Annotated in this window: 59 protein-coding genes (1 of these 59 only partly in view); 43 read left to right on the forward strand and 16 right to left on the reverse strand. The window is 70.4% G+C overall.

Translation table 11 applies throughout. From position 1 onward, the window contains the following. Positions 1-80 precede the first annotated feature (80 nt). Positions 81-1,157, forward strand: a complete 1,077-nt coding sequence (gene prfA / locus LLS1_RS18190; RefSeq protein WP_223360318.1) for a peptide chain release factor 1 — start codon at positions 81-83, stop codon at positions 1,155-1,157. 67 nt (positions 1,158-1,224) lie between these two features. Here the strand turns inward: prfA and epsC are convergent, their stop codons facing one another. Then, positions 1,225-1,779: a serine O-acetyltransferase EpsC gene (gene epsC, locus LLS1_RS18195; protein WP_226657770.1), complete on the reverse strand. Its 555-nt coding sequence runs from the start codon at positions 1,777-1,779 to the stop codon at positions 1,225-1,227. A 17-nt stretch (positions 1,780-1,796) separates the two neighbouring features. Then, positions 1,797-2,747: a cysteine synthase A gene (gene cysK, locus LLS1_RS18200; protein WP_226657772.1), complete on the reverse strand. Its 951-nt coding sequence runs from the start codon at positions 2,745-2,747 to the stop codon at positions 1,797-1,799. A 110-nt stretch (positions 2,748-2,857) separates the two neighbouring features. Between cysK and prmC the strand changes: the two genes are divergently transcribed. Then, positions 2,858-3,748 (forward strand): peptide chain release factor N(5)-glutamine methyltransferase, encoded by an 891-nt coding sequence (gene prmC / locus LLS1_RS18205; RefSeq protein ID WP_226657774.1) that lies wholly within the window; start codon positions 2,858-2,860, stop codon positions 3,746-3,748. A 10-nt stretch (positions 3,749-3,758) separates the two neighbouring features. Here the strand turns inward: prmC and LLS1_RS18210 are convergent, their stop codons facing one another. Further along, positions 3,759-4,370, reverse strand: a complete 612-nt coding sequence (locus LLS1_RS18210) for an HAD-IA family hydrolase (protein ID WP_226657776.1) — start codon at positions 4,368-4,370, stop codon at positions 3,759-3,761. A gap of 3 nt (positions 4,371-4,373) precedes the next feature. Further along, positions 4,374-5,006, reverse strand: coding sequence for an HAD family phosphatase (locus tag LLS1_RS18215; RefSeq protein ID WP_223360323.1), 633 nt, complete (start codon positions 5,004-5,006; stop codon positions 4,374-4,376). 64 nt (positions 5,007-5,070) lie between these two features. Between LLS1_RS18215 and LLS1_RS18220 the strand changes: the two genes are divergently transcribed. From LLS1_RS18220 to LLS1_RS18280, 13 genes are all read left to right on the forward strand, one after another. Then, a complete protein-coding gene (locus tag LLS1_RS18220; RefSeq protein ID WP_226657778.1) occupies positions 5,071-5,790 on the forward strand; it encodes an L-threonylcarbamoyladenylate synthase in 720 nt (239 codons plus the stop codon). Between the two features lie 3 nt (positions 5,791-5,793). Next, complete coding sequence (locus tag LLS1_RS18225; RefSeq protein ID WP_223360325.1) at positions 5,794-7,062, forward strand: MraY family glycosyltransferase; 1,269 nt, start codon at positions 5,794-5,796, stop codon at positions 7,060-7,062. Beyond that, positions 7,059-7,550 carry a hypothetical protein gene (locus LLS1_RS18230; RefSeq protein WP_223360326.1) on the forward strand — a complete coding sequence of 164 codons (492 nt, stop codon included), beginning with the start codon at positions 7,059-7,061 and terminating at the stop codon, positions 7,548-7,550. Before LLS1_RS18225 ends, LLS1_RS18230 begins: the two co-directional genes overlap by 4 nt. Before the next feature lie 173 nt (positions 7,551-7,723). Next, complete coding sequence (atpB, locus tag LLS1_RS18235) at positions 7,724-8,521, forward strand: F0F1 ATP synthase subunit A (RefSeq protein ID WP_226657780.1); 798 nt, start codon at positions 7,724-7,726, stop codon at positions 8,519-8,521. Between the two features lie 51 nt (positions 8,522-8,572). Next, positions 8,573-8,794 carry an ATP synthase F0 subunit C gene (gene atpE / locus LLS1_RS18240; RefSeq protein WP_018190348.1) on the forward strand — a complete coding sequence of 74 codons (222 nt, stop codon included), beginning with the start codon at positions 8,573-8,575 and terminating at the stop codon, positions 8,792-8,794. Positions 8,795-8,825: 31 nt separating this feature from the next. Next, the gene (locus tag LLS1_RS18245; protein WP_226657782.1) at positions 8,826-9,380 is read left to right on the forward strand and encodes a F0F1 ATP synthase subunit B; all 555 of its coding nucleotides are present in this window, start codon (positions 8,826-8,828) and stop codon (positions 9,378-9,380) included. Beyond that, positions 9,380-10,171, forward strand: a complete 792-nt coding sequence (locus LLS1_RS18250; protein WP_223360329.1) for a F0F1 ATP synthase subunit delta — start codon at positions 9,380-9,382, stop codon at positions 10,169-10,171. The genes LLS1_RS18245 and LLS1_RS18250 overlap by 1 nt, the downstream gene beginning before the upstream one ends. A gap of 38 nt (positions 10,172-10,209) precedes the next feature. Next, positions 10,210-11,847, forward strand: coding sequence for a F0F1 ATP synthase subunit alpha (atpA, locus tag LLS1_RS18255; RefSeq protein WP_226657784.1), 1,638 nt, complete (start codon positions 10,210-10,212; stop codon positions 11,845-11,847). Between the two features lie 32 nt (positions 11,848-11,879). Further along, a complete protein-coding gene (locus LLS1_RS18260) occupies positions 11,880-12,779 on the forward strand; it encodes a F0F1 ATP synthase subunit gamma (protein WP_226657786.1) in 900 nt (299 codons plus the stop codon). A gap of 40 nt (positions 12,780-12,819) precedes the next feature. Next, on the forward strand, positions 12,820-14,283 hold the full coding sequence (gene atpD, locus LLS1_RS18265; RefSeq protein WP_223360332.1) for a F0F1 ATP synthase subunit beta: 1,464 nt from the start codon (positions 12,820-12,822) through the stop codon (positions 14,281-14,283). A 2-nt stretch (positions 14,284-14,285) separates the two neighbouring features. Further along, positions 14,286-14,546, forward strand: a complete 261-nt coding sequence (locus LLS1_RS18270; protein ID WP_025157040.1) for a F0F1 ATP synthase subunit epsilon — start codon at positions 14,286-14,288, stop codon at positions 14,544-14,546. 1 nt (position 14,547) lies between these two features. Next, positions 14,548-15,105, forward strand: coding sequence for an ATP-binding protein (locus LLS1_RS18275; protein ID WP_223360333.1), 558 nt, complete (start codon positions 14,548-14,550; stop codon positions 15,103-15,105). A 1-nt stretch (position 15,106) separates the two neighbouring features. Continuing rightward, a complete protein-coding gene (locus LLS1_RS18280) occupies positions 15,107-15,925 on the forward strand; it encodes a YaaA family protein (protein ID WP_226657788.1) in 819 nt (272 codons plus the stop codon). A gap of 354 nt (positions 15,926-16,279) precedes the next feature. Here the strand turns inward: LLS1_RS18280 and LLS1_RS18285 are convergent, their stop codons facing one another. Both LLS1_RS18285 and LLS1_RS18290 read right to left on the reverse strand, forming a co-directional pair. Further along, entirely contained in the window at positions 16,280-16,936 is a 657-nt protein-coding gene (locus LLS1_RS18285) for a DNA-3-methyladenine glycosylase I (protein ID WP_226657790.1), read from the reverse strand. Continuing rightward, positions 16,933-17,427 carry a methylated-DNA--[protein]-cysteine S-methyltransferase gene (locus LLS1_RS18290; protein WP_226657792.1) on the reverse strand — a complete coding sequence of 165 codons (495 nt, stop codon included), beginning with the start codon at positions 17,425-17,427 and terminating at the stop codon, positions 16,933-16,935. Before LLS1_RS18290 ends, LLS1_RS18285 begins: the two co-directional genes overlap by 4 nt. Positions 17,428-17,579: 152 nt before the next feature. Here LLS1_RS18290 and LLS1_RS18295 point away from each other — a divergent pair, with 152 nt between their 5' ends. From LLS1_RS18295 to LLS1_RS18310, 4 genes are all read left to right on the forward strand, one after another. Then, on the forward strand, positions 17,580-18,551 hold the full coding sequence (locus tag LLS1_RS18295; protein WP_226657794.1) for an aldo/keto reductase: 972 nt from the start codon (positions 17,580-17,582) through the stop codon (positions 18,549-18,551). Positions 18,552-18,628: 77 nt separating this feature from the next. Next, positions 18,629-19,297, forward strand: coding sequence for a TetR/AcrR family transcriptional regulator (locus LLS1_RS18300; RefSeq protein ID WP_226657796.1), 669 nt, complete (start codon positions 18,629-18,631; stop codon positions 19,295-19,297). 10 nt (positions 19,298-19,307) lie between these two features. Further along, entirely contained in the window at positions 19,308-21,041 is a 1,734-nt protein-coding gene (locus tag LLS1_RS18305; RefSeq protein WP_226657798.1) for an ABC transporter ATP-binding protein, read from the forward strand. Beyond that, positions 21,038-23,014, forward strand: coding sequence for an ABC transporter ATP-binding protein (locus LLS1_RS18310; protein WP_308443829.1), 1,977 nt, complete (start codon positions 21,038-21,040; stop codon positions 23,012-23,014). Before LLS1_RS18305 ends, LLS1_RS18310 begins: the two co-directional genes overlap by 4 nt. 28 nt (positions 23,015-23,042) lie before the next feature. Here LLS1_RS18310 and LLS1_RS18315 read toward each other — a convergent pair whose 3' ends face one another. Further along, the gene (locus LLS1_RS18315; protein ID WP_226657800.1) at positions 23,043-23,825 is read right to left on the reverse strand and encodes a DUF1206 domain-containing protein; all 783 of its coding nucleotides are present in this window, start codon (positions 23,823-23,825) and stop codon (positions 23,043-23,045) included. A 129-nt stretch (positions 23,826-23,954) separates the two neighbouring features. Here LLS1_RS18315 and nusA point away from each other — a divergent pair, with 129 nt between their 5' ends. From nusA to rbfA, 4 genes are all read left to right on the forward strand, one after another. After that, positions 23,955-24,968, forward strand: coding sequence for a transcription termination factor NusA (gene nusA / locus LLS1_RS18320; protein WP_223360340.1), 1,014 nt, complete (start codon positions 23,955-23,957; stop codon positions 24,966-24,968). A gap of 44 nt (positions 24,969-25,012) precedes the next feature. After that, positions 25,013-25,288: a YlxR family protein gene (locus tag LLS1_RS18325; RefSeq protein WP_223360918.1), complete on the forward strand. Its 276-nt coding sequence runs from the start codon at positions 25,013-25,015 to the stop codon at positions 25,286-25,288. Between the two features lie 80 nt (positions 25,289-25,368). After that, entirely contained in the window at positions 25,369-28,167 is a 2,799-nt protein-coding gene (gene infB / locus LLS1_RS18330) for a translation initiation factor IF-2 (protein ID WP_223360341.1), read from the forward strand. Between the two features lie 79 nt (positions 28,168-28,246). Then, positions 28,247-28,678 carry a 30S ribosome-binding factor RbfA gene (gene rbfA / locus LLS1_RS18335; protein ID WP_223360342.1) on the forward strand — a complete coding sequence of 144 codons (432 nt, stop codon included), beginning with the start codon at positions 28,247-28,249 and terminating at the stop codon, positions 28,676-28,678. 72 nt (positions 28,679-28,750) lie between these two features. On the opposite strand, the gene LLS1_RS18340 is transcribed toward rbfA, so the two are convergent. Next, on the reverse strand, positions 28,751-29,620 hold the full coding sequence (locus LLS1_RS18340) for an A/G-specific adenine glycosylase (RefSeq protein WP_226657802.1): 870 nt from the start codon (positions 29,618-29,620) through the stop codon (positions 28,751-28,753). A gap of 42 nt (positions 29,621-29,662) precedes the next feature. Here LLS1_RS18340 and LLS1_RS18345 point away from each other — a divergent pair, with 42 nt between their 5' ends. Further along, positions 29,663-30,241 carry a hypothetical protein gene (locus tag LLS1_RS18345; RefSeq protein ID WP_226657804.1) on the forward strand — a complete coding sequence of 193 codons (579 nt, stop codon included), beginning with the start codon at positions 29,663-29,665 and terminating at the stop codon, positions 30,239-30,241. 16 nt (positions 30,242-30,257) lie between these two features. Here LLS1_RS18345 and LLS1_RS18350 read toward each other — a convergent pair whose 3' ends face one another. After that, positions 30,258-31,262, reverse strand: coding sequence for a ketopantoate reductase family protein (locus LLS1_RS18350; protein ID WP_226657806.1), 1,005 nt, complete (start codon positions 31,260-31,262; stop codon positions 30,258-30,260). Positions 31,263-31,376: 114 nt separating this feature from the next. Further along, on the reverse strand, positions 31,377-32,870 hold the full coding sequence (locus LLS1_RS18355) for a DHA2 family efflux MFS transporter permease subunit (protein WP_226657808.1): 1,494 nt from the start codon (positions 32,868-32,870) through the stop codon (positions 31,377-31,379). Between the two features lie 93 nt (positions 32,871-32,963). Between LLS1_RS18355 and LLS1_RS18360 the strand changes: the two genes are divergently transcribed. From LLS1_RS18360 to LLS1_RS18385, 6 genes are read left to right on the forward strand one after another with little or no spacing between them, the layout of a single operon-like run. After that, the gene (locus LLS1_RS18360) at positions 32,964-33,596 is read left to right on the forward strand and encodes a TetR/AcrR family transcriptional regulator (RefSeq protein WP_226657810.1); all 633 of its coding nucleotides are present in this window, start codon (positions 32,964-32,966) and stop codon (positions 33,594-33,596) included. Then, complete coding sequence (gene truB, locus LLS1_RS18365) at positions 33,593-34,501, forward strand: tRNA pseudouridine(55) synthase TruB (protein ID WP_226657811.1); 909 nt, start codon at positions 33,593-33,595, stop codon at positions 34,499-34,501. The genes LLS1_RS18360 and truB overlap by 4 nt, the downstream gene beginning before the upstream one ends. Beyond that, positions 34,498-34,866 (forward strand): hypothetical protein, encoded by a 369-nt coding sequence (locus tag LLS1_RS18370; RefSeq protein ID WP_226657813.1) that lies wholly within the window; start codon positions 34,498-34,500, stop codon positions 34,864-34,866. Before truB ends, LLS1_RS18370 begins: the two co-directional genes overlap by 4 nt. 49 nt (positions 34,867-34,915) lie before the next feature. After that, a complete protein-coding gene (locus LLS1_RS18375; RefSeq protein ID WP_226657815.1) occupies positions 34,916-35,389 on the forward strand; it encodes a hypothetical protein in 474 nt (157 codons plus the stop codon). Further along, a complete protein-coding gene (locus LLS1_RS18380; protein ID WP_226657817.1) occupies positions 35,386-36,327 on the forward strand; it encodes a bifunctional riboflavin kinase/FAD synthetase in 942 nt (313 codons plus the stop codon). Before LLS1_RS18375 ends, LLS1_RS18380 begins: the two co-directional genes overlap by 4 nt. Continuing rightward, positions 36,324-37,544: an MFS transporter gene (locus tag LLS1_RS18385; RefSeq protein WP_226657819.1), complete on the forward strand. Its 1,221-nt coding sequence runs from the start codon at positions 36,324-36,326 to the stop codon at positions 37,542-37,544. Before LLS1_RS18380 ends, LLS1_RS18385 begins: the two co-directional genes overlap by 4 nt. A 72-nt stretch (positions 37,545-37,616) precedes the next feature. On the opposite strand, the gene LLS1_RS18390 is transcribed toward LLS1_RS18385, so the two are convergent. Beyond that, positions 37,617-38,567: an ROK family protein gene (locus LLS1_RS18390; protein WP_226657821.1), complete on the reverse strand. Its 951-nt coding sequence runs from the start codon at positions 38,565-38,567 to the stop codon at positions 37,617-37,619. A gap of 74 nt (positions 38,568-38,641) precedes the next feature. On the opposite strand from LLS1_RS18390, the gene LLS1_RS18395 reads away from it, so the two are divergent. The 5 genes from LLS1_RS18395 (at position 38,642) to LLS1_RS18415 (ending at position 43,718) form a co-directional block, all read left to right on the forward strand. Then, positions 38,642-39,601 (forward strand): sugar-binding transcriptional regulator, encoded by a 960-nt coding sequence (locus LLS1_RS18395; RefSeq protein ID WP_223360356.1) that lies wholly within the window; start codon positions 38,642-38,644, stop codon positions 39,599-39,601. A 39-nt stretch (positions 39,602-39,640) separates the two neighbouring features. Then, a complete protein-coding gene (deoC, locus tag LLS1_RS18400) occupies positions 39,641-40,663 on the forward strand; it encodes a deoxyribose-phosphate aldolase (RefSeq protein ID WP_226657822.1) in 1,023 nt (340 codons plus the stop codon). A 16-nt stretch (positions 40,664-40,679) separates the two neighbouring features. Beyond that, positions 40,680-42,188 carry an aldehyde dehydrogenase family protein gene (locus LLS1_RS18405; protein WP_226657824.1) on the forward strand — a complete coding sequence of 503 codons (1,509 nt, stop codon included), beginning with the start codon at positions 40,680-40,682 and terminating at the stop codon, positions 42,186-42,188. Continuing rightward, the gene (locus LLS1_RS18410; RefSeq protein WP_226657826.1) at positions 42,185-43,045 is read left to right on the forward strand and encodes an aldehyde dehydrogenase family protein; all 861 of its coding nucleotides are present in this window, start codon (positions 42,185-42,187) and stop codon (positions 43,043-43,045) included. The genes LLS1_RS18405 and LLS1_RS18410 overlap by 4 nt, the downstream gene beginning before the upstream one ends. Before the next feature lie 79 nt (positions 43,046-43,124). After that, complete coding sequence (locus LLS1_RS18415) at positions 43,125-43,718, forward strand: SGNH/GDSL hydrolase family protein (RefSeq protein WP_226657828.1); 594 nt, start codon at positions 43,125-43,127, stop codon at positions 43,716-43,718. Positions 43,719-43,747: 29 nt separating this feature from the next. Here the strand turns inward: LLS1_RS18415 and LLS1_RS18420 are convergent, their stop codons facing one another. From LLS1_RS18420 to LLS1_RS18430, 3 genes are read right to left on the reverse strand one after another with little or no spacing between them, the layout of a single operon-like run. Further along, a complete protein-coding gene (locus tag LLS1_RS18420; RefSeq protein WP_226657830.1) occupies positions 43,748-45,085 on the reverse strand; it encodes a M20/M25/M40 family metallo-hydrolase in 1,338 nt (445 codons plus the stop codon). Between the two features lie 20 nt (positions 45,086-45,105). Next, a complete protein-coding gene (locus LLS1_RS18425) occupies positions 45,106-45,633 on the reverse strand; it encodes an O-acetyl-ADP-ribose deacetylase (protein ID WP_223360362.1) in 528 nt (175 codons plus the stop codon). Position 45,634: 1 nt separating this feature from the next. Next, entirely contained in the window at positions 45,635-45,913 is a 279-nt protein-coding gene (locus LLS1_RS18430; RefSeq protein ID WP_021764665.1) for a metal-sensitive transcriptional regulator, read from the reverse strand. Between the two features lie 58 nt (positions 45,914-45,971). Between LLS1_RS18430 and LLS1_RS18435 the strand changes: the two genes are divergently transcribed. From LLS1_RS18435 to LLS1_RS18455, 5 genes are all read left to right on the forward strand, one after another. Beyond that, positions 45,972-46,196, forward strand: a complete 225-nt coding sequence (locus tag LLS1_RS18435) for a heavy-metal-associated domain-containing protein (RefSeq protein ID WP_226657832.1) — start codon at positions 45,972-45,974, stop codon at positions 46,194-46,196. After that, positions 46,193-48,376 carry a cation-translocating P-type ATPase gene (locus LLS1_RS18440; protein ID WP_264186957.1) on the forward strand — a complete coding sequence of 728 codons (2,184 nt, stop codon included), beginning with the start codon at positions 46,193-46,195 and terminating at the stop codon, positions 48,374-48,376. Before LLS1_RS18435 ends, LLS1_RS18440 begins: the two co-directional genes overlap by 4 nt. Positions 48,377-48,546: 170 nt before the next feature. After that, entirely contained in the window at positions 48,547-48,975 is a 429-nt protein-coding gene (locus tag LLS1_RS18445) for an RbsD/FucU domain-containing protein (protein ID WP_226657833.1), read from the forward strand. Positions 48,976-49,056: 81 nt separating this feature from the next. Further along, positions 49,057-49,404, forward strand: coding sequence for a DUF6804 family protein (locus LLS1_RS18450; protein WP_226657835.1), 348 nt, complete (start codon positions 49,057-49,059; stop codon positions 49,402-49,404). 170 nt (positions 49,405-49,574) lie between these two features. Continuing rightward, positions 49,575-51,749 carry a DEAD/DEAH box helicase gene (locus LLS1_RS18455; RefSeq protein WP_226657837.1) on the forward strand — a complete coding sequence of 725 codons (2,175 nt, stop codon included), beginning with the start codon at positions 49,575-49,577 and terminating at the stop codon, positions 51,747-51,749. Positions 51,750-51,824: 75 nt separating this feature from the next. On the opposite strand, the gene LLS1_RS18460 is transcribed toward LLS1_RS18455, so the two are convergent. Together LLS1_RS18460 and LLS1_RS18465 are read right to left on the reverse strand one after the other, a co-directional pair. Next, positions 51,825-52,010: a hypothetical protein gene (locus LLS1_RS18460; protein ID WP_226657839.1), complete on the reverse strand. Its 186-nt coding sequence runs from the start codon at positions 52,008-52,010 to the stop codon at positions 51,825-51,827. A 43-nt stretch (positions 52,011-52,053) separates the two neighbouring features. Continuing rightward, positions 52,054-52,452, reverse strand: a complete 399-nt coding sequence (locus tag LLS1_RS18465) for a DUF3224 domain-containing protein (RefSeq protein WP_226657841.1) — start codon at positions 52,450-52,452, stop codon at positions 52,054-52,056. A 77-nt stretch (positions 52,453-52,529) separates the two neighbouring features. Here LLS1_RS18465 and LLS1_RS18470 point away from each other — a divergent pair, with 77 nt between their 5' ends. The 3 genes from LLS1_RS18470 to LLS1_RS18480 form a co-directional block, all read left to right on the forward strand. Further along, positions 52,530-53,147: a CYTH domain-containing protein gene (locus tag LLS1_RS18470; RefSeq protein ID WP_226657843.1), complete on the forward strand. Its 618-nt coding sequence runs from the start codon at positions 52,530-52,532 to the stop codon at positions 53,145-53,147. Positions 53,148-53,314: 167 nt separating this feature from the next. Beyond that, the gene (locus LLS1_RS18475) at positions 53,315-54,343 is read left to right on the forward strand and encodes a 6-phosphofructokinase (RefSeq protein ID WP_223360370.1); all 1,029 of its coding nucleotides are present in this window, start codon (positions 53,315-53,317) and stop codon (positions 54,341-54,343) included. Between the two features lie 119 nt (positions 54,344-54,462). Next, positions 54,463-55,008 carry the 5' portion of an NADP-dependent oxidoreductase gene (locus LLS1_RS18480; protein WP_226657845.1) on the forward strand. 378 nt of this gene lie beyond the right edge of the window, so only the first 546 of its 924 coding nucleotides appear in the window; the start codon lies at positions 54,463-54,465; its stop codon lies off the right edge, out of view.

Genomic DNA, 55,008 nt, shown 5'->3' on the forward strand with positions numbered 1-55,008 from the left:
CGCCGGGGGCCCGGGGGGGGGGGGGGGGGCCACTTTTCCGTTCCCGGCCCCCGCCTCCCTCCCTCGAGAAAGCAGCCCCCATGTTCGAATCGGTGAACGGCCTCATCGCCGAGCACGACGACCTCCAGCAGCAGCTGTCCGATCCTGAGCTGCACAGCGACCCCGTCCGCTCGAAGAAGGTGAACCGCCGCTACGCCGAGCTCTCGCGCATCGTGGCCTCGTACAACGAGTGGAAGCAGTTGACCGACGACCTGGAGGCCGCCCGCGAGCTCGCCGCGGAGGACGCCGCGTTCGCCGAGGAGATCCCCGGCCTCGAGCGATCGCTGGAGGAGTCGAGCGAGAGGCTGCGCCGCCTGCTCATCCCGCGCGACCCCAACGACAGCCGCGACGTCATCATGGAGATCAAGATGGGCGAGGGCGGGGCGGAGTCCGCGCTGTTCGCCGGAGACCTCCTGCGCATGTACCTCCACTACGCCGACTCCAAGCGTTGGAAGGCCGAGATCATCGAGCAGACCTCCAGCGACCTGGGTGGCGTCAAGGATGTGCAGGTGGCGTTCAAGGGCAGCTCCAGCGACCCGGCGGAGGGGGTGTGGGCGCACCTCAAGTACGAAGGCGGCGTGCACCGCGTCCAGCGTGTGCCCGCGACCGAGTCGCAGGGTCGCATCCACACCTCCGCCGCAGGCGTGCTCGTCTTCCCCGAGGTCGACGAGCCGGAGGAGGTCGACATCAACCCGAACGACCTCAAGATCGACGTGTTCCGTTCGTCCGGCCCCGGCGGACAGTCCGTCAACACGACCGACTCCGCGGTGCGCATCACGCATGTCCCGACCGGCATCGTCGTCTCGATGCAGAACGAGAAGAGCCAGCTCCAGAACCGCGAGGCCGCCATGCGCGTGCTGCGCGCGCGCCTGCTCGCCAAACAGCAGGAGGAGGCGGACGCCGAGGCCGCCGAGTTCCGCAAGGGCCAGATCCGCACCATGGACCGCTCCGAGCGTATCCGCACGTACAACTTCCCCGAGAACCGCATCGCGGACCACCGCACCGGCTATAAGGCCTACAACCTCGATGCGGTCATGAACGGCGCCCTCGAACCCGTCATCGAGTCCAACATCCTCGCCGACGAGGAGGCGCGCCTCGCCGATCTCGGCAACGACTGACCCGCGAGGCGGCTGACAATCGGCCGCCTCGGCGCTCCGGACCCCACTTCGGGCCGCCTCGGCGGGCTCAGATGTAGAGCGCCGGGTCGAGCCAGTCGTCTCCGGCGATCTGCTCGTGGCCCGAGCGCGCGCGGATGCGTGCGGGGACTCCGGTGAGCACGGAGTCCGGCGGGGCGTCCTTGGTGACGACCGCGTTGGCGCCGATCACGCTGCGCTCGCCGATCATGATCGCACCGAGCACCTTCGCCCCCGCACCGACGATGACGCCGTCGCGGATGGTGGGGTGGCGTTTGCCGTGACCGCTGCCGCGGCCGCCGAGCGTGACGCCGTGGTAGAGCATGACGTCGTCGCCGATCCACGTGGTCTCGCCGATGACGACGCCCATGCCGTGGTCGATGAAGAAGCGGCGGCCGATGCGGGCGCCGGGGTGGATCTCGATGCCGGTGAGGAACCGGGCGAACTGCGAGAGGAGGCGGGCGGGCGTCAGCAGCCCGGCCCGCCACATCCGGTGGGCGACGCGGTACGTCCAGACCGCGTGGAGCCCCGAGTACGCCAGAGCGACCTCGGTGGTGTTCCGTGCGGCCGGGTCGTGCCGGCGTGCGTTGCGGATGTCCTCCCGCATTCGTCCGAAGGGCAACGTCAGTCCAGGAGGTCGGCCCAGAGCGGCGTGGAGATGTACCGCTCGCCGGTGTCGCACACGATCGCGACGATGGTCTTGCCCGCGTTCTCCGGCCGCTTCGCCTGCTCGAGCGCGGCCCAGACGATCGCACCGGAGGAGATCCCGGCGAGGATGCCCTCCTCGCTGGCGAGCTTCTTCGCGATCGCGACGGCGTCGTCGAACGAGACGTCGGCGACCTCGTCGTAGACGGTGGTGTCGAGGATCTCGGGGACGAAGTTCGCGCCGATGCCCTGGATCTTGTGCGGGCCCGGCTTCCCGCCGTTCAGGATGGGGGAGTCGACCGGCTCCACCGCGACGACCTTCACGTCCGGCTTGCGCTCCTTGAGCACCTGGCCGACGCCGGTGATGGTGCCGCCGGTCCCGACGCCCGCGACGAAGATGTCGATGCCGCCGGCGGTGTCGGCCCAGATCTCCTCGGCCGTGGTGGCGCGGTGGATGGCGGGGTTGGCCGCGTTGGCGAACTGCTGCGCCCAGATGGCGTTGTCGGAGCTCGCGACGATCTCCTGCGCCTTCTCGACCGCGCCGCGCATGCCGTCGGGCCCCGGGGTCAGCACGATCTCGGCGCCGAACGCGCGCAGCAGCACTCGACGCTCCTTGCTCATCGTCTCGGGCATGGTGAGGATGACCTTGTAGCCGCGGGCCGCGCCGACCATGGCCAGCGCGATGCCCGTGTTGCCGCTCGTGCCCTCGACGATGGTGCCGCCGGGCCGCAGGGCGCCGGCCTTCTCGGCCGCGTCGATGATCGCGACGCCGATGCGGTCCTTGACGCTGCCGGCCGGGTTGGCGAACTCGAGCTTCGCGAGCACCGTCGCTCCGGTGCCCTCGGCGAGCCGGTTGAGCCGGACGAGCGGTGTGCGGCCGACCGTCTCGGTGACGTCGTTGTAGATGTGACCCTGAATCTGATCTGACATGGCCTCTTCCTCGTGGCGGGATGGTGCGGCGGACCGTGGATGGGGAGCGTCCTCCACTCTAATCCGCGCGCGTGCCCGTGAGCCGAACGTGACGATAGGCTCGGTGGGCCATGCCTCCCGAGACCTCTGCCGCGACCCCCGGCCCTGCCTCCGTCCGCTCCGTCCTCGACCGTGTCGTCGCCGTGCTCTCGGCGGCGGGTGTGCCCGACCCCGATGTCGACGCCGAACTGCTCGTCGGCCACGTGCTCGGCGTGAGTCGTGGGCGCGTGCAGGCGCTCGCGGTGATGGGGGAGCGACTCGAGGACGCCGAGGCGGAGCGCGTGCGCGAGCTGCAGGAACGCCGCGCGGCCCGTGAGCCGCTGCAGCACATCACCGGCCGCGCCGCGTTCCGGTCGCTCGAGCTGAACGTCGGACCGGGCGTCTTCGTGCCGCGCCCCGAGACGGAGGTGGTCGCCCAGTTCGCCATCGACGCCCTGCGCTCGGTCGCGGCTCCCGAGCCGGTCGCGGTCGATCTCGGCACGGGGAGCGGCGCGATCGCCCTGGCGATGGCGACGGAGGTGCCGCATGCCCGCGTCTTCGCCGTCGAGAACTCCCCGGAGGCGTTCGTCTGGACCCGGCGCAACGTCGACGAGTCCGGCGTCGCGAACCTGCGTCCCGTCTTCATCGATCTCGCCGATGCGCTCCCCGACCTCGACGGATCGGTCGACGTCGTGATCTCGAATCCGCCGTACGTGCCCGACGCCGCCATCCCACGCGACCCGGAGGTCCGCCTGTTCGACCCCGCGGCCGCGCTCTACGGCGGTCCGGACGGATTGGATGTCGTGCGGACCATCTCGCGCGTCGCGCAGCGTCTGCTGCGCCCGGGCGGCACGCTGGTGCTCGAGCACGGCGAACTGCAGGGCGCCGACATCCGTGCCTTGCTCACGGCCGACGGCTGGCGTGCGGCCGCCACGCACCGCGATCTGACGACGCGCGACCGGGCGACGACCGCGCTGCGCTGAGCGGGCGGCGCTAGGCGACCAGTTCGCCGGCCCGCTCGACCGCGTCGAGCAGCCTGTCCGGCGTGCGGAAGAGGTGCGCCCGGATCCCGAGCGCGGCGGCGGATTCGACGTTCTCCACCATGTCGTCGGCGAAGAAGGTCTCCTCCGGACGCGCCCCGTAACGCTCCAGCACCCGCTGGTAGACCACCGGATCCGGCTTGCGCGCTCCGTAGTCGGAGGAGGCGCGCAGGTGCTCGACGCCGAGGATGGGCACCAGTTCCGGAGCGAGCCGGCTCAGGCGTCGCGCGACCAGGGGGCCGTTGTTCGTCAGCAGGGTCGCGGTGCCGAGCTCTTGGGCGCGCTCGACGGCGCGCAGCGAGGTCGGCCACGGTGTCATCGCAGCGCCCCGGATGCGGAGGAAGTCCTCCTCGGAGACCGGGACGCGGAGGGCCGCCTGCAGGGCGTCCAGATACGCCGCCTCGTCGGCGAACGCGCCGGCCTCCGCCGCCCACTCGCCCTCGCGGTGCCACCAGCGCTCCCGCAGCTCGGCGAGGCTGAGACCCGTGAGCTGCGACATCCCGGCCATGCGGGTGCGCCAGTCGTACTCGTAGAGCACGTTGTCCATGTCGAAGACGAACAGCACTCCTCAGCGCTCCCGCTCGGCGAAGGCGTGGATGGCGTCGAGCAGGCCGTCGGTGTCGAATGTTCCGTCGTCCCGCTTGACGAAGTGGTGCGCGTGCATGCCGAGCTCGCGTGCGCCTTCGACGTTCGGCAGCGAGTCGTCGAACAGGATCGCGTCTTGCGGCTGCACGCCGAACCGGCCGAGCGCGCGGGTGTAGATGCGGCGCTCCGGCTTGCGGGCGCCGAGCACGGCGGACACGAGGTCGTTGTCGCGCAGCACGTCGACGATCTCCGGAGTGAGCACCGGAAGGGAGTCCTTGAACGGGATCGGGTTGTTCGACAACAGCGACACCGTGCCGAGCGTCGCCGCCTCGCGCAGCGCGGCGATCGACCCCGCGATCGGCGTCATCGCGGCCTTCCTGGCCTCCTGCCACTGGGCGAGCGTCAGCCGCGCGCCGGTCACGTCGGCGAACGCCTCGAGGTACTCCTCGCTGGTCGCGTATTCGCCGATCTCGGCGGCTCGCTCATGCCCTCCCGCCCACCAGGTGGAGGCCAGACGGTACTGACTCACGCCGCTCAGCTCCGCCAGCTTCGGCAGCCGCCGGTGGAAGTCGTAGTCGTAGAGCGTCTTGTCGCAGTCGAAGAAGTAGACGTCCATCGATACCAGTATCGACCGTGGACGCAGAGAACCTTGCAGCGGCTCAACTATCATGGGTGCCGTCATGGCACCCATCTACGACTGCTCGGTCGACTCCGAGCTCCTCTCCGGCATGCGTCTGGCCCGTTCGGCCATCGGTCGCGGCGAACTCGTCGTCATCCCCACGGACACGGTCTACGGCGTCGCCGCCGACGCGTTCTCGCCCGCCGCGGTGCAGCGGCTGCTGGACGCGAAGGGCCGCGGACGCCAGTCGCCGCCCCCCGTGCTCGTCCCCGGCATCCCCACCCTCGCCGCCCTCGCCGAGACGGTGCCACCGGAGGTCGACGCGCTCGTGAAAGCGTTCTGGCCCGGCGGCCTCACGATCGTGCTCCCCGCCGCCCCGTCCCTGGTCTGGGACCTGGGGGAGACCCGCGGCACGGTCGCCCTGCGCATGCCGCAGGACACCATCGCCCTGGAGCTGCTCTCCGAGACCGGCCCGCTCGCGGTCTCGTCCGCCAACCTCACCGGCCGTCCCGCCGCCCGCACCGCCGCGGAGGCCGAGGGGATGCTCGGCGACTCCGTGTCCGTGTACCTCGACGGGGGAGAGGCGGGCTCGTCGTACGAGCGTGTGGAGGGCAAGGACTCCTCCTCTACGATCGTCGACGCCACCGCGCTCGCCGCCGGCGCGGGCAAGCTCCGCATCCTCCGCCACGGCGTGATCTCCGTCGAGCAGCTGCGCGGGGTCGTCGGCGACGCCCTCGAGGCGGGCGCCGACGCCGCGGCGGACGCCACCACGGACAGCTGAGCCGTGACCCTCCTCCTCGTCCTCGCCCTGATCTCGGCCGTCATCACGTTCGGGATGTCGCTCGTCGTCTACAAGCTGAGCCTGAAGTACCGGCTGTACCCGAAGATCCGGGAGCGCGACGTGCACACGCGGCCGACTCCCCGGCTCGGCGGCATCGCGATGTTCCTCGGCATCCTGGTCGCGGTCGGGGTCTCGTGGCTGCTGTCGAGCCAGTTCGGGGTGCTGTCGCTGATCTTCTCAGACAGCGGGCCCATCCTGGCGATCCTCGGCGGGAGCCTGCTGATCGTGGTGATCGGTGTGGCGGACGACATCTGGGACCTCGACTGGATGACCAAGCTCGCCGGCCAGTTCGTCGCCGCAGGGCTGATCGGCTGGCTGGGCGGGGTGCAGATCCTCTCGCTCCCGATCGGCGGCCTCACGGTCGGATCGCCGATCATGAGCATCGTCATCACCCTGTTCGCCATCGTGCTGGTGATGAACGCCATCAACTTCATCGACGGGCTCGACGGCCTCGTCGCCGGCGTCGCGCTCATCGCCAACGGCACGTTCCTCATCTACACCTATCTGCTCCAGCGTGAGATCAGCCCGCAGAACTACTTCAGCCTCGCCGGGGTGATCGCCGCCATCCTGGTCGGCGCCTGCGCGGGCTTCCTCCCCCTCAACTGGCACCCCGCGAAGATGTTCATGGGCGACGCCGGGGCCTTGCTGATCGGCCTCCTGATGGCGACGTCGGCCATCTCGGTCACGGGCACGATCAACCCGGAGACGCTGCAGACCCTCGGCCGGTCGAGCCTCGTCCCCGCGTTCATCCCGATCATCCTGCCGTTCGCGGTGCTCATCGTGCCGCTGCTCGACTTCGGCCTCGCCGTCGTCCGCCGCCTGCGCGCGGGCAAGTCGCCGTTCAGCGCCGACCGCAAGCATCTCCACCACCGGCTGCTCGACATGGGGCACTCGCACCTGCACGCGGTGCTCATCTTCTACGCGTGGACCGCTGTCGTCTCGATCGGCTCCCTGCTGTTCTTCTTCGACCCGTACTGGATGGCGATCGTCTTCCTCGCCGTCGGGCTCGTCGTGTGCACGGTCTTCACGCTCGCGCCCCTCAGCCGCCGCAAGCTGACGGAGGCCGCCGCCGAGCTCGCACCCGCGGGCACGGAGGAGGCGGCCGAGACCGCCCGCTTCGACCAGCTCGACGCCGCCAGCGAGCGGCACCCCTATTCCGATCCGACGCCCGCCGTCGGGCCGTCCGCCCCCACCTCCGAGGAGTCCCGATGACCGACCACCAGGACGGCGCCCCCGCGCCCCGGCCGGCCACGCCCGCCCAGCCCACCTCCACGCCCGTGCTGAAGGACGTGCTCAAGTACGGCCTCATCCTCGCGCTGGTGATCGCCGTCGTCGGCGCACTGCTCGGCGGGATCTTCGCCGGATGGATCGGCGTGACCAGTGCGCTCATCGGCACGGTGATGGCGGCCGTCTTCCTCGGGATCACGGCCGTCAGCATCCTGATCGCCAACCGCTTCATCGGGTCCGACCTCTTCGTCGGGCTCTTCTTCGGCATCGTCCTCGGCGGCTGGATCCTCAAGTTCGTGCTGTTCCTGGTGCTGGCGATCCTGCTGCGCGACCAGTCGTGGATCAACTCGACGGTGCTCTTCCTGAGCCTGATCGCCGGGGTGATCGGCTCCCTCGTCGTCGACATGATCGTCGTCTTCCGGTCCCGCGTCCCCTACGTGAGCGACGTCACCCTGCCGGGGGAGAAGCAGTGAGCCGTATCCGATTCGTTACACTGCGAAAACTCTTGTAGAGTTGTCAGTGATCCCCCACCCGAACGCGCTTTCACGCTTCACCGGCGCTCGGTCTCGGGTGTACCCATGTTCGTCGTCGCGAGGGCCTGAGGCTCGACGCCCCGAAACAGGAGATAGCGCTGCTAGCTAACGCTGTGAACCTGCTGGTCCAGGCCGCAAGCTCCGATGATGGAAGCTTCACCGGCCCCTCGATCAACGAGTTCTTCCCCCCGACCCTGTTCACCATCGGCGGACTCGAGTTCAACCGCATCATCGTGGTCCGGCTCATCGCCCTTCTCGCGCTGATCCTGGTCTTCTGGCTCGGCACCCGCAAGATGAAGCTGATCCCCGGCCGGTTCCAGTCGGTCGTCGAGATGGGTCTCGACTTCGTGCGCGTGAACATCGCGGAGGACCTCCTGGGCAAGAAGGACGGCCGCCGGTTCCTCCCGCTGCTGACCACCATCTTCTTCATGGTGCTGTTCTTCAACCTGACGGGCATCATCCCGTTCCTGAACATCGCGGGCACCTCGGTCATCGCGCTCCCGCTGCTGCTGGCGGTCGTCGCGTACATCGCCTTCATCTACGCCGGTATCAAGAAGAGCCCGAAGAACTTCTTCAAGAACGCGCTCTTCCCGCCCGGCGTGCCGTGGTTCCTCTACATCATCGTGACGCCGATCGAGTTCGTCTCGACGTTCATCCTGCGGCCGGTGACGCTCACGCTCCGACTCCTGATGAACATGGTCGTGGGCCACCTGCTCCTGGTGCTCTTCTTCAGCGCCACTGCATTCTTCTTCTTCACCGCGGGTAGCTGGTGGTCGCTCTTCGGAGTCGGCACCTTCGCCTTCGGCTTCGTCTTCACCCTGTTCGAGATCCTGGTCGCAGTCCTGCAGGCCTACGTCTTCGCACTGCTCACCGCTGTCTACATTCAGCTCGCAGTCGCCGAGGAACACTAAGAACGATCCGCGCACCCGCACGGATCGCCATCACGGAAGGAAACACACAACGTGGACATCGCTGCAATCAACGGCAACATCGCCACCGTCGGTTACGGCCTCGCGGCCATCGGCCCGGCCATCGGCGTGGGCATCGTCGTCGGCAAGACCATCGAGGGCGTCGCCCGTCAGCCCGAGCTGGCCGGCCGTCTCCAGGTCCTGATGTACATCGGTATCGCGTTCACCGAGGCGCTCGCCTTCATCGGTATCGCGACCTACTTCATCTTCCAGTAATCCTCTTTAGCCCATCCCGTAAGGAGGAACGATGCTAAGTGGTGTCGTGATCGCCGCCAGCGAGGAGCAGCCGAACCCGCTGATCCCGCACTGGCCGGACATCATCGGGTCGCTGATCTGCTTCATCATCATCCTGTTCTTCTTCTGGAAGCTCGTCCTTCCGCGCATGAAGAAGATGCTCGATGAGCGCGCAGCAGCGATCGAGGGCAACATCGCGAAGGCCGACGAGGCCCAGCACAAGGCCGAGGCGCTGCTCGAGGAGTACACCGCGCAGCTCGCCGACGCCCGTGCCGAGGCCGCGAAGATCCGCGAGACGGCCCGCACCGACGGTCAGAAGATCGTCGCAGAGGCCAAGGACACCGCGACGGCCGAGGCCGCCCGTGTGACCGCGACCGCTCAGGCGCAGATCGAAGCCGAGCGGCAGACCGCCCTGGTGTCGCTGCGCACCGAGGTCGGCTCGCTCGCGATCGACCTCGCCTCGGGCGTGGTCGGGGAGGCGCTCACCGACGACAAGAAGTCGCAGGCGATCGTCGACCGCTTCCTCGCGGACCTCGAGACCAGCGAGAAGGCAGGGTCGAGCAAGTAATGGGAAGCGCCACCAGAGAAGCATTGGCCCGCTCCGTCTCGGCTCTGTCCGGGCTCGGGGCCAAGGCCGATCTGGCGACGGCTGAAGACCTGTTCGCCGCAGGACGAGTCGTCGCCGACTCCGCCCAGCTCCGCGCGGTCCTCAGCGACCCCTCGGCCGACCCGGCCGGGAAGACCGCGCTCGTGCAGCGCATCTTCGGTTCGCTCTCCGCCCCGGCGGTCGAGCTGCTGGTCTCCGTCGCCTCCGGCCGCTGGTCAGGGCAGGACGACCTGCTCGACGCCGTGGAGGAGCTGGGGATCCGGTCGATCGCCGCGTCTGCGCCCCGCAACCTCGACATCGCGGCCGAGCTGTTCGCGTTCGGAGGGGCCGTGACCTCCGACGCGGAGCTCGAGCTCGCGCTGCGCAGCAAGCTCGCGGCGCCCGAGGCCAAGGCCGCGCTCGTCGACCGGCTGCTCGAGGGCAAGGCGTCCGCCCAGACGGTCGCCATCGTGCGCCAGCTGGTGCTCCAGCCGCGCGGCCGCAGCATTCGCGAGTCGCTCCGGTCGGCTGCCCGGATCGTGGCGGCGCAGGACGGCCGCACCATCGCGACGGTCATCACCGCGCAGCCGCTGGCCGCCGCTCAGGCGGAGCGCCTGCGCAGCACCCTGGCCGCGAAGTACGGCGACCTCAAGCTCAACCTGGTCGTCGACCCGACGATCATCGGAGGACTGCGCGTCCAGATCGGCGACGACGTCATCGACGGCAGCATCGCCTCGCGCCTCTCCGAACTTCGACTTCAGCTGGCGGGCTGACCGCCCTCTATACGAGAAACCCAGGTAGGGAACTAACGATGGCAGACATTCAGATCAGCCCCGACGAGATCCGGGACGCGCTCAAGGACTTCGTGTCCCAGTACGAGCCGACCAAGGCGGAGACCACCGAGGTCGGACACGTCCTCGACGCCTCCGACGGCATCGCGCACGTCGAGGGCCTCCCGGGCGTGATGGCCAACGAGCTCATCCGCTTCGCGAACGGCACCCTGGGCCTGGCCCAGAACCTCGACGAGAACGAGGTCGGCGTCGTCGTCCTCGGCGAGTTCGACGAGATCGTCGAGGGCATGGAGGTGACCCGCACCGGCGAGGTCCTCTCCGTGCCGGTCGGCGACGGCTACCTCGGCCGCGTGGTCGACCCGCTGGGCAACCCGATCGACGGTCTCGGCGAGATCGCCTCGGAGGGCCGCCGCGAGCTCGAGCTCCAGGCCCCCGGCGTCATGCAGCGCAAGTCGGTGCACGAGCCGCTCCAGACCGGCATCAAGGCCATCGACGCCATGATCCCCGTCGGCCGCGGCCAGCGTCAGCTGATCATCGGCGACCGCCAGACCGGCAAGACGGCCATCGCGATCGACACGATCATCAACCAGAAGGCCAACTGGGAGTCGGGCGACGTCAACAAGCAGGTCCGCTGCATCTACGTCGCCATCGGCCAGAAGGGCTCGACCATCGCCTCGGTGAAGGGCGCGCTCGAGGACGCCGGCGCGATGGAGTACACCACCATCGTCGCGGCCCCCGCCTCCGACCCGGCCGGCTTCAAGTACCTCGCCCCGTACACCGGCTCCGCCATCGGCCAGCACTGGATGTACGGCGGCAAGCACGTCCTCATCATCTTCGACGACCTGTCGAAGCAGGCAGAGGCCTACCGCGCCGTGTCCCTCCTCCTCCGCCGTCCGCCGGGACGCGAGGCCTACCCGGGTGACGTCTTCTACCTGCACTCCCGCCTGCTGGAGCGTTGCGCCAAGCTCTCCGACGAGCTGGGCGCCGGCTCGATGACCGGTCTGCCGATCATCGAGACCAAGGCGAACGACGTCTCCGCGTACATCCCGACCAACGTGATCTCGATCACCGACGGCCAGATCTTCCTCCAGTCGGACCTCTTCAACGCCAACCAGCGTCCCGCCGTGGACGTCGGAATCTCGGTCTCCCGAGTCGGCGGCGACGCGCAGGTCAAGTCGATCAAGAAGGTCTCCGGCACGCTCAAGCTCGAGCTCGCCCAGTACCGCTCGCTCGAGGCGTTCGCGATGTTCGCGTCGGACCTCGATGCGGCCAGCCGCCGCCAGCTCGCCCGTGGCGCGCGCCTCACCGAGCTGCTCAAGCAGCCGCAGTACTCGCCGTACCCGGTGGAGGAGCAGGTCGTCTCGATCTGGGCCGGCACCAACGGCAAGCTGGACGAGGTCGCCGTCGAGGACGTGCTCCGCTTCGAATCCGAGCTGCTCGACCACCTGCGCCGCAACACCGACATCCTGACCACGCTCCGCGAGACCAACGTCCTCGACGACAGCACGGTCGAGGCGCTCGGCGCCGAGGTCGACAAGTTCAAGCTCGAGTTCCAGACCGGCGAGGGCAAGCCGCTCGCCTCGGTCGGGCGCGAGGAGTTCGAGGCCATCGCGGAAGAGGACGTCGACCAGGAGCGCATCGTCAAGGCGAAGCGCTGAGCCGGCACGCTCAGTAGGAACTTAGGAGACACATGGGAGCACAGCTTCGGGTCTACCGGCAGAAGATCAGATCTGCCCAGACGACCAAGAAGATCACCCGTGCGATGGAGCTGATCTCCGCCTCACGCATCCAGAAGGCGCAGGCGCGGGTGGCCGCCTCGTCGCCGTACGCTCGCGCGATCACGCGCGCGGTGTCGGCGGTGGCGACCTACTCGAACGTCGAGCACGTCCTGACCACGGAGCCGGAGAAGATCGAGCGCGCCGCGATCGTCATCTTCTCGTCGGACCGCGGCCTCGCGGGCGCGTTCAACTCGAACGTGCTCAAGGAGTCGGAGAAGCTCGCCGAGCTGCTCCGCAGCCAGGGCAAGGACGTCGTCTACTTCCTCATCGGACGCAAGGCGCAGGGCTACTTCAGCTTCCGTCGTCGCGCGTTCGAGCGGGTGTGGACGGGCAACACCGACGCGCCGGAGTTCGAGCAGGCCAAGGAGGTCAGCGACGCGATCCTGGAGTCCTTCCTGCGCGACGCATCGGACGGCGGCGTGGACGAGATCCACGTCATCTACAACCGCTTCGTCAGCATGCTGACCCAGGAGCCGCAGGTCGTCCGCCTCCTCCCGCTGGAGGTCGTCGAGGGTGTGGAGGAGCCGGACCGCAACCAGGTCCTCCCGCTCTACGAGTTCGAGCCGGACGTCGAGACGGTGCTGGACTCGCTGCTCCCGGTCTACATCGAGAGCCGCATCTTCAACGCCATGCTGCAGTCGGCCGCCTCCAAGCACGCTGCGACGCAGAAGGCGATGAAGGCGGCGAGCGACAACGCCGACAAGCTCATCACCGACTACACGCGCCTCGCGAACAACGCCCGTCAGGCCGAGATCACCCAGCAGATCTCCGAGATCGTCGGCGGCGCGGACGCGCTGAGCGGCGCCAAGTGACATCCGGCCGAGAAGTTTCACAACGAGAAGAGAACGAATCATGACTACCGCTACCGCCGAGGCCCAGGCTTCGACCGCGCAGCCGGCCGGCGTGGGACGCATCGCCCGCGTCACCGGTCCGGTCGTCGACATCGAGTTCCCGCACGACTCGATCCCGGGCATCTACAACGCTCTGAAGACCACCATCACCATCGGTGAGCAGTCGACCGAGATCACCCTCGAGGTCGCCCAGCACCTCGGTGACGACCTGGTCCGCGCCATCGCGCTGAAGCCGACGGACGGCCTCGTCCGCGGCGGCGAGGTCCGCGACACCGGCGCCCCCATCTCGGTGCCCGTCGGCGACGTGACCAAGGGCAAGGTGTTCGACGTCACCGGCCAGGTGCTCAACGCCGAGCCGGGCGAGAAGATCGAGATCACCGAGCGCTGGCCGATCCACCGCCAGCCGCCGTCGTTCGACCAGCTCGAGTCGAAGACCCAGCTCTTCGAGACCGGCATCAAGGTCATCGACCTCCTGACGCCGTACGTGCAGGGTGGCAAGATCGGCCTCTTCGGTGGTGCGGGCGTCGGCAAGACCGTCCTCATCCAGGAGATGATCCAGCGCGTCGCGCAGGACCACGGCGGTGTGTCGGTGTTCGCCGGTGTCGGCGAGCGCACCCGTGAGGGCAACGACCTCATCCACGAGATGGAGGAGGCGGGCGTCTTCGACAAGACCGCGCTCGTCTTCGGCCAGATGGACGAGCCGCCGGGAACGCGTCTGCGCGTCGCCCTGTCGGCCCTGACGATGGCGGAGTACTTCCGCGACGTGCAGAAGCAGGACGTGCTGCTCTTCATCGACAACATCTTCCGCTTCACCCAGGCCGGCTCCGAGGTCTCGACCCTGCTGGGCCGCATGCCGTCCGCCGTGGGCTACCAGCCGAACCTCGCCGACGAGATGGGCCTCCTCCAGGAGCGCATCACCTCGACGCGTGGACACTCGATCACCTCGCTGCAGGCGATCTACGTCCCCGCGGACGACTACACCGACCCGGCGCCGGCGACCACCTTCGCCCACCTCGACGCCACGACCGAGCTCTCCCGTGAGATCGCGTCGAAGGGCCTGTACCCGGCCGTCGACCCGCTGACGTCGACCTCGCGCATCCTCGACCCCCGTTACCTGGGTGAGGACCACTACCGCGTGGCCACCACGGTCAAGCAGATCCTCCAGAAGAACAAGGAGCTGCAGGAGATCATCGCCATCCTCGGTGTCGACGAGCTCTCCGAAGAGGACAAGATCACGGTGTCGCGTGCGCGCCGCATCCAGCAGTTCCTCTCGCAGAACACCTACATGGCGAAGAAGTTCACCGGTGTCGAGGGCTCGACCGTTCCGCTCAAGGACACCATCGAGTCGTTCGACGCCATCGCCAAGGGCGAGTTCGACCACGTCGCCGAGCAGGCCTTCTTCAACGTCGGTGCGATCTCCGACGTCGAGGAGAAGTGGGCGCAGATCCAGAAGGAGAACGGCTGATCATGGCTGTTCTCAACGTGAGCGTCGTCGCCGCCGACCACGAAGTGTGGTCGGGCGAGGCGAGCATGGTCGTTGCTCGGACCGTGGAAGGGCAGATCGGTATCCTGCCCGGCCACGAGCCGCTGCTGGCCATCCTCGCCTCCGGCGAGGTGCGCGTGACGCTGAACGGCGGGGAGTCGATCACGGCGCAGGCCGACGACGGCTTCCTCTCCGTGGAGAACAACACGGTCACCGTCGTGGCCCGCCAGGCGGAGCTCGTCTGACATGGCGGAGCCGGCAGCCCCCCTCGACCGCCAGTTCGGTGACGTCCGCGTCCCCGTGCTGGTGGTGATGGCGGGGCTGCCCGGCTCCGGCAAGTCCACGATCGGCGAGATCGTCGCGAGCCGCATCGGCGCGACCGCGATCTCCGTCGATCCCATCGAGGCGTCGATCCTGCGCGCAGGCATCGACTCCGACCAGCCGACAGGCCTCGCCGCCTACCTCGTGGCGGAGACCATGGCCGAGCAGGTGCTCGTCTCGGGCCGCTCGGTCGTCGTCGACGCGGTGAACGCCGTCGAGCCGGCCCGCCTGCAGTGGCGGGATCTCGCGGAGCGCTGCGGCGTCTCCCTGCACGTCGTGGAGACCGTCTGCGATGACGAAGAGCTGCACCGCGACCGGTTGAGCAAGCGCGAGACGCCGATCACGGGCTACGCCGTCGAGCAGAGCATCGAGGACTACGCGGAGTGGAAGGGCGCCAGCGCGGCGCTGCCCCGCATCACCCTGGACACCTCCCAGCCGCTCGGCCAGAACGTCGAGGCGGCGGTCGCCTTCGTCGGACGCTAGCGTGCTGATCCTCCTGCCGCCCTCCGAGACGAAGAGGGACGGGGGAGTGGGTGCGCCCCTCGATCTGGAGCTGCTCAGCCACCCCTCGCTCACCTCCGTGCGTCGCGAGGTCATCGACGCTGTGCTGACGCTCTCGGCGGATCGCGACGCTGCGGTCCGCGCGCTCAAGCTCGGCCCCAAGCAGGCCGGCGAGGTCGATCGCAACCGCGCCATCCTCACCTCACCGACGATGTCCGCACTCGAGCGGTACACCGGAGTGCTCTACGATGCGCTCGCGCCGCAGACGCTGGCACCGGAGGCGCTGGGATTCGCTGCGTCCACCGTCGCAGTGCAGTCGGCGCTGCTCGGCCTCGTGGGTGCGGCGGACCTCATCCCGGCCTACCGGCTGTCGTTCGACTCGCGACTCTCGCTCGAGCGCGGGGTGCCGTCGCTCAAGAGACGCTGGGCGCCGACGTCGGGCGCCGTGCTGGAGGAGCGAGACGGTCTCATCCTGGATCTCCGGTCCGAGGGCTATACCGCGTTGGGGCCGATCCCGCGTCGCCGCGGGGCCCACTACGTCCGCGTGCTCGCCCGCGACGAGAGTGGAGACGTCCGTGCCCTCAATCACTTCAACAAGCAGGCCAAGGGCCTGCTGACCCGCGCCCTCGTCGAGGCCGGCATCGACTTCGCCACGACCGCGGACCTGCTCGACTGGGCAGCGACCGAGCGGTACGAGCTGGCGGAGGCCGCCGACGGCTCGGGAGATCTCGAGCTCGTGGTCCCGGAGGTCGCCGGTTCGCCCGGCAGGCTGATGGCCGTATTGCGGAGCGACGCCGCGTAGACTGCGCCGCACCTGTGTGTGACGCTCGCTCCTCTTCGTGTCGATTCACTCTTGCATTCACGGGAAAGTGAGATAAACTCACACTAAGCGAGAAGGGATCTCCGATCCGAGAAGCGGGACGCCGCGGGGGTGTCAGCGCGACTCGCGGAATAGTCGGGCCGACGAAGCTCTCGACGTGTCATCCCACGTCGGTGTCGGGGTCGTGTGTGATGGTGGTGCGGTACCGCGTGCGGTCGGGCACGAGCGGAGTGTCACCGTCGCCAGCGAGAAACGACCCTCGACAACACGCCTCCGTCGGCCCGACTATTCGTCCGTCCGGCCGTGTCTGCGGCTGCGGGCCGCGGTGCCCCGCCGTCAGGCGGCCCGGAAGCATCCGGCGAAGTGGTCGTCCACCATCCCGGTCGCCTGCATCAGGGCGTACATGGTGGTCGGCCCGACGAAGCGGAAGCCCCGTCGGCGCAGTTCCTTGCTCAGAGCGGTCGATTCGGGCGTGACGGCCGGCACGTCGCCCCACGCGCGCGGTCGTGCGCTCTCCGGAGCCCTCGGGGGAGCGAAGCTCCACAGAAGCTCCTCGAGGGGCACGTCGAGGCCGAGGACGGCGCGCGCGTTGGAGATCGTCGCTTCGATCTTGCCGCGGTGCCGGATGATCCGCTCGTCTCCGAGCAGGCGCAGCACGTCGTCCTCCGTCATCGCCGCGACCCGTTCCGGCTCGAAGCCGAGGAACACCTCCCGGAAGGCCGGGCGACGGCGCAGGATGGTGATCCACGAGAGTCCTGCCTGGAACCCCTCCAGGCAGAGCTTCTCGTACAGCGCACGCGGATCGCGCTGCTCTCGGCCCCACTCCTCGTCGTGATAGCGGCGGTACTCCGCATCGGAGGCGGACCAGGAGCAGCGGTCGAGACCGTCGTCGCCCCGGGCCAGGGCGGCGCGCACCGGAGTGGATCCTGCGTCGGAATCGATGGCGCGGCCGGCGGCGTTCGTGGCGGCGGCGTTCGTGGCGTCGATGCTCATGCGGCCAGCAGGATCCCCTCGTGCTCCAGGAGCCACAGTTTGGTCGGGACGCCCTCGCCGCCGCTGTAGCCCGTCACCTTTCCGCTCGTGGACAGCACGCGGTGGCAGCCCACGATGATCGGCACCGGGTTCGCTCCGACGGCGCCGCCGATGGCGCGCCCGTACCCGCTGTAGCCGAGCGAGAGCCCGAGCTCGCCGTACGAGGTGAGCGTGCCGAACTCGAGGCTCTGCAGCCGCTCCCACACCGCTCGTCGAAACGGTGTGCCCTCGAACCGCACCGGCACGTCGAACTCGCGCCGGTCGCCGGCGAAGTACTCCGCGAGCTGGCGTGCCGCCTCGTCGAGGACGCCCCCGCTGCGTTCGGGATGCTCGTCGAGCGGGAGGCGGCCGCCGCGCTCGATCGAGAGCGAGGTCACGGCATCGCCGTCGCCGGCGAGCTCGATCCTGCCGATCGGACTCGTGGTGCGGAGGAGGTACGCGAAGCTGGTCATGTGTCGACTCTAGGAGCAGCCACCGACGGAGGCTCGCGGAAATCGGACATTGGGGACACGTGGCGTCGGTGGCCTCGCTGTGGATGGGCGCAGGCCGCTCCCGCGCGCTCGAACCGGGCGGGAGCGGCCGCACCCCGTCCTAGACTCGGGGCATGGCGAACATCGACTACCGCACGCTCGGCGATTCCGGCCTCGTCGTCTCGACGATCGGTCTCGGCTGCAACAACTTCGGCCGCACCGGCACCGTCACCGAGACGCAGGAGGGTACCGATGCCGTGATCGGCGCCGCCATCGATGCGGGCGTCACGTTCTTCGACACGGCCGACATCTACGGCGCCGAGCGCGGGCTCTCGGAGTCGCTGATGGGCAAGGCCCTCGCGGGCAAGCGCGATCGCATCGTCCTCGCCACCAAGTTCGGCATGGACATGGCGGGGACCAACGGCCCCGATTGGGGAGCGCGCGCTTCACGCCGCTACATCCGCCTGGCGGTGGAGGCCTCGCTGCGCCGCCTCCGCACCGACTGGATCGACCTCTACCAGCTGCATCGGCCGGACGGCGTCACACCGATCGAGGAGACCCTCGCGACCCTCGACGACCTGATCGCCGAAGGCAAGATCAGGTACATCGGCCACTCCAACCTGGCCGGCTGGCAGATCGCCGAGGCGGAGTTCACGGCTCGGCTGCACGGGCATCCGAAGTTCGTCTCCGCGCAGAACGAGTACAGCCTGCTCGTACGCGACGCGGAGCGCGAGGTCCTTCCGGCGGTCACCGCCTACGGCCTGGGGTTCCTGCCTTTCTTCCCGCTCTACAACGGTCTCTTCACCGGCAAGTTCTCGCGGGAGGGTGGCCCAGCCGACAGCCGCATCATGATGATCCGCAAGCACCTGCTGGACGACGCGCCCTGGGACCGTATCGAGGAGTACCAGGCGTTCTGCGACGAGCGCGGGGTGACCATGCTCGCGGCGACCTTCGCGTGGCTGCTCGCGCAGCCGGGACTCACGAGTGTGATCGCCGGTGCCACGAAGCCGGAGCAGATCGTGGCGAACGCCGAGGCGGTCACCGCGTGGACGCCGACCGTCGACGACGTGGCGCGCATCTCGGAGATCTTCGCCGTCGTGCCGTAGCGGGGAGGGAGCTTGTTCGCCGTGGGCGAACGGGTGTGCGTTGTGAGTGAGCACTCACTCCGCGTAGCATCGCCTCCGTGATCAGAGAAGACGCCCCCTCCGCGGAGGCCGGGCCGGAGGGACTCGCGCGCGAGGCGCGATCGCGCGCGCAACCCCTCTCGCCGGAAGACCGCAAGGCCATGATCATCGACGCGGTCATCCCGCTGCTCATCGAGCACGGCCGCGGGGTGACCACCCGTCAGATCGCGGAGGCCGCGGGCATCGCGGAGGGCACCGTCTTCCGTGCCTTCGGCGACAAGGAGACCCTGGTCGCCGCCGCGATCGAGAAGTACCTCGATCCCGAGCCGCTCAGGGACGCGCTGCGGGCGATCGATCCCGCCCTGCCGCTCGAGCACAAGATCCGCGCCGTCATCTACCTGATGCGCGAGCGCTTCCAGAGCGTGATGCGCATGATGGCCGTCATCGGTCCGGAGCGTCCGAGCGTGCCGCAGGAGCGCCACGAGTTCGCGCACATCATCGCCCGCATCATCGAGCCGGAGGCGGCGGCCCTCAACCTCCCGCCGGAGCGCGTCGCCTACGTGCTCCGTCTGATCAGCTTCTCGTCCGCGTTCCCGGCCCTCAACGAGGGGATCGAGTTCAGCGTGGACGAGCTCGCCCGGATCGCGCTCCTCGGCGTCGCCGGGCGCCCGTTCGTCGTCTTCACGCCCTCGGGCGCCGCTCCCGCCGCCGACGCGGCTCACCACTAGGAGGTCGCACATGCTCCTGAGACTGCTCGGCCGGTTCCTCCGGCCTCATTGGCGGCTGCTCGTCGGGGTGGTGGTGTTCCAGCTCGGCCAATCGCTGCTCTCGCTCTGGTTGCCGACGCTCAACGCCGACATCACCGACAACGGCATCGCCAAGGGCGACACAGGCTACATCCTGACCGTCGGCGCCGGGATGCTCGGCGTCACCCTCGTGCAGGTGGCCTGCTCCATCGCCGCGGTGTACTTCGGCGCCAAGGTCGCGATGCGGGTCGGCCGCGATCTGCGCACCGCCGTCTTCCACAAAGTGGGGGAGTTCTCGGAGCGTGAGGTCTCGCGGTTCGGGGCGCCGTCGCTCATCACCCGCACCACGAACGACGTGCAGCAGGTCCAGATGCTCGTGCTCATGACGTGCACGCTCCTGGTGTCCGCGCCCATCCTCGCGGTCGGCGGCATCGTGCTCGCCATGCAGCAGGACCTCGAGCTCTCCTGGCTCATCGCCGTGAGCGTGCCCGTCCTGCTCGTCGCGGTCGGCCTGATCATCACCCGCATGGTGCCCCTGTTCCGCAGGATGCAGGAGCGGATCGACCGCGTCAACCGCGTGCTGCGGGAGCAGCTCACCGGAATCCGCGTCGTGCGGGCGTTCGTCCGTGAGGACGTCGAGACGGCGCGCTTCACGGTCGCCAACGACGAGGTGACCGAGACGGCGCTCAAGGCGGGCCGGCTCTTCGCGCTGATGTTCCCCATCGTGATGCTCGTGCTCAACGTGTCGAGCGTGGCCGTGATCTGGTTCGGCGCCTTCCGCGTCGACGACGGATCGATGCAGATCGGAACGCTGACGGCGTTCCTGCAGTACCTCATGCAGATCCTCATGGGTGTCATGATGTCGACGATGATGGCGGTGCTCGTGCCGCGCGCCGCGGTGTGCGCCGACCGGATCGGAGAGGTCCTCGCCACCGAGCCGTCCGTCCACGCTCCCGAGAACCCGGTGACCGCGCTGCCCTCCCACGGCACCGTCGAGTTCGTGGACGTCAGCTTCGCCTATCCCGGCGCGGAATCGCCTGTGCTCAGCGACGTGACGTTCCTCGCCCGGGCGGGGGAGACCACCGCCATCATCGGCAGCACGGGCTCGGGCAAGACCACCTTGGTGAACCTGGTGCCGCGGCTGTTCGACGCGACGGGCGGCCTCGTGCTGGTGGACGGCGTGGACGCCGCGGAGCTCGACCCGGAGCTGCTCTGGTCGCGCATCGGTCTGGTGCCCCAGAAACCCTATCTCTTCTCGGGGACCGTGGCCTCCAACCTCCGCTACGGCAAACCGGATGCGACGGACGACGAACTCTGGCGGGCCCTCGAGATCGCCCAGGCGAGGGACTTCGTCGAGGCGATGCCCGACGGGCTCGACGCGCCGATCGCCCAGGGCGGCACGAACGTCTCCGGCGGCCAGCGGCAGCGGCTCGCGATCGCGCGCGCTCTCGTCAAGCGGCCCGAGATCTACGTGTTCGACGACTCGTTCTCCGCCCTCGACACCGCAACCGATGCCCGGTTGCGCGCGGCACTCGCCCGCTCGGTCGCCGACGCGACGATGATCGTGGTCGCGCAGCGCGTCTCGACCATCGTCGACGCCGACCAGATCATCGTGCTCGAGGACGGTCGTGTGGTCGGCCGCGGCACGCACGAGGAGCTCCTCGAGAGCAACCCCACCTACGCCGAGATCGTCTCGTCGCAGCTGACCGCGGAGGAGGCGGCATGAGCCAGGACACCGAGGACCGGCCGGCCCCCGCCCGTCCGCCCGTGCGGCGCGGCCCCGGAGGCGGTGGCCCGTTCGGCGGCATGGGGATGCCCGCCGAGAAGTCCCTGAACTTCGGGCCGTCTGCGCGCCGGCTGGCCGGCCAGTTGAAGCCGGAGCGCTGGCCGATCGTCTTCGTGGCCCTGCTCGCCGTGGTGAGCGTCGTGTTCGCCGTGCTCGGACCCAAACTCCTCGGCAACGCGATCAACCTGGTGTTCGCCGGAGCGCTCTCGAAGCAGTTCCCGGCCGGAGTGAGCCAGTCACAGGTGATCGCCGGGCTCCGCGCGGAGGGCCAGGGCCAGTTCGCCGATCTCCTCTCCGGGACGACGTTCACCCCCGGCGCCGGAATCGACTTCGTCGCCGTCGGGCACGTGCTCATGTGGGTGCTCGCGCTCTACGTCGCATCGTCGGTGTTCAGCTACCTGCAGGCGTATGTGCTCAACGGCGTGACCCAGCGGACGGTGTACCGGCTGCGCCAGGACGTGGAGGAGAAGATCAACCGCCTCCCGCTGACCTACTTCGACACGATGCAGCGCGGCGAGCTTCTCAGCCGGGTCACCAACGACATCGACAACATCTCGCAGACCCTGCAGCAGTCGATGAGCCAGCTCCTCACGTCATTGCTGACCATCGTCGGCGTCGTCGTCATGATGTTCGTCGTCTCGCCGCTGCTCGCGGTGATCGCGCTGGTCACGATCCCGCTGACACTGCTGATCACCGCGCTGATCGCGAAGCGCTCGCAGAAGCTCTTCGTCGCGCAGTGGAGGAACACGGGCGAGCTGAACGGCCAGATCGAGGAGGCCTTCACCGGCCACGCGCTGGTGAAGGTGTTCGGTCGGCACCGCGAGGTCGAGGAGCGGTTCGGGGCGAAGAACCAGGAGATGTACGAGGCGAGCTTCGGCGCGCAGTTCGTCTCCGGCATCATCATGCCGGCGATGATGTTCGTCGGGAACCTGATGTACGTCGCGATCGCGGTCGTCGGCGGCCTCCAGGTCGCGAGCGGCGCGATGCAGCTCGGCGACGTGACGGCGTTCATCCAGTACTCCCGCCAGTTCACGCAGCCGCTGACGCAGCTCGGCTCGATGGCCAACCTGCTGCAGTCGGGCGTCGCGAGCTCCGAGCGGGTGTTCGAGCTGCTCGACGCCGAGGAGCAGACTCCCGACCCCGCGCAGCCGCAGAGCCCTGCCGGGACGAAGGGCCGGCTCGCGTTCGAGGACGTCTCGTTCCGGTACAGCGAGGACAAACCCCTCATCGATGACCTGTCGCTGGTCGCCGAGCCGGGCCAGACGGTGGCGATCGTGGGGCCGACCGGAGCGGGCAAGACGACGCTCGTCAACCTCATGATGCGGTTCTACGAGCTGAACGGCGGACGCATCACGCTCGACGGCGTCGACATCGCGTCGATGACGCGCCACGACCTCCGCAGTCGCATGGGGATGGTGCTGCAGGACACCTGGCTGTTCCAGGGCACCATCCGCGACAACATCGCGTACGGCCGTCCTGGCGCGACGGAGGAGGAGATCGTCGCCGCGGCGAAGGCCACCTACGTCGACCGTTTCGTGCGCTCGCTGCCCGACGGCTACGACACGGTACTGGACGACGAGGGAGGCAATGTCTCGGCGGGGGAGAAGCAACTGCTGACCATCGCGCGCGCGTTCCTCGCCCGGCCGAGCGTGCTGATCCTCGACGAGGCGACCTCGTCGGTGGACACGCGCACCGAGCTCCTCGTGCAGAAGGCGATGAGTGCGCTGCGGGCCGACCGCACATCCTTCGTGATCGCGCACCGCCTCTCGACCATCCGGGACGCCGACCTCATCCTGGTGATGGAGGCGGGGAGCATCGTCGAGCAGGGCACCCACGCGGAGCTCCTCGCACGCGGCGGTGCGTACTACTCGCTCTACAACGCGCAGTTCGCCGCCCCCGCCGAGGAGGCGTGAACGGCACGGCTCACGTGAACGGCAGGGCTCAGAGGCGGGCGGCGACCGATCGCACCAGCCAGAACACGCCGTAGGCGATCAGGCCGACTGCGATGAGGATGAGGAGGACGGGTCCGAAGGGGAGCCCGACCAGCGCCTTCAGACTGCCATCGAGCCCGCCCGCTTTCCCGGGGTCGATGGTCACGGCGCCGGCGACCACGAGGCCGCCGACGAGGAGCAGCGCGACGCCCTTCGCGATGTAGCCGACGCGGCCGAGTGTCGTCGTCACCTCGGCCAGCGCGTTCGGGGGGAGGCGCAGGTCGCGCTCGAAGCGGCGCGTGATCCCGTTGCGGAGGAAGACGACGCCTCCCGCGATGATGGCGAGCCCGACGATGGCGAGCACGAACACGCCTCCGGGCTGGGCGAGGAGGCGCGCGCTCAGCGTCTTCTCCGACGACGAGGAGTCGTGCGAGCCGCCGAGCGCGATCGAGATCGCCAGGGCGGCGAGTGCCGCGTAGAGCATGCACTTGCCGAGTTCGACGAGCCGCGTGCCCGTGCGCTGCGCCCGCATGGCGACGAGGATCTGCCATAGGGCGAGGACGATCAGACCCGCGGCGGCCAGCCACACGGCGAACAGTCCGCCCGGCACCGCGACGACCGCTTGCAGGGCGCCGGACTGGTCGGCGTCTCCGCTCCCGCCCGCCGCGATCGCGACGGCGATCGCGCCGATCAGGATGTGGAGGAGGCCGATCGTCGCGAGACCCACGCGGGCGAGGGCACGCACGACGGGGTTGCGTTCGGCGGTGGCGGCGGCTCGGGTGGGGGCGCTCATGCGGTGCACGGTACCCGCGCGGGTCCGGCAGCGGGCGAGGGTCCCACGTTCCCCGAATCTCGGGTACCGTAGATAGTCGAGTCCGCCGTGCCATCGCGCGGCGGCGCAATCTGAATAGAGGAGGCCGGCATGGACATCGACCTCAGCGTCTTGCGTCTCATGGAGCGCGAGAAGGAGATCCCGTTCGACGAACTGGTGCACATCATCGAGCAGGCGATTCTCACCGCCTACCTGAAGCACACCAACCAGGCCGACCACCGCCACGGCCACAGCCACGCGGACGAGGTTCCGGCCGCGCGGGTACAGCTCGACCGCAAGACCGGCCACGTCACCGTCTTCGTGCCCGAGCGCGACGAGGAGGGCAATGTCGTCGGCGAAGCCGAGGACAGCCCGAGCGACTTCGGCCGCATCGCCGCCTTCGCCGCGAAGCAGGTCATCAATCAGCGTCTGCGCGACATCGCGGACGACGCCGTGCTCGGGGAGTTCCGCGGCCGCGAGGGCGACATCGTCGCCGGCGTCATCCAGCAGGGACCGAACCCGCGCATGATCCACGTCGACCTGGGCAGCGTGGAGGCGATCCTCCCGCCCGAGGAGCAGGTGCCGGGCGAGGAATACACCCACGGCTCGCGCATCCGCGTCTACGTCACGAGCGTCGCCAAGGGCCCGAAGGGTCCGTCGATCACCGTGTCGCGCACCCACCCGGCGCTCGTCCGCAAGCTGTTCGCCCTCGAGGTCCCGGAGATCGCGAGCGGTGTCGTCGAGATCGTGTCTCTGGCGCGGGAGGCGGGCCACCGCACCAAGATCGCCGTGCGTGCGACCGAGCCGGGCATCAACGCCAAGGGCGCGTGCATCGGCGAGCTCGGGCAGCGCGTGCGCGCGGTGACCGCGGAGCTCAACAACGAGAAGATCGACATCGTCGACTACTCGCCCGACCTCGCGACGTTCGTCTCGAGCGCGCTGTCGCCCGCGAAGGTGACGAGCGCGTTCGTGATCGACGAGTCACTCAAGGCCGTGCGGGCGCTCGTGCCCGACTACCAGCTCTCGCTCGCGATCGGCAAGGAGGGTCAGAACGCCCGCCTCGCTGCGAAGCTGACGGGCGCGAAGATCGACATCCAGCCGGATTCGATCCTCGATCGGGAGTAGGAGGGGCCGTGCGTCGACCGGTGTGGCCGGCGCGCGGGTGTAAGATGGAAGCTGTCAGAACGTGCGTCGGATGCCGTTCTCGCGCTCCCCGATCCTCTCTTCTGAGGGTCGTCGCCCGGAATTCGGAACTCGTGGTGGATCGATCCGCCACGCTCCCCGGGCGAGGCGCGTGGCTGCATCCGGTCGACGAGTGTCTCGACATCGCCCTCAAGCGGCGGGCCTTCGGGCGCGCGTTGAGGGTGGAGCGAGCGCTCGACCCGACGGCCATCCGGGCCTACCTACGAGAACAGGCTGAAGAACAAGTGACTTCACATGAGTGACAACCGATGAGCGGCTCGAAATGAGTCCCGTCCGCTACTAACGCCTGCCCTGTCCGGGGTGGGCCCCAGACAGGAGAATTGTGGCTGCAAAACCACGCGTACATGAGGTCGCGAGCGAACTCGGCGTCGACAGCAAGGTCGCGCTCGCGAAGCTCAAAGAGATGGGCGAGTTCGTCAAGGGACCGTCCTCGAGCATCGAACCCCCGGTAGCCCGCAAGCTGCGCGCTGCTCTGGAGGCGGAAGGCTTCACCCCCGAGAAGGCCGCCGCGGCCGCTCCCAAGGCGCCCGCGCCCGGTCCGCGTCCGGGTGCCACGCCCGGCCCGCGTCCCCAGGCGGCCTCGGCCGAGGCCGAGTCCGGCGCGCCCAAGCCGCAGGCGCCGATGTCGGTCGCCGAGCGCCAGGCCGCAGCCGAGAAGGCAGCGGCCGAGAAGGCCGCCGCCGACAAGGCCGCCGCGCAGACCGCCGCACAGTCGGCGCCGCAGGCCGGAACGCCCTCGGCGGCGGGCCCGGCCGACGCGGCCAAGCCGTCGTCGGCGCCGCGCCCCGGCGGCAGCAGTGCGCCGCGTCCCGGCGCACCGCGCCCGGGCAACAACCCCTACTCGTCCAACCAGGGCATGGGCCAGCGTCCCGCGCAGCCCCGTCCGGGCAACAACCCGTTCTCGAGCTCGCAGGGAATGGGCCAGCGCCCCACCCCGAGCAACATCCCGCGTCCCGCTCCGCCGCGTCCGGGCTCGCCGCGCATCGGCGCGCCCGGTCAGGGCGGCGGCCAGGGACGCCCCGGCGGCAACCGCCAGGGCGGCGGTGCTCGTCCCGGCTTCCAGCAGCGTCCCGGTGGCGCCGGTGGCGGCGGCTTCCAGCGTCCCGGTGGCGCTCCCGGCACGGCCGGTGGGTTCTCCGGCCCGCGCCCGGGCGGTGGCGGCGGTCGCGGTCGTGGACCGGGCGGCGGCACGGCCGGCGCGTTCGGCCGCGGTGGCGGCAAGAGCAAGGCCCGGAAGTCGAAGCGCGCGAAGCGTCAGGAATTCGAGATGCGGGAGGCCCCGTCGCTGGGCGGCGTGACCGTTCCCCGCGGCGACGGCGGCACGGTCGTCCGACTGCGTCGCGGCTCGTCCATCTCGGACTTCGCCGACAAGATCGACGCGAACCCCGCGTCGCTGGTCACCGTCCTCTTCCACCTGGGCGAGATGGCGACCGCGACCGAGTCGCTCGACGAGGCCACCTTCCAGATCCTCGGTGAGGAGCTGGGGTACAAGATCCAGGTCGTCTCCCCGGAGGACGAGGACAAGGAGCTCCTCGAGGGCTTCGACATCGACCTCGACGCCGAGCTGGAGAACGAGTCCGACGAGGACCTCGAGATCCGCCCGCCGGTGGTCACGGTCATGGGCCATGTCGACCACGGTAAGACGCGACTCCTCGACGCCATCCGCAGCGCGAACGTCGTCGAGGGCGAGGCCGGCGGCATCACCCAGCACATCGGTGCGTACCAGGTGTGGACCGAGCACGAGGGCATCGAGCGCGCGATCACCTTCATCGACACCCCGGGTCACGAGGCGTTCACCGCCATGCGTGCCCGTGGTGCGCAGGTGACCGACATCGCGATCCTCGTGGTCGCGGCCGACGACGGCATCATGCCGCAGACGGTGGAGGCGCTGAACCACGCCCAGGCGGCCGGCGTTCCGATCGTGGTCGCGGTCAACAAGATCGACAAGCCCGAGGCCAACCCGGCCAAGGTGCGCCAGCAGCTCACCGAGTTCGGCCTGGTGGCCGAGGAGTACGGCGGCGACGTCATGTTCGTCGACGTGTCCGCGCGGAACAACATCGGCATCCAGGACCTCCTGGACGCGGTGCTGCTCACCGCCGACGCCGGTCTCGACCTGCGTGCGAACCCGAACAAGGACGCCCGCGGTGTCGCGATCGAGGCCAAGCTCGACAAGGGCCGCGGTGCTGTCGCGACCGTGCTGATCCAGTCCGGGACGCTCCGCGTCGGCGACGCGATCGTGGCGGGCACCGCCTACGGCCGCGTCCGCGCGATGGCGGACGAGAACGGCGAGGCCGTCTTCGAGGCCGCCCCGTCGCGTCCGGTCCAGGTGCAGGGTCTGTCGAGCGTCCCGCGCGCCGGCGACACCTTCCTCGTCACCGAGGAGGACCGCACGGCCCGTCAGATCGCCGAGAAGCGCGAGGCCGCCGAGCGCAACGCGCAGCTGGCCAAGGCCCGCAAGCGCATCTCGCTCGAGGACTTCACCCGCGCTCTGGAAGAGGGCAAGGTCGAGGCGCTCAACCTCATCATCAAGGGCGACGTGTCCGGTGCCGTGGAGGCGCTGGAGGAGTCGCTCATGAAGATCGAGGTCGACGACTCGGTCAGCCTGCGCATCCTGCACCGCGGTGTCGGCGCGATCACCGAGTCGGACATCGACCTGGCGACCATCGACAACGCGATCGTGATCGGCTTCAACGTCCGCCCGGACGTCAAGGCCCGCGAGCGTGCCGCCCGCGAGGGTGTCGACGTGCGCTTCTACTCGGTCATCTACAACGCGATCGAGGACATCGAGAACTCGCTCAAGGGCATGCTCAAGCCCGAGTTCGAAGAGGTCCAGTCGGGTGTCGCCGAGATCCGCGAGGTGTTCCGCTCCTCGAAGTTCGGCAACATCGCCGGTGTCATCGTCCGGTCCGGAACGATCACGCGCAACGCCAAGGCGCGCGTCATCCGCGACGGCGTCGTGGTGGGCGACAACCTCGCCATCGAGTCGCTGCGCCGGTTCAAGGACGACGTCACCGAGGTCCGCACGGACTTCGAGGCAGGTATCGGCCTCGGCAAGTACAACGACATCCAGGTCGGCGACGAGATCGAGACCACCGAGCTGCGGGAGAAGCCCCGCGTCTGATCGGATGCACGGAAGGCCCGGCGGTGATCCGCCGGGCCTTCCGGCTTCACCGTCCACCCGGAACGAAGAGGAGACAGCAATGGCCGATCCGGCACGCGCGAGGAAGCTCGCCGACAGAATCAAGGTCATCATCGCCAAGCGGCTCGACCGCGGCCTGCGCGACCCGCGCCTCGGGTTCGTGACCATCACGGACGTGCAGGTGACGGGCGACCTCCAGCACGCGACCGTGTTCTACACCGTCTACGGCACCGACGAGGAGCGAGAAGGCTCGGCGGCGGCGCTCAAGGCCGCCACCGGCATGCTCCGCAGCGAGGTGGGCAAGAACATCACCGCCCGCCTGACGCCGACGCTGGAGTTCCAGCTCGACGCCATCCCGGAGAACGCCGCACACATCGAGGACCTGCTCCGCGAGGCGCGCGAGCGCGACACCGCGGTGGCCGGTCTGGCCGCCGGTGCCGCCTATGCGGGCGACGAAGACCCGTACGTCAAGCCGCGCGACGAAGAGGAGTGACCGAGGTTCACGTCGTTGCGCTCATTCCGCGGTTTTGAGCGCAACGACGTGAACTTCGGCGAGAGCCGACGGTTACGGGAGGGTGTAGCCGCCCTGGGACCGGACGGCGAGGCCGTCCGCGAGCAGCCCGGTGAGGGCGCGGTCGCGCTGCGCCGCGTCGGGCCACACGCCCTCGAGCTCGGCTGCGGTGACGGGGATGTGGGACGCCCGTAGTTCGGCGAGGATGAGGCCGCGCACCTGGCGGTCACTGCCCTCGTACTTCTTCTGCACGGCCTTGCGGGGTCCGTCGTATTCCGGGTAGCCGGCCGCCCGCCACGCGCACCGATCGCGCAGCGGGCACTCGTCGCAGCGCGGCGAACGGGCGATGCAGACGATCGCGCCGAGCTCCATCATTCCGGCATTGAATGCGGCCGCGGCCGGTCGATCCGCCGGCAAAAGGGCCTCCATCGCGGCGAGATCGCGCCGGGCGCTCGGCGGAGCCGGTTCCGCCTGTCCGTCGACGGCACGGGCGATGACACGGCGGATGTTGGTGTCGACCACCGGGTGCCGTTCGCCGTACGCGAAGACCGCGACCGCGCGGGCGGTGTAATCGCCGATTCCGGGCAGGGCGAGCAGCTCGGTCACATCGTCGGGGACGACGCCGCCGTGCCTCTCGGTGATGGCGACGGCCGCCGCGTGCAGCCACAGCGCACGGCGGGGGTAGCCGAGCGACTGCCAGGCGCGGACCGCCTCTCCGGGCGGCACCGACGCCAGGTCCGCGGGTGTCGGCCACCGCTCCAGCCACTCCTCGAGCCGCGGGATCACCCGCGAGACGGGCGTCTGCTGGAGCATGAATTCGCTGACGAGCGTCCCCCACGCGGTGAACCCGTCGCGTCGCCACGGGAGGTCGCGGCGGTTGGCGTGGTACCAGTCGACGACGGTCTCGGCGAAGGTGTCGGGCATCCTTCGAGGCTACTGCCTGGCGGCGCGGCCTATGCTCGGGGCATGAGACTGCCTCCCACCCCGCGTGTGTTGCTCCTGAGGGATGTGGCGGGGACCGTCCGCGCTGCGTCGCCGCTCGGACGGGTCGTCGTCGCGGTGGACGGCGGGGGAGGCACGGCGGCGTTCGCCGACGATCTCGCGGACGTGTTCCGTGAGGCCGGGACGGAGACGTTCCGCGCCTCCATCGGCGACTTCCACCGCTCCCGCGCCGACCGGACTCGGCTCGGGCGGGAGACGCTGGAGGACTACTACCGCTCGTCGTTCGACTACGTGACGCTGCGGCGGGTGCTGCTCGATCCGTTCCGTCTCGCCGGGAGCACCGGCTTCCAGACCGCGGCTTTCGACGAGGTCAGGGATGTCCCCGTCGAGAGCCGCTGGGAGACGGCGGGACAGGACGCCGTGCTCGTCATCGACGGCGAGTTCCTGCTGCGGCCGGAGCTGCGCGGAGAGTGGAACGCGTCGGTGTTACTGGTGAACGCGCCCGAATGGGAGCCGTACGAGCGGGAGGCCCGGCCGCGGGAAGTCGCCGACGTGCTCGTCGACGACGCCGATCCGGCGCACCCGGTGCGAGTTGCGCGCTGAACCCGTCGCGCCGACCTCAGGCGGTCAGCGGACGCAGGCGCTCGGCGACGGCCTCCGGGGCGAGGAAGCCCCCGCGCTCCTCGACCTCGTGCACGAGCGCGGTGAGCTCCGCGTTGATCGGTGCCCCGCGCCCGATGGCCGCGGCCTCGGCGACGACGGCGCCGTTGAGGTAGTCGATCTCGCTCCGCTGCCCGCGCCGGATGCTCTGCAGGGTGGACCCCGGGTTCGGCGTCGCACCCATCCGGCGCTTCATGAGCAGCGGAACGACCTGCGCGGCCCAGCGGGGTGCGGCGGCGACGAACCTCAGGATGCGGTGGTCGAGGCCCTGGATGCTCCCGTACCGGATGCCGTGGTCGAGGCCGATGCGGGTGGCCTCCTGCATGCTCGCGGTGACGATCGCGCGCAGCCTCCGGTCGGCCAGCGTCTGCTGCACGCTGAGGCCCGTGATGGCGGGCATGGCGTTGACCTGGTTGACGATCAGCTTGGTCCACTGACAGCCGGTGAAGTTCTCGACCGCGAAGGCCGGCATGGCCACGTCGAGGATGCGCGCGGCCTCCACTGCAGCCTCGGGGGGCGCGCCGTCGCCGGCGCCGAGGTACGTGTTGGCGGTGGTCGTGACGGTGATCCGGCCGGGGGAGAGGTAGCTCGAGGCGTAGAGCGCGAGCGCTCCGACGCAGTCGGAGTCGGGGAGGAGGCCGGCGGCCTCCCGGAGGCCAGCGAGCCCGTTCTGCACGACGACCACGGTCACGCCGCGGAGGACGTGCGCGTTCTCCTCGATGGCGGTTCGGGCATCCTGTGCCTTCGTGCACAGGAAGACGAGTTCGGGCGTGGACTGCAGGGTCTCCGCTGCCTCGACGCGCGCGGTGTGCTCACCCCAGCCTCCGTCGAGGCGGAGACCGTCCGCTCGGATGGCGGCGAGGTGCTCGCCGCGTGCGGTCACCTCGACCAGATGGCCGACGCGGTCGAGCAGCGACGCGACGGCGCCGCCGATCGCTCCTGCTCCGATGACGCCGATCCGCACGCGGACCAGCCTACGTCGTGCGGCTTGCTGCTCACGCGAGACCGGGGTCGCATCCTGCCGTTCCGCGCGCGCCGAAGCGGCAGGATGCGACCCCTCGGACCGGGATGCGGCCCGTCAGGGGACGGGGACCGGGGCCGCCTCGATCGGGGCCGGCGCGCCGACGTCGTCGTGGCCTGCCTCGTCCGTCTCCGCCGCAAGCCGGGCGGCCAGGCGACGGCCGGGGAGCGCGAAGGCGATCACCGCGGCGACGGCCAGCGCGGACGCGCCCACCCACACAGCGGGGATCGCCGCGTCCACGTAGCCGGTCGGGGTGAGCGTCCCGCCGGCACCGGTGAAGACGGCGGTGAGCACGGCGACGCCGAGGGCGACGCCGATCTCGCGCAGCGTGGAGTTCGTGCCCGACGCCTTCGCGTGATCGGCCGCCCGCATGTTGGCGAGCACGGCCGTCGAGCTGGGAGCGAAGACGAGTCCCATGCCGACGCCGGCGAGCAGGAACGGCGGCCACATCTCGGAGTACGGGAGGGTGGCGGAGAGGGTGAGCGCGATCCAGCCCATGGCCACCGCGAGGAGCACGAGGCCGCCCACGATCGGCAGCCGCGTGCCGGTCCGCGACGAGACCAGGCCCGTCAGCGGTGCGACCACCATCGGCGCGAGGGTCCACGGCATGGTCATCACGCCGGCCTCGAGCGGCGTGTGGCCCTGCACCACCTGCAGGAACTGGATCAGGATGAAGATCGCCCCGAAGATCCCGAAGCTGAAGGTCATGCCGACCAGGTTGGCCGCGGTGAAGCTGCGGTCGCGGAACAGCCGCAGGGGCAGGAGTGGCGCGGGCGTCCTCGACTCCCAGAGCACGAAGGCCACGAGCAGCACACCGCCTCCGATCAGCGAGACGAGCACCTCGGTGCTGCTCCAGCCCGCGTCGTTGCCGCGGACGATCCCGTAGACCAGTCCGAAGACACCGGGGGCGGCCAGCAGGAGGCCGACGATGTCGGAGCGCACGCGGGCGCCGAAGCTGTTCGGGAGGGCGAGGAGCACGAGCGGCACCGCGATCACGCCGAGCGGCACGTTGAGCCAGAAGATCGCCTGCCAGTTCCATCCCTCGACCACGGCGCCACCGATGAGCGGGCCGAGGGCGACGCCGAGGCCCGAGATGCCGCCCCAGATCCCGATGGCGGCGGGACGCAGCCGGGCGCTGACGCTGCCCGCGAGCAGGGTGAGCGAGAGGGGGAGGAGCGCGGCGGCGCCGGCGCCCTGCACGGCGCGGGCCGCGATGAGCATCCAGGGCTCGGTGGCGAGCGCGGCGGCCGCGCTGGCCACCGTGAAGACGACGATGCCGCCGAAGAAGACCGTGCGTCGGCCGAACCGGTCGCCGAGGCCGACGGCCATGAGCATGAGGGTGGCGAAGCTCAGCGTGTACGCGTTGACGACCCACTGCAGCTCCTCGATGGAGGCGCTGAGGTCGCGGGCGATCACCGGGAGGGCGCTGGTGACGACGAGGTTGTCGAGCGTCGCCATGAACATCGGGAGCGAGGCCGCCACGATGGCGAGCCACACCGGGATGCGCCGGCCGGCACGCGCGGCGGTCGGGGCGAGGTCTGTTGCGGTCATGAGCGGGTGTCCTGTTCTCGGAACGAAGCCGAATCAAGGTAGTAATCGAATGATTACCACGGACTCTAGTAATCGACTGATAACCTGTCAAGCGTGACGGACAAGATCACCGAACGGATCCCCTCGGCGCAGCGCCGGGAGCAGATCCTCAGCGCCGCCGGGCGCGTCTTCGGCGAACGCGGGTACTTCGGTGCGACCACCGATCAGATCGCCAAGGCGGCCGGCATCAGCCAGCCGTACGTGGTGCGCATGTTCGGCAGCAAGGAGAACCTCTTCGTCGAGGTGCTCAGCCGCGCGCTCGACACGCTGCTCGTCGCCTTCACGCAGACCATCGCCGAGTGGAACGCGCAGGGCCGGCCCGCGGGCGACTCCGTCGACGACCGCAAGGAGATCAGCCGCCGCCTCGGGCTCACCTACGTCAACCTCATCGAGGACCGCGGCATTCTTCTCTCCCTCATGCAGGCGTTCGGGATGGGCCACGACCCGGTGATCGGGGGCAAGGCCCGCGACGGCTTCATCGCGATCTACCGGATGCTGCGGGAGGACGCGGATTTCGCCGCCGACGACGCGCGCTCCTTCCTGGCGGAGGGCATGCTCCTCAACACCCTGCTCGGGCTGCGCCTGCCGGACGAGTACGGCGACGACCCCTGCGCCACCGAGCTGCTCGAGAGCACGTTCCGCACCAAGCTGCAGCTCGTCCTCGACACAACGGGGGCGGACGCGTGACCGGCAGCGGTCTCCTTCTCGTCGACAAGCCGGGAGGGATGACGAGCCACGATGTCGTCGCGCGCGTGCGCCGTCTCGCCGGCACGCGCAAGGTCGGCCACGCGGGGACGCTCGACCCGATGGCGACCGGACTGCTCATCGTGGGCGTCAACTCGTCGACCCGCCTGCTCACCTACATCGTCGGCGCCGACAAGGAGTACCTCGCGACCATCCGGCTCGGATCCACCACCACCACGGACGACGCCGAAGGCGACGAGACCGGGCGGGCCGACGCCGCCGCGCTCGCCGCGGTCGAGGACGAAGCCGTCCTGGCCGGGATCGCCGACCTCACCGGCGAGATCCAGCAGGTGCCGAGCGCGGTGAGCGCCATCAAGGTCGACGGCAAACGCGCCTACGCCCGGGTGCGGGCGGGGGAGGAGGTCGTCCTCGAGCCGCGCGCCGTCACGGTGAGCGCCTTCGAGCTGCTCGCCGCGCGACGCATGCCGGACTCCCTCGACCTCGACGTGCGCGTCGTCTGCTCGTCCGGCACGTACATCCGTTCTCTCGCCCGCGATCTCGGCTCCGCGCTCGGCGTCGGCGGGCACCTGACGGCCCTGCGCCGCACCCGCGTCGGCCGGTACGACGTGCGAGACGCGCACGACCTCGATACGCTCGACCCGGACGCGGCGCTGCTGCCCGCGGTGGATGCCGCCACAGCACTCTTCGAGCGCCTCGACCTCACCGAGCAGCAGGCGATCGACCTGACGCACGGGCGACGCATCCATCTCGCCGACCGGGAAGGACCGGGCGGCGTCCCGGTCGCGGCCGTCGCCCCGACCGGCCACCTGGTGGGGCTCATCGAGTTCCGCGGAAAGGAAGCAAGGACCCTCGTGAACTTCCCGACCGACGAGATCGCCACGGCATGATCGAGTGGTTCACCACGGTCCAGGTGATCGTCGCCTGCGCCGCCGGCCTCCTGTGCCTCGTGCTCGGCCTCGCCGGCCGCGTGCCGAACGACCTCACGATGGGCGCCGTCGCGCTCGTGGAACTGCTGCTCCTGGCACAGCTCGTCGTCGCGATCGCGGCGCCGGCGGTCGGAAACACTCCCAGCGGGAGCCTGCCGGAGTTCTACATCTACCTGATCTCGGCGATCATCCTCCCGGCCGCCGGGGGCTTCTGGGCCCTGATCGAGCGCAACCACTGGAGCACCGTCATCCTGGGCGGCGTCTGCCTCGCCATCGCCGTCATGGTGTACCGGATGGGCCAGATCTGGTTCGTCCAGGGCGCCTGACGCCGCGCGGGCGGCCCGCCTCCCGTGGGCGCGAATAGAATCGTCTTCGATGTCTCCCCTCACCAAATCCGCGAGCGAGCGCGCGCAGCGCACGAGGACCCGGCGCATCTCCGGGATCGGCCGTGTGCTCGTCTTCGTCTACGGCGTGCTCGCCCTGGCGGCGACCGGCCGCAGCGTCTTCCAGATCATCGATCGGTTCGACGAGGCGCCCGTCGCCTTCACCCTCTCCGCAGTCGCCGCCGTCGTCTACATCGTCGCCACCGTCGCCCTCGTCGCGCCGGGCCGTGCCTGGTACCGCGTCGCCTGGGTCACCATCACTTTCGAGCTCGTCGGCGTGCTGGTGATCGGCTCGCTCAGCCTCTTCGCGCCCGCCGCCCTGGGCCTGCACGACGTCGACCCGTTCGGGCGCGACGCCACGGTGTGGTCCGTCTACGGGATGGGCTACCTCTTCGTCCCGCTCGTGCTGCCGGTCCTCGGTCTGGTCTGGCTGCGCGGCCACCGCCCCCGCACGGAGGCGTCGTGAAGGTCTTCCGCAGCGTCGACGAGGTGCCGGAGGGTTTCGGCCCGAGCGCGGTCACCATCGGCAAGTTCGACGGTGTCCACTCCGGGCACCGCGCGGTCATCGGACGCCTGCGCGAGGTCGCGGCCGACCGCGGGCTCACAGCCGCCGTCGTGACGTTCGACCGCAACCCGCTCGAGCTGATCGCCCCCGCGAAATGCCCGGCCTCCCTCGTCAGCAACGACCAGAAGCTCGACCTCCTCGCAGGCACGGGCATCGACGCGACGCTCATGGTCGCATTCGACCGCGCCCTCGCCGAGCTGGAGCCCGAGGAGTTCGTGCGCCGCATCCTCGTGGACCGGCTGCACGCCGCCGTCGTGCTGGTGGGCAGCGATTTCCGGTTCGGGCACCGCGGCGCGGGCGACCTGGCGCTGCTGCGCGAGCTGGGCGGGGACTACGGCTTCGGAGTCGAGCTCATCGACGACGTGCGCCCGGAGCACGGGCGCCGCGTCTCCTCCACGTGGATCCGCGAACTGCTCGCAGACGGAGACGTCGCGCACGCCGCCGAGCTGCTCGGTCATGTCCCCGCCGTGCGCGGCGTCGTGGTCCACGGCGCCGCCCGCGGGCGCGAGCTGGGCTTCCCGACCGCCAATCTGTCGCCGGAATCCGAGGGGCTCATCCCGGCCGACGGCGTCTACGCCGGCTGGCTCACGGACGGCGAGGAGACCTACCCGGCCGCCATCTCCGTCGGAAACAACCCGACCTTCGAGGGCGTGCCGCACAAGCAGGTGGAGGCGTACGTCCTCGATCGCGAGCTCGACCTGTACGGGCACCGCGTCCAGGTCTCGTTCGTGCAGCGCATCCGCGGAATGGTCGCCTACCAGGGCGTCGAGCCGCTGATCGCGCAGATCTCGGACGACGTGGAGCGCGCCCGGAGCATCCTCTCGGCCGAGCCCGCGTGAGCGGGGCCGCCCCTGCGGTGCGGCCGCTCTGGCAGGGGCGCACGATCGCGCTGCTCGGCATCCTGCTGGTCGCCGCGAACCTGCGCACGGCGGTCGCCGCGCTGTCGCCGATCTACGCCGAGATCCGTGCGGAGTTCCCGGTCTCGAGCCTCGGGGTCGGGCTGCTCGGGATGCTCCCGCCCATCTGCTTCGCCGTGTTCGGACTGGTCGCCCCCTCCTTCACGCGACGCCTGAGCCTCGAGACGGTCATGCTGATCGCGCTCGGTGCGATGCTCGCCGGACACGTGCTGCGCGCGTCCGCCGGCACGTTCACCGTGCTCGCCGCCGGGTCTGCGGTCACCTTCGCCGGGATGGGCGTCGGCAACGTGCTGCTGCCTCCGCTCGTCAAGCGGTACTTCCCGGATCGGATCGGGCTGGTGACCTCGCTCTACGCGACGGTCATGTCGGTGAGCACGCTGCTCCCGCCGTTGATCGCGGTGCCCGTCGCCGACGCGGCCGGGTGGCACGTCTCGGTCGGGATGTGGGCCGTCGTCAGCCTGCTCGCCGTGCTGCCGTGGTTGCGCATCCTGATCACGCACACGCCCGCGCATCCCGCGCACGACGTCGAGGTGGAGGGCGCGCCTCCCGCGATGGTGGGCCGGGTGTGGCATTCGCCGCTCGCGTGGGCGATGGCCGTCGTGTTCGCCGTGTCGAGCCTCAACGCGTACGCGATGTTCGCCTGGCTCCCGCAGATCCTGCATGACGTCGCGGGGACCCCGCCGGCCGAGGCGGGCGCTCTGCTGTCGGTGTACGCCGGGATGGGCATCCCGGCCGGGCTCCTCGTGCCGCTGCTCGCCGCGCGGCTGCGGAGCGTCGCCGGCCTCATCTACGCGGCCGTCGCGTTCTTCGTGCTCGGCTATCTGGGGCTCATCCTGGCTCCCGGCGCCGCGACCTGGCTCTGGGTGACGTTCGCCGGGCTCGGGCCGCTGCTCTTCCCGCTCGTGCTCGTGCTGATCAACATGCGTACCCGCACGCACGCCGGCGCCGTCGCCCTGAGCGGCTTCACCCAGGGTCTGGGCTACACGCTGGGTGCGCTCGGCCCCCTCACCGTGGGACTCCTCCATCAGCTGACGGGCGCGTGGACCGTCCCGCTGATCGCGCTCACCGCGACCGCCCTCGCGGCGGCCCTCGCCGGGGTCGTCGTCGCGCGCCCCCGCGCCCTCGAAGACCGCCGCTGATCGGCGTCGAGGCGGCGAACATTCCGCCGCGTCGGTCGTTCGCGTGCGACTTCTCGCCGCATCGATGCGCGGTCAGGCGGGCAGGAGGCTCGCGCGGTGGATGAGGGCTCCGGCGCCGATGAGCGGGCCCTCGGACGAGAGGGCCGACGGGACGATGCGCACCTTGCGCACGAACGGGAAGTAGTGCTCCTCGATGACCGTGCGCATGTGCGCGAACAGGTCGGGCGTCGAGTGCGAGAAGCCGCCGCCGATGGCGACGAGCTCCAGGTCGAGCAGCGCGGTGGCCGAGGCGATGGCGTGGCCGACGGCCCGTCCCGTGCGCGCGATGGCCTCCCGGGCGACCTCGTCGCCGGCGGCGTAGGCGGCGGCGAGCTCCTCGCCCGTCGTCCCGGTGAAGCCGTGCTGCTGCGCCCAGGCGACCGTGTGCGGCCCCGAGGCCATGGCCTCCAGCGCGTACGGATTGCCGAACGTGTCCTCGCCGCGGATGTCGCCGACCTCCACGTGGCCGATGTGACCCGCGTTGCCGGTGGGGCCGGTGATGACGTGGCCGCCGACGATGAGGCCCCCGCCGATCCCGGTGGAGACGACCATGCCCATCACGTTGTCGATGCCCTGCGCGGCGCCGACCCAGTGCTCGGCCATCGTGATCGCGACGCCGTCCATCTCCAGGGTCACCGGGACGTCGAGGCCGGCCGACCGCACCTCGGCGGCGATGAAGTCGCGCATCGGGTAGTCGCGCCAGTGCGGCACGTTGAGCGGCGAGACGAGGCCGCGCACGCGGTCGATGGGGCCGGCGGAACCGATCCCCACGCCGACGACCGACGCAGCGGAGGGGAGGACCGCGAGCGCGTCGCGCACGACTCCGCCGACGGAGGCCTCGAGATCGGCGACGGTGGCGGTGCGGCCGGTGGGGCGACGGAAGCGGGAGCCGGGGACGAGGAGGCCGTCGGCATCGACGAGCGCCGCCTCGACCTTCGTGCCGCCGAAGTCGACGGCGAGAGCGAGGGGTGTGGGCACGAGCATCACCCTAGACGATTCGCCGATCGCTCATTTGAGCAACGCCTGCGCAAAGGTTGCTCACGATCTAGGCTGGGCACGTGGCCCTGAACGATACCGACGAGATCCTCGCCGTCAAAGCCGCGGAGCTGTATTACGAGGCGGGCAAGACGCAGGACGAGATCGGCGTCGCCCTCAACGTCAGCCGCTGGAAGGTCGGCCGGCTGCTCGTGGCGGCGCGCGAGCACGGCTTCGTGCGCATCGAGATCGTGCATCCGAGCGCCAGGCGGTTCTCGCTCGAGCGCGAGCTGTGCGGGTTCTACGGCCTGGAGGACGCGGTCGTCGTGCCCGCGGCCGAGAGCGAGTCGGAGACCCAGGCGCGCGTCGCGCAGGCCGCGGCCGACTACCTCACCACGCTGCGGCCGGTGCCGCGCACGCTCGGCGTGAGCTGGGGCCGCACCCTGCACGCGGTCGCCGCCCGGCTCCGCCCGGGATGGGCCGTCGGAGTCAACCCGGTGCAGATCAACGGAAGCGTCTCGAGCACCCGCCAGGCGACCGCCGCCGCGGACACCGCCGTCGTCATCGCGCGCAAGGCGCAGGGCACGGCGACGCTCCTGCCGAGCCCCGCGATCTTCGAGCACGCGGCGACGCGCCGGGCCATCGAGTCGGACCGCTCCGTGCAGTCGGTGCTCGATCTGGCGCGCGCGGCGAACGCCTACCTGTTCAGTGCGGGGGTCGTGGACACCAGCTCGGTGCACGTCGACTCGGGCTACCTGACCCCGGAGGACGTCTCCGAGCTGGCGGCCAAGGGTGCCGTGGGCGACGTCGTCGGCCGATTCATCACCGACGAGGGCGCCGTGGCCGATCCCGAGCTCGACGGGCGCACCCTCGGCCTCTCGCTCGAGGAGCTCCGCAACGCGCGCACGAGCATCGCGGTGATCGCCGGCGAGGCCAAGCACGGGGTCGCCCACGCCGTCGTCGCGAGCGGCCTCTGCACCACCCTGATCACCGACGAAGCCACCGCGAACGACCTCCTCGGCCGCAGCCAGCCGGGTTCGTGACCGGAACCCGTCCCTCGACCCGAATCAGTAAGGAATGACGTGACCATCGAAACCACCGTCCCGCCCGTGCGCACGCTCGCACCGGCGGCGCGCGCCGTCGAGGTGCTCGGCGGAGACCTGACCGAGGCCTCGCTGCGCCGGTACCTGAACGGCATCCCCGGGGTCGACGCGGTCGGGCTCGAGCAGCGCGCCGCCGGGCTCGGCACCCGCTCCATCAAGACGTCCAGCAAGCGCTGGGCGCTCGACACCATCATCCGGCTCATCGACCTGACCACCCTCGAGGGCGCCGACACCCCCAGCAAGGTGCGCTCGCTCGTCGCGAAGGCGCTGACCCCGGACGCGGGCGACCCGACCACCCCCCGACCGGCCGCGGTGTGCGTCTACGGCGACATGGTCCCGTACGCCGTCGACGCGCTCGGCGCCGCGCACGCCGAAGCGCCCGAGGGTGTCGCCGTCGCCGCGGTCGCGACGGCGTTCCCCAGCGGGCGCGCCTCGCTCGCGGTCAAGCTCGCCGACACCGCAGACGCGGTCGCCGCGGGCGCCGACGAGATCGACATGGTCATCGACCGCGGCGCGTTCCTGTCGGGCCGCTACGGCCTCGTGTTCGACGAGATCGTCGCCGTCAAGGAAGCCTGCCGCCGGCCCGACGGCAGCTACGCGCACCTCAAGGTCATCCTCGAGACCGGCGAGCTGAACACGTACGACAACATCCGTCGGGCGTCGTGGCTGAGCATCCTCGCGGGAGGCGACTTCATCAAGACGTCCACCGGCAAGGTCTCGCCGGCGGCGACCCTGCCCACCACCCTCCTCATGCTCGAGGTGGTGCGCGACTGGCACCGACTCACCGGCGAGGAGATCGGAGTCAAGCCCGCGGGCGGCATCCGCTCCTCGAAGGACGCCATCAAGTACGTCGTGACCGTCGCCGAGACCGTCGGCGAGCACTGGCTGCAGCCGCACCTGTTCCGGTTCGGCGCGTCCAGCCTCCTGAACGACGTGCTCCTGCAGCGCCAGAAGCTCGCGACCGGGCACTACTCCGGCGCCGACTACGTGACGATCGACTGACGAAAGCAGACCCAGAATGAGTTTCCTCGAATACGCCCCGGCTCCCGAGTCGCGGTCGATCCTCAGCCTCCGCGACGAGTACGGCCTCTTCATCGACGGCGAGTTCGTCGCCGGCCACGGCACGCCGTTCCAGACGATCTCCCCGGCGACGGAGGAGCGTCTCGCGACGATCGCCACGGCCGACTCCTCCGATGTGGACGCCGCGGTCGCCGCCGCCCGCCGCGCGTACGAGAAGGTCTGGTCGCGGATGAGCGGCACCGACCGCGGCAAATACCTGTTCCGCATCGCCCGCCTCGTCCAGGAACGGGCGCGGGAGCTCGCCGTGGCCGAGAGCCTCGACAACGGCAAGCCGATCACGGAGAGCCGCGACGTCGACGTCCCGCTCGTCGCTGCCTGGTTCTTCTACTACGCCGGCTGGGCGGACAAGCTGGAGCACGCGGGCCTCGGCCCCGCGCCGCGCGCTCTCGGCGTGGCCGCGCAGGTCATCCCGTGGAACTTCCCCCTGCTGATGCTGGCGTGGAAGATCGCCCCGGCGCTCGCGGCCGGCAACACCGTCGTGCTGAAGCCCGCCGAGACCACTCCGCTGACCGCGCTCCTGTTCGCGGAGATCGTGCAGCAGGCCGACCTGCCGCCGGGAGTCGTGAACATCGTGACCGGCGCGGGGGAGACGGGCCGCGACCTCGTCGCGCACCCCGACGTGAACAAGGTCGCGTTCACCGGCTCCACTGCCGTCGGGCGCGAGATCGCGCGCTCGGTCGCCGGCACCGACAAGAAGCTGACGCTCGAGCTCGGCGGCAAGGCGGCGAACATCGTCTTCGACGACGCGCCGATCGACCAGGCCATCGAGGGCATCGTGAACGGCATCTTCTTCAACCAGGGCCACGTCTGCTGTGCGGGCAGCCGCCTCCTGGTGCAGGAGAGCATCCACGACGAGGTCGTCGACCGTCTCAAGGACCGGTTGTCGACCCTGCGTCTCGGTGATCCGCTGGACAAGAACACCGACATCGGCGCGATCAACAGCGCCGAGCAGCTGCAGCGCATCCGCGAGCTCTCGGACATCGGGGAGGCCGAGGGCGCCGACCGCTGGACGGCCGACTGCGCCATCCCGGAGAACGGCTTCTGGTTCGCGCCGACGATCTTCGACAACGTGTCGACCAGCCATCGCATCGCCCGCGAGGAGGTGTTCGGTCCGGTGCTCTCGGTGCTGACCTTCCGCACCCCGGCCGAGGCCATCGCCAAGGCGAACAACACCCCCTACGGCCTCTCGGCCGGCATCTGGAGCGACAAGGGCAGCCGCATCCTCGCGGTCGCCGACAAGCTGCGCGCCGGTGTCATCTGGGCCAACACCTTCAACCGGTTCGATCCGGCCAGTCCGTTCGGCGGCTACAAGGAGTCCGGCTATGGGCGCGAGGGAGGCCGTCACGGCCTCGGCGCGTACCTGGTGCCCGGGCGCACCCTGCCGGCGGTCTCCGCCTCGTCCGCCTCCGCCTCCGCCCGCCCGACCCGCAAGGGAGCCAAGAAGTGAGCCGCCTCGCCGTGCCGAAGACCTACAAGCTCTACATCGGCGGGAAGTTCCCGCGCAGCGAGTCCGGGCGCACCTACGAGGTGCTGTCGGCGACGGGCGCCTTCCTCGCGAACGCCGCGAAGGGGTCCCGCAAGGACGCCCGCGACGCCGTGGTTGCCGCACGCGCCGCCGTCTCGGGCTGGGCAGGGGCCACCGCGTACAACCGCGGCCAGGTGCTGTACCGCATCGCCGAGCTCCTGGAAGGGCGGCGGGCGCAGTTCGTCGACGAGATCCGGAACGCCGAAGGCGTCTCGGCGGCCGCCGCCGGCGCGCAGGTCGACGAGGCGATCGACCGCTGGGTCTGGTACGCGGGCTGGGCCGACAAGTTCGCACAGGTCGCGGGCAACGCCAACCCGGTCGCCGGCCCGTACTTCAACATCTCGGTGCCCGAGCCGACCGGTGTCGTGGCGGTGATCGCCCCGCAGGACTCGAGTCTGCTCGGGCTCGTCAGCGCTGTCGCCCCGGCCCTCGTCGCGGGCAACACGGTCGTCGTGGTCGCCAGCGAGCGCTTCCCGCTCTCCGCGATCAGCCTGAGCGAGGTGCTCGCGACCAGCGATGTGCCCGGCGGCGTCGTCAACATCCTCACCGGGTCGCCGGCCGAGATCGCCCCGTGGCTGGCCTCGCACGCCGACGTCAACGCGCTCGACCTGGTCGGCGCGGGTGCGCTGGACTGGGTCGACCTGCAGATCGCGGCGGCGGAGACGCTCAAGCGCGTCCTCCCGCCGGAGAACGGCACGGACGCGGCGGCTCCGTCGCTCGACCGCATCGCGTTCTTCACCGAGACGAAGACGGTCTGGCACACCAAGTCCCTGCTCTGATCGTCTCGGCCGCCCCGACCCCCTCGCCTCTCCGCCCGATCTGAGGGAGGATGGAGAGGAGTCGGGGAGGATGGTACGCATGCCGGAGGAATGGGACGCGGGCAGGGGCGCGCTGGCCCTGATCGGTGACAGCTTGACGCAGAGCGGGGACTGGTCGGCGCTTCTCCCCGGTGAGACCGTCTGGAACTTCGGCGTCGCGGGGGATACGACGGACGATGTCGTCGCGCGCCTCGGCGATGTCATCGCCTCGCGCCCTGACACGATCGCCTTGATGATCGGGACCAACGACCTGGCCTGGCGGCGTTCCGCCGAGCATGTCGTCCGCAACGTGGAGACGGCGCTCGTGACGCTGCGCAAGGAGCTGCCGGAGGCGCGCATCCTGGCGCAGTCCGTGCTGCCGCGCGGCGTCGAGTTCGCCGAGCAGATCAGGGACATCAACCGCCACCTGTGGCAGTTCGCTCCCACCGTGCACGCAGGCTGGCTGGACCTCTGGCCCGCGATGGCGCTGGAGGACGGCGAGCTGAACCCGGCGTACACCGAGGACCGCCTCCACTTGAACGCCGAGGGCTACCGGGTGTGGGCGGGGGAGCTGGCGCCGGCTCTCGAGCGCGTGCGCGAACTGCCGCCGTCGAGCCGGGCGATCGAGCTGCCCGACCTGGGCGGGGCTGCCTGAGGCGTCGCTGCGGCGGTCAGGTCCGGCGGTCAGCTCGACCGGAGCATCAGCTCGTAGAAGTCGATCCCGCGCAACCAGGTGCGCACGTGGATGCGCTCGTCGCGCGCGTGGAGCGTGCCGCGCTCCTCCGTGCTCATCTCGAAGGGCGTGAACCGGTAGACGGTGTCGCCGATCGTGGTGAAGTGGCGGCTGTCGCTCGCCCCGAGCATGATGTAGGGGGTCACGATCGCCCGCGGGTGCGTCCGTGCGAGCGCGGCGACGACGCGTTCCCACTCCGGGCCCTCGCTGGGCGACACCGGGGAGGGTTCGCTGGCGTCGACGGCCTCGATGCGCACCTGCGGGTCGCGGATGGCGCGGCGCAGATGCTCGAGGGTCTCGGCGACGGTCGAGCCCACGGCGATCCGCACGTTGACGACGGCCTCGGCGCTCTCGGGCAGCGCATTGGCGGCCATGCTCCCGCGGAGCTGGGTCACGGCGGTCGTGGTGCGCACGATCGCCCGCGTCTCATCGCTCAGCCGGCCGAACACCGAGCGCAGGAGGGGCTGCAGGCGCCGGGCGCGCGTGAAGACCGCACGGAGCGGGCCGGAGGCGTGTGCGCCGAGTGTCTCGACCATCCGCAGGTTCGTCTCGGTGAGGCGGGCGGGGAACGGCTTCGCATTGAGCCGGGTGATGGCGCGGGCGAGGCGCACGGTCGCGGTCATCGGCGGCGGCGTGGACGCGTGCCCGCCGTGCTGCTCGACGGTGAGGCGGACGGAGGTGATGCCCTTCTCGCTCACGCCCACGACGGCGATCGGGCGTGTGACGCCAGGGAAGATGCGCTCGACGACGGCGCCGCCCTCGTCGAGGACGAGCGCCGGGCGCACACCGCGCTCGCGCAGCGCGGTGACGATGGCCTGAGCCCCGCTGCCCAGGGTCTCCTCGTCGTGACCGAAGCTCAGGTAGACGTCCTCGCGCGGGGCGAACCCGTCTGCGAGGAGACGTTCGGCGGCCTCCAGCACGGCGACGACCGCGCCCTTGTCGTCGAGGGTGCCGCGGCTCCACAGCACGCGGCCGTCTCCGGTCCCGGTGATCTCGGCGGCGAACGGCGGGTGCTGCCAGCCCTCGTCGGTCGCGGGGACGACGTCGTAGTGCCCCATGAGCACGGTCGGCCGCCCGGTGGGAGCGTCGCCGGGCCAGCGGAAGAGGAGCGAGTGGCCGTGCTGCTCGCGCTCGAGCGTCGCGTGCACGAGAGGGTACAGCCCGGGCAGGGCGGCGATGAACGCGTCGAAGGCGGCCCAGTCCGTGAGGGTCACGTCGTTGCGGGACATGGTCGGGATGCGCAGGAGGGTGCGGAACCGTTCGACGGCGGCGTCCTCGCGCTCGGCCACGGGTGCCCCCTCGGCGGCGCTCACTCGCCGGCCGCCGCTCGGAAGGCGGCGAGGGCGTCGTCGCCGAACAACACGAAGCGCACGAGCTCGACGGAGCCGACACCGGACGAGAGCACGGCGCGCACGGTGCTGACCGCGATCCGGGCCGCGTCGTCCATCGGCCAGCCGTAGACCCCGGCCGACACCGCGGGGAACGCGACGGTCGTGGCGCCGAGCTCACGGGCGGCCCGCAGGGACGACCGGTAGGCGTTCTGCAGCAGCGACGTGCGGTCCTCCGTCGCGGACCAGACCGGCCCGACCGTGTGGATCACCCAGCGCGCGGGGAGTTCGCCGGCGGTCGTCGCGACAGCCTGGCCGGTCGGGAGCCCGTCGGGGAGCGTCGTCGCCCGCAGTTCGCGGCAGGCCGCGAGGATAGCGGGGCCGCCACGGCGGTGGATGGCGCCGTCGACGCCTCCTCCGCCCAGGAGCGAGCTGTTGGCGGCGTTGACGACGGCGTCCACGGCCTGATCGGTGATGTCGCCACGGACGATCTCGATGGGGTCGCTCATCTCAGCCCCGGTTGTTGGAGAGCTCGTAGACCTTGAGCAGCTCCAGGATCGCGTCGTCGCGCTGGCTGCCGCCCTCCTCGAACATCTCGGAGACGTGGGTGCGCAGGTGGTTCTCGACCAGGAGCTTGTTGAGCGATCCGAGGGACTTCTGGATGGCGAGCGACTGCGTGATGATGTCGACGCAGTAGTCCTCGTTCTCGATCATCTTCTCCAGCCCGCGCAGCTGTCCCTCGAGGATGCGCGTGCGGTGGAGGGCTCGTTTCTTGATGTCGGCGATCACTTCTCCAGGATACCGCGCATCCCATATACCCCTATGGGGTATGTGCTACGGTGGAGGCATGGAAACGACCTACGACATCCTCGGCATGACCTGCGACCACTGCGCGCGGGCCGTCAGCGACGAACTCTCCGCGCTCGGCGGGGTCGAACGCGTGGATGTGGACGTCGCCGGGGGGACAGCCACCGTCGCCCACGCCGCACCGCTCGCCGGCGACGCCGTGCGCGCGGCCGTCGAGGAGGCCGGCTACACGCTCGGACGCCCCGACCGCCTCCCTCTGCTGTGACCGGCGCGACGACGACCGGGGTCGAGGGACTCGTGCGCGTCGACCTCGCCATCGAGGGCATGACCTGCGCGAGCTGCGTGGCCCGTGTCGAGAAGCGGCTCGGCCGCGTCGACGGCGTGACGGCGACGGTCAACCTCGCCACCGAGCGCGCCAGTGCGCTGGTGCCCGCGACGCTCGACGCGGCCGCGCTCGTGGCGGAGGTGGAGAAGGCGGGATACGGCGCGCGCGTGCTGCACGACGACCGCGAGGAGCACGCGGGCGGCAGCGGCCTCGACGCAGAAGAGACGAGGGGCAACGACAGGGACTCCCGGCGGCTGGTCCCGCGGGCCATCGCGAGCGCCGTGCTGAGCGTCCCGATCGTGCTGATCGCGATGGTGGAGCCGCTGCACTTCGCCGGCTGGGAGTGGGTCTCGCTCGTGCTCGCGGCGCCGGTCGTGCTCTGGGGCGGCTGGCCGTTCCACCGCTCGGCCGCGGTCACCCTCCGGCACGGCTCGACCACGATGGACACGCTCGTCTCGCTCGGGACCCTGACCGCCTTCGTCTGGTCCCTGGTCGTGCTCCTGCTCGGGATGGGCGGCCACGTCTACTTCGAGGTCGCCGCGGTCGTCACGACGTTCCTCCTCCTCGGGCGACTCGCCGAGGCCCGGTCGCGCCGCCGGGCGGGGAAGGCTCTGCGCGAGCTGGCTCAGGCGTCGGCGCGCGAGGTGTCCCGGCTCGACGAGTCGGGGCGCGAGCGGCGCATCCCGGTCGCTCTGCTGGCGGTCGGCGACCGTTTCGTGGTGCGGCCGGGGGAGCGGATCGCGGCCGACGGCCGCGTCGTCGAGGGGGCCGCCGCGGTCGACGCGTCGGCCATGACCGGCGAGTCCGCGCCCGTGGAGGTCTCCGCGGGCGATGACGTGACGGCGGGGACGGTGGCCGCGGGCGGGACGCTCGTGGTCGGTGCCGAACGGGTCGGAGCCGACACGCGGGTCGCCCGGCTGGCGTCGCTGGTCGAACAGGCCCAACTCGGGAAGACCCGCGCGCAGCGGCTGGCCGACCGTGTCTCCGCGATCTTCGTGCCCGTGGTGATCGGGCTCGCGCTCGCGACCTTCGCCGTCTGGTGGCTGCTCGCGGGCGACCCCGCCGCCGCCGTGTCGCCGGCCGTCGCGGTGCTCATCGTCGCCTGCCCCTGCGCCCTCGGCCTTGCGACGCCCACGGCGCTGCTCGTCGGCACGGGAGGGGCGGCGCAGCGCGGCATCCTGATCTCCGGTCCCGACGCGCTCGAGCGCGCCGGACGCATCGACACGGTCGTGTTCGACAAGACCGGGACGCTCACGACGGGTCGGATGGCCATCACGGGGACGGTCGCCGTGCCCGGTGTGCGGGTCGACGACCTCCTGCGACTCGCCGCGGCGGCCGAGCGCGGTTCGGAGCATCCGCTGGGCAGGGCGATCGCGGAGGCGGCGCCCTCCGACGCGGTCGTCGCCGGATTCCGTGCCATCGCCGGCTTCGGCGTCGCTGCCGTGGTGGACGGGCGGGAGGTCGTGGTCGCGCGCGCGTCCGGCGGTCTCGCCGAGGTGCTCGCGAGCGCCGTCGACGAGATCCGGGGGCGGGGAGCCACGGCGGTCGTCGTCGCGATCGACGGGGAGGCGGCGGGGGTGATCGCGCTGAGCGATCCGTTGCGCCCGGACGCCTCCGAGGCGATCGAGCGCGTGCGCGCTCTCGGCGCCGAGTCGGTCGTGCTGAGCGGCGACCATGAGACGACGGTGCGCGCCACCGTCGGTTCCCTGGGTGTCCTTCGTGCGGTCGGAGGCGTCGACCCCGAAGGCAAGGCCGCCGAGATCGTGCGGCTTCAGGGCGAGGGGCGGACGGTGGCGATGGTCGGCGACGGCGTGAACGACGCGGCCGCGCTGGCGACGGCGGACCTCGGCATCGCGATGGGCGGAGGCTCGGACATCGCGCGGGAGGCGGCCGACTTGACCCTGCTGCGGCCCGAGCCGGCGCTGGTCGGGGACGCCCTGCGTCTCTCGCGGCGCATGCTCGCCGTGATCCGCGGCAATCTCTTCTGGGCGTTCGCGTACAACGTGGCGGCCCTGCCGATCGCCGCACTGGGGCTCCTCGACCCGATGATCGCCGGAGCCGCCATGGCGTTCTCGAGCGTGTTCGTCGTCCTCAACAGCCTGCGACTCCGACGGTTCTGAGGGTGGGAGCGCACAGCGGATCATTAGCAGGTGCGTATCCGCGCATTCCGGATGCTCGGCGGCGCGTCGGGGGAGCATCCCCTTAATGGGGGGTAGGGGAGGACATACTACTTGTTCTATCCTCATCTGCAGGGGTTGAGAAATATTCGTTTTGCAGGAAAGGCCCGACTTTGCTGAAGAACCTCAGCCCGCTGCTGTCCGGTGCGCTCTTGAGCGCCCTGGACTCGATGAAAGACGGCGAGACGCTTACCCTCGTCGGCAGCGGCTATCCAGAGAACGCCATCAACACGCCCGTCGTCCACCTCGAGGACGACACCACCACAGAGGCCGCCGCCGAGGCGATCCTCAGTGTGTTCCCGCTCGACAACACCCACCCGTCACCGATCGCCTTCCTCGACCTGGCAGGCGAGCCCTATGACGTCCCCGACGTCGCCTTCGCTGTCAACGGCATCGCCTCCGATGCCGAGCTCCGTCGTGTCCCGATGGAGCGCCTCGGCCTGGACGAGTTCCTCGACCAGGCCCGCACGTCCTCGGTGATCGTCCGTGTGGGGTCCGACGCCCCGCCGTGCGCCTTCCTGTTCCGCAGGGGAGCGCTCTGACGACGACCGCCGTGTCCGGCTGCACCCGCCCCCCGAGAAGGTCTCGTCTCGGACGGGGCGGGTGCCGCTAGGGTGGTGGGGATGTCCACCTCCCGCACCCCGCAGCAGCCCACCGTCAACCGGGCGGCCCTGGCGCCCGGGATCATCGCCGCGATCGTCCTGCTCGCCGGCCTCGCACTCATCGGCGGTGCGTGGTACCTCTACGTGCAGTACGCCGTCGCGATCCTCGCGCTCATCATGTGCGTGTTCGCGGGGCAGGCCAAGCAGTGGTGGTGGCTGGTGGGTCTCGTACCGATCGCCGTCGTCTGGAACCCGGTCTGGCCGCTCGCCATCGACGGGACCGTGCTGCGCGCGCTCCACGTCGTCGCGTCCGTCTTCCTGGTGTGCGCCGCGGTCCTCATCAAGATCCCGGCCGACACTCGTCGCTGAACCGCCGCGCATCCGGTAAAATGGTCGCGCGCGGCGATTCGTCCGCCGCGCTGCCGGCGTCACCGACGCCCGGTCGGGGCCGCTCGGTCCTCCGGCCGGACATCGCGCCGGCCCTCACGCCTATGGCTCCGCGCTCTCGGACAGCGCGCGGCGCACCCACATGGAGGACCATGTCTCGTTCCGGTCAGCGGACGTCCGGCCAGCGCTCGAACTCGACGCGCACCCCGCAGCGGCGGCCCCGGCATGCCAACAACGACGGCCTCATCCCCGTCCTCGCCCGCAAGGTGCGCGAGGTCGAGGCGAAGGCGTCCGACGGCAAGAAGCTCGGCCCGACCAACCGCACCAAGTTCCAGGTCATCGCCTTCCTGATGCGCGAGGAGCGCGCCCGGGCCAAGGCCGACCAGGAGCTGAGCGACGCCGCCCGCGCCGAGCAGCTGAAGCGACTGGACGGCATCGCGACCATCCTGGCCAAGACCGCCGCCCGGGACACCTCCCTCATCTCGCTGCTGGAGAGCGAGTCCCCGCCGACCGCGACGGCGCAGAAGATGCGCCGCGACTGGCTGCTCGAATCCGGCACGGAGCTCAGCCCCGACGACCTGATCATCACCATCGAGCGCCCGGTCGCCAAGACCGACAGCGTCATTCCGCCCGAGCTGGCGGAGAAGCAGGTCGTGCCGCAGTCGGTGAAGGCGCGCCAATTGTCGAATCCGTTCCTCGCGCCCGATCTCTCGCGGCTCACCCCGGCCCAGCCGACCCCGCGCCGCCGCCTCGACTCGTGGGAGCTCCTCGGCCCCCTCTTCAAGTCGTTCGAGTACGGCGCCGGCGGTCAGGCCGCCAGCATGGAGCTTCCGCCCGCACCCGCCATCGACCGCTACTCGCCCCCCGGGCTCGAGCTCATGCACCATCAGGCCCGATTCGTCGAGAGCGTCCGCCAGGGCCACCGCAGCTTCCTCCTCGCAGACGAACCCGGCCTGGGCAAGACGGCGCAGTCCGTGCTCGCCGCCTCCGTCGCCGGCGCCTACCCGCTCCTCGCCGTCGTCCCGAACGTCGTCAAGATGAACTGGGCCCGCGAGGTGGAGCGCTGGACCCCGCAACGCCGCGCCACCGTCATCCACGGCGACGGTGAGGGACTCGACGCATTCGCCGACGTCGTCATCGTCAACTACGAGGTCCTCGACCGCCACCTCTCCTGGCTCAGCACCCTCGGATTCAAGGGCATGGTCGTCGACGAGGCGCACTTCATCAAGAACCTGCACTCGCAGCGCTCCCGTCTCGTGCTCGGCCTGGCCGACGCCATCCGGTCGAACACCCCGAACCCCCTTCTGCTCGCCCTCACGGGCACGCCGCTCATCAACGACATCGACGACTTCCGCGCCATCTGGCAACTGCTCGGCTGGATCGACGGCTCCAAGCCGACGGCGGAGCTGATGGAGCACCTGGAGGAGACCGGGCTCACTCCGGCCGAGTTCGGCTTTTACGCCGCCGCCCGCGAAGCCGTCATCGATATGGGCATCGTGCGCCGACGCAAGCTCGACGTCGCAGCCGACCTCCCCAGCCGGCGCGTGGTCGATCTGCCCGTCGAGCTCGACGGAGATCTCGGCCGCTCGATCCGCCAGGCGGAGAAGGAGCTCGCCGACCGGCTCGTCGCGCGGTTCTATCGCGCCGCCGCCGCGGGCCGCCCCGACAGCTTCGACGGCGACGACGAGGCGCACCGCGAGCACCTCATCCGCCTGGTCGCCCAGTCGGAGCTGGAGGAGTCCAAGTCGGCCAAGACCGGGGACAACGTCTTCACCATGGTCCGCAAGATCGGTCAGGCGAAGGCGGGCCTCGCCGCGGACTACACCGCGCAGCTCGCGCGCTCGGTCGGCAAGGTCGTCTTCTTCGCCAAGCACATCGACGTGATGGACCAGGCGGAGGAGGCGTTCGCAGCCCGCGAGCTGAAGACGATTTCCATCCGGGGCGACCAGAGCGCTCTGGCCCGGCAGAAGGAGATCGACGCGTTCAACAACGACCCGGACGTCTCGGTCGCAGTCTGCTCGCTCACCGCAGCGGGTGTCGGCCTCAACCTCCAGGCCGCGTCGAACGTCGTCCTCGCCGAGCTGTCCTGGACGGCGGCCGAGCAGACCCAGGCGATCGACCGGGTGCACCGCATCGGCCAGGAGGAGCCCGTCACCGCGTGGCGCATCATCGCCGCGCAGACGATCGACTCGAAGATCGCCGAGCTGATCGACGCCAAGCAGGGCCTCGCTGCGCGTGCCCTCGACGGCAGCGACGTCGAGGTCGGTTCGGCGGACTCGGTGCAACTGGACGCGCTCATCCATCTCCTCACGGAGGCCCTGGGCTAGGCGCCGAACATTCGTGCCGAATGTCGCGAAAGCGTCACGCTTTCGCGACATTCGGCACGAATGAGAGCGCTCCGCTCAGGCGATCCCGGCGTCGTCGGGGTCGAGGGACACCGGGCGGTCGTCGTCGGGGACGATGCGGTCGTCCGCGTCGTCGTCTTCCACGGGCACGTCGTCGGCGTCGTGGAGCACAGGCTCGGGCTCGTAGTCGCCCTCCTGGGACTCCCGGAAGTCGTCCTGTTCCTCGTCGCGCCGGTCGCTCATGACACCGAGGGTACCTCTCGCCCCGTTCGGGGTCGAGGGGCCGTCATGTCGTGAGCGAGAACACGAACGACGGTCCCGCCTCGTCGTGCACGATGCGGGCGCCACCCGCGAGACCGGCGAAGTCCCCCGTGCCGGTGCCCGGGACGATCCAGCCGAACGTGGACGGATCGTCGGGGTGCTGGAGCGCCCCGTGGTGCACGGTGAACGAGCCGCTGCGGCCGTCGGTCAGCTCTCCGGTGATGCGTTCGACGGCGAGGTAGCCGCGCCCGCCCTCCTCGGTGCCGGAGGAGACGAAATGGGCGACGGACTCGCCGACGAGCCCGTCCGTGTAGCGCTTGCGCATGACGACGGCGCCCACCCAGTCGCCCTCGAGCCCGGCGAGCGGCTCCGGCTCCCAGCCGGTGACCTCGAAGCGGGCGGTGATCGTGTGCGTGGTGTCCATGCCCCGAGCGTAGGCACGGGGAGGCGCCCGGGTCTTGTGATTTCGCGACACGGCCGAAGTGGACTAGACAGTAGGGCATGGAGCACCGGAGCCAGGTCGAGATCGAGCGCAAGTACGACGTGCGGGAGGACACCGTCCCTCCCCAGCTCGTCGGTGTCGGTGCCGTCGCGGTCGCGTCCGAGCCGGAGACCGCGGAACTCGTCGCCACCTACTACGACACCGCCGACCTGGCGCTCGCCCACCAGCGGATCGCGGTGCGCGCGCGACGCGGGGGCTCCGACGAGGGCTGGCACGTCAAGCTCGCGCCCGGCGATGAGGGGCGCGTCGAGCTGCACTGGCCCCTGGGCGACGGGGAGCGCGAGCCGCAAGCCCTGCGGGACGCGATCGCCGACGCGCTGGGAGACGCGACGCTGCTCCCGATCGCGCGCATCGTCAACACGCGGGTGACGACGGTGCTGCGGGATGCCGCCGGATTCGACCTGGCCGAGCTGTGCGACGACCACGTGCGCGGCGAGAACCTGCGCAGCGGCGGACGCGACGAGTGGCGCGAATGGGAGGTCGAGCTCCTGAGCGGTGCCCCCGATACGAAGTCCGGCCGCACCGCACTCCTCGACGGGGTGGAGCAGCGTCTGCTGGAGGCCGGAGCGCGTCCGTCGGCCAGCGGCTCCAAGCTGCAGCACGTGCTCTCGCTCTGACGCCCCGTCCCGCAGGCCCGCTCCAGGGGTGCGACCGTGGACCGAGCGGTCCACGTGCGCGTGGATACCCCACCGCCCACCCGCTGTAAAGGGCGCTTTTGTGCTGTGGGCGGGAGGTCGGGCATGATGCGTAGGGGCGTAACTGAAACGGCGAGAGACGGAGCACCATGAAGATCGGCATCCTCACCAGCGGCGGCGACTGTCCCGGGCTGAACGCGGTCATCCGCGGCGCGGTCCTGAAGGGCGACCGCGTGCACGGCTCGGAGTTCGCCGGCTTCCGCTACGGCTGGCGCGGTGTCGTCGAGGGCGACATCATGCCGCTCGACCGCCACAGCGTCCGCGGCCTCTCCCGTCAGGGCGGGACCATCCTCGGCTCCAGCCGCACGAACCCGTTCGAGGGCGAGCAGGGCGGCCCGGAGAACATCCAGCGGATGATGGACGAGAACGGCATCGACGCGATCATCGCGATCGGCGGCGAGGGCACCCTGACGGCGGCCCGTCGCCTCACCGACGCCGGCCTCAAGATCGTCGGCGTGCCGAAGACGATCGACAACGACCTCGCGGCGACGGACTACTCGTTCGGCTTCGACACGGCGGTCGAGATCGCCACCGAGGCCATCGACCGCCTCCGCACCACCGCCGAGTCCCACCAGCGCTGCATGGTGGTGGAGGTCATGGGCCGCCACGTGGGCTGGATCGCCCTGCACTCCGGCATGGCCGGCGGTGCGCACGCCATCCTCATCCCGGAGCAGCCGCAGTCCATCGAGCAGGTCGTCGAGTGGGTCGAGTCGGTCCGCGATCGCGGCCGCGCGCCCGTCATCGTCGTCTCGGAGGGCTTCCACCTCGACACGATGGAGGAGGCCCACTCGCACAAGGGCCTGGACGCGTTCAACCGGCCGCGACTCGGCGGCATCGGCGAGATGCTCGCCCCGATGATCGAGGAGCGCACCGGCATCGAGTCGCGCGCCACGGTGCTGGGCCACATGCAGCGCGGCGGCGTCCCGAGCGCCTACGACCGCGTGCTCGCCACCCGGCTCGGGATGGCCGCGGTCGACGCGGTCTACGAGGGCCGCTGGGGCTCCATGGTTTCGCTGCGCGGCACGGACGTCGTCAACGTGTCGATCGCGGACGCGACCGGCGGCCTGAAGACCGTTCCCGACGCGCGCTACGAAGAGGCCGCGCTGCTCTTCGGCTGACCCGGCCCGGCTCCCGAGCGCCGCGATCCATTACTGGCTCCGAGGCGGCGGGTCTAGGCTCCGTCCTACGAGCGCATCCCGCGCACGGGGATGCCTCGACCGGAAGGAAGGGATGCCGCATGCCCAGATTCGTCCAGTTCGAGGAGTTCGGCTCCCGCGACTACCTGCAGGTGGTGGACCGGGAGCGGCCCTGGCCCGGCCCTGGGCAGCTGCTCGTGCGGGTGATGGCGGCGGGGCTCAACCCGATGGACTACAAGGCCTACCGCGACGAGCGGACGGCCGGACGGATGGGGGTCACCCTCCCGAGCGGCATCGGCCAGGACTTCGCGGGCTTCGTCGAAGAGGTCGGCGACGGCGTGACCCGGTTCGCGCCGGGTGAGGCGGTGCTGGGAACGGCGCCCTTCGCCGCGGTCGCCGATTTCGTCGTGGTCGCCGAAGACGGCCAGGTCGTGCCCAAGCCCGATGCGCTGACGTTCGAGGTGGCCGGGGCGCTCGGCGTCGTGGGGCGCACCGCGATGGCGAGTACGGCCTCCCTGAACCTCGGCGAGCACGACACCGTGCTGGTCAGTGCGGCGGCGGGAGGCGTCGGAGTCCTGGCCGCGCAGCTGGCGATCCGCTGCGGCGCCACCGTCGTCGGCACGGCGGGGGAGGGGAACCACGAGTTC

It is taken from the genome of Leifsonia sp. LS1 (assembly GCF_020521355.1).
Lineage (GTDB): Bacteria > Actinomycetota > Actinomycetes > Actinomycetales > Microbacteriaceae > Leifsonia.

Bases quoted from the DNA above. Each gene is read 5' to 3' on its own strand.
- prfA (WP_223360318.1), top strand. From the start codon at position 81: ATGTTCGAATCGGTGAACGGCCTCATCGCCGAGCACGACGACCTCCAG.
- epsC (WP_226657770.1), bottom strand. From the start codon at position 1,779: ATGCGGGAGGACATCCGCAACGCACGCCGGCACGACCCGGCCGCACGG.
- cysK (WP_226657772.1), bottom strand. From the start codon at position 2,747: ATGTCAGATCAGATTCAGGGTCACATCTACAACGACGTCACCGAGACG.
- prmC (WP_226657774.1), top strand. From the start codon at position 2,858: ATGCCTCCCGAGACCTCTGCCGCGACCCCCGGCCCTGCCTCCGTCCGC.
- LLS1_RS18215 (WP_223360323.1), bottom strand. From the start codon at position 5,006: ATGGACGTCTACTTCTTCGACTGCGACAAGACGCTCTACGACTACGAC.
- LLS1_RS18220 (WP_226657778.1), top strand. From the start codon at position 5,071: ATGGCACCCATCTACGACTGCTCGGTCGACTCCGAGCTCCTCTCCGGC.
- LLS1_RS18230 (WP_223360326.1), top strand. From the start codon at position 7,059: ATGACCGACCACCAGGACGGCGCCCCCGCGCCCCGGCCGGCCACGCCC.
- LLS1_RS18245 (WP_226657782.1), top strand. From the start codon at position 8,826: ATGCTAAGTGGTGTCGTGATCGCCGCCAGCGAGGAGCAGCCGAACCCG.
- LLS1_RS18250 (WP_223360329.1), top strand. From the start codon at position 9,380: ATGGGAAGCGCCACCAGAGAAGCATTGGCCCGCTCCGTCTCGGCTCTG.
- atpA (WP_226657784.1), top strand. From the start codon at position 10,210: ATGGCAGACATTCAGATCAGCCCCGACGAGATCCGGGACGCGCTCAAG.
- LLS1_RS18260 (WP_226657786.1), top strand. From the start codon at position 11,880: ATGGGAGCACAGCTTCGGGTCTACCGGCAGAAGATCAGATCTGCCCAG.
- atpD (WP_223360332.1), top strand. From the start codon at position 12,820: ATGACTACCGCTACCGCCGAGGCCCAGGCTTCGACCGCGCAGCCGGCC.
- LLS1_RS18270 (WP_025157040.1), top strand. From the start codon at position 14,286: ATGGCTGTTCTCAACGTGAGCGTCGTCGCCGCCGACCACGAAGTGTGG.
- LLS1_RS18275 (WP_223360333.1), top strand. From the start codon at position 14,548: ATGGCGGAGCCGGCAGCCCCCCTCGACCGCCAGTTCGGTGACGTCCGC.
- LLS1_RS18285 (WP_226657790.1), bottom strand. From the start codon at position 16,936: ATGAGCATCGACGCCACGAACGCCGCCGCCACGAACGCCGCCGGCCGC.
- LLS1_RS18290 (WP_226657792.1), bottom strand. From the start codon at position 17,427: ATGACCAGCTTCGCGTACCTCCTCCGCACCACGAGTCCGATCGGCAGG.
- LLS1_RS18295 (WP_226657794.1), top strand. From the start codon at position 17,580: ATGGCGAACATCGACTACCGCACGCTCGGCGATTCCGGCCTCGTCGTC.
- LLS1_RS18305 (WP_226657798.1), top strand. From the start codon at position 19,308: ATGCTCCTGAGACTGCTCGGCCGGTTCCTCCGGCCTCATTGGCGGCTG.
- LLS1_RS18310 (WP_308443829.1), top strand. From the start codon at position 21,038: ATGAGCCAGGACACCGAGGACCGGCCGGCCCCCGCCCGTCCGCCCGTG.
- LLS1_RS18315 (WP_226657800.1), bottom strand. From the start codon at position 23,825: ATGAGCGCCCCCACCCGAGCCGCCGCCACCGCCGAACGCAACCCCGTC.
- nusA (WP_223360340.1), top strand. From the start codon at position 23,955: ATGGACATCGACCTCAGCGTCTTGCGTCTCATGGAGCGCGAGAAGGAG.
- LLS1_RS18325 (WP_223360918.1), top strand. From the start codon at position 25,013: ATGGAAGCTGTCAGAACGTGCGTCGGATGCCGTTCTCGCGCTCCCCGA.
- rbfA (WP_223360342.1), top strand. From the start codon at position 28,247: ATGGCCGATCCGGCACGCGCGAGGAAGCTCGCCGACAGAATCAAGGTC.
- LLS1_RS18340 (WP_226657802.1), bottom strand. From the start codon at position 29,620: ATGCCCGACACCTTCGCCGAGACCGTCGTCGACTGGTACCACGCCAAC.
- LLS1_RS18345 (WP_226657804.1), top strand. From the start codon at position 29,663: ATGAGACTGCCTCCCACCCCGCGTGTGTTGCTCCTGAGGGATGTGGCG.
- LLS1_RS18355 (WP_226657808.1), bottom strand. From the start codon at position 32,870: ATGACCGCAACAGACCTCGCCCCGACCGCCGCGCGTGCCGGCCGGCGC.
- LLS1_RS18370 (WP_226657813.1), top strand. From the start codon at position 34,498: ATGATCGAGTGGTTCACCACGGTCCAGGTGATCGTCGCCTGCGCCGCC.
- LLS1_RS18375 (WP_226657815.1), top strand. From the start codon at position 34,916: ATGTCTCCCCTCACCAAATCCGCGAGCGAGCGCGCGCAGCGCACGAGG.
- LLS1_RS18390 (WP_226657821.1), bottom strand. From the start codon at position 38,567: ATGCTCGTGCCCACACCCCTCGCTCTCGCCGTCGACTTCGGCGGCACG.
- LLS1_RS18405 (WP_226657824.1), top strand. From the start codon at position 40,680: ATGAGTTTCCTCGAATACGCCCCGGCTCCCGAGTCGCGGTCGATCCTC.
- LLS1_RS18415 (WP_226657828.1), top strand. From the start codon at position 43,125: ATGCCGGAGGAATGGGACGCGGGCAGGGGCGCGCTGGCCCTGATCGGT.
- LLS1_RS18425 (WP_223360362.1), bottom strand. From the start codon at position 45,633: ATGAGCGACCCCATCGAGATCGTCCGTGGCGACATCACCGATCAGGCC.
- LLS1_RS18435 (WP_226657832.1), top strand. From the start codon at position 45,972: ATGGAAACGACCTACGACATCCTCGGCATGACCTGCGACCACTGCGCG.
- LLS1_RS18450 (WP_226657835.1), top strand. From the start codon at position 49,057: ATGTCCACCTCCCGCACCCCGCAGCAGCCCACCGTCAACCGGGCGGCC.
- LLS1_RS18455 (WP_226657837.1), top strand. From the start codon at position 49,575: ATGTCTCGTTCCGGTCAGCGGACGTCCGGCCAGCGCTCGAACTCGACG.
- LLS1_RS18460 (WP_226657839.1), bottom strand. From the start codon at position 52,010: ATGAGCGACCGGCGCGACGAGGAACAGGACGACTTCCGGGAGTCCCAG.
- LLS1_RS18465 (WP_226657841.1), bottom strand. From the start codon at position 52,452: ATGGACACCACGCACACGATCACCGCCCGCTTCGAGGTCACCGGCTGG.
- LLS1_RS18470 (WP_226657843.1), top strand. From the start codon at position 52,530: ATGGAGCACCGGAGCCAGGTCGAGATCGAGCGCAAGTACGACGTGCGG.
- LLS1_RS18475 (WP_223360370.1), top strand. From the start codon at position 53,315: ATGAAGATCGGCATCCTCACCAGCGGCGGCGACTGTCCCGGGCTGAAC.